Source organism: Bradyrhizobium sp. Crot121, from assembly GCF_059512385.1.
In genome coordinates, this window is sequence record NZ_JCAMOR010000070.1 from 1 (window position 1) to 43,078 (window position 43,078).

The 43,078-nt window shown below is 62.1% G+C and carries 67 protein-coding genes, 1 tRNA gene and 1 pseudogene; 41 read left to right on the top strand and 28 right to left on the bottom strand.

Translation table 11 applies throughout. From position 1 onward, the window contains the following. Positions 1–348 precede the first annotated feature (348 nt). The 4 genes from AC5ZGW_RS36450 to AC5ZGW_RS36465 form a co-directional block, all read right to left on the bottom strand. Positions 349–1,311 carry an alpha/beta hydrolase family protein gene (locus tag AC5ZGW_RS36450; RefSeq protein ID WP_130227006.1) on the bottom strand — a complete coding sequence of 321 codons (963 nt, stop codon included), beginning with the start codon at positions 1,309–1,311 and terminating at the stop codon, positions 349–351. A 579-nt stretch (positions 1,312–1,890) separates the two neighbouring features. Continuing rightward, positions 1,891–3,279, bottom strand: coding sequence for a DUF4055 domain-containing protein (locus AC5ZGW_RS36455; RefSeq protein ID WP_130227005.1), 1,389 nt, complete (start codon positions 3,277–3,279; stop codon positions 1,891–1,893). Beyond that, positions 3,279–4,712, bottom strand: a complete 1,434-nt coding sequence (locus tag AC5ZGW_RS36460; RefSeq protein WP_130227004.1) for a PBSX family phage terminase large subunit — start codon at positions 4,710–4,712, stop codon at positions 3,279–3,281. Before AC5ZGW_RS36460 ends, AC5ZGW_RS36455 begins: the two co-directional genes overlap by 1 nt. Further along, entirely contained in the window at positions 4,705–5,142 is a 438-nt protein-coding gene (locus tag AC5ZGW_RS36465; RefSeq protein WP_130227003.1) for a hypothetical protein, read from the bottom strand. The genes AC5ZGW_RS36460 and AC5ZGW_RS36465 overlap by 8 nt, the downstream gene beginning before the upstream one ends. Before the next feature lie 295 nt (positions 5,143–5,437). On the opposite strand from AC5ZGW_RS36465, the gene AC5ZGW_RS36470 reads away from it, so the two are divergent. The 3 genes from AC5ZGW_RS36470 to AC5ZGW_RS36480 all read left to right on the top strand — a co-directional run bounded on the left by AC5ZGW_RS36470 (position 5,438) and on the right by AC5ZGW_RS36480 (position 6,918). Further along, on the top strand, positions 5,438–5,677 hold the full coding sequence (locus AC5ZGW_RS36470) for a DUF6894 family protein (protein ID WP_130227002.1): 240 nt from the start codon (positions 5,438–5,440) through the stop codon (positions 5,675–5,677). Between the two features lie 327 nt (positions 5,678–6,004). Then, on the top strand, positions 6,005–6,367 hold the full coding sequence (locus AC5ZGW_RS36475) for a helix-turn-helix domain-containing protein (RefSeq protein ID WP_130227001.1): 363 nt from the start codon (positions 6,005–6,007) through the stop codon (positions 6,365–6,367). A 92-nt stretch (positions 6,368–6,459) separates the two neighbouring features. Then, positions 6,460–6,918: a hypothetical protein gene (locus tag AC5ZGW_RS36480; RefSeq protein WP_130227000.1), complete on the top strand. Its 459-nt coding sequence runs from the start codon at positions 6,460–6,462 to the stop codon at positions 6,916–6,918. Here AC5ZGW_RS36480 and AC5ZGW_RS36485 read toward each other — a convergent pair. The 6 genes from AC5ZGW_RS36485 to AC5ZGW_RS36510 form a co-directional block, all read right to left on the bottom strand. After that, a complete protein-coding gene (locus tag AC5ZGW_RS36485; protein ID WP_130226999.1) occupies positions 6,881–7,300 on the bottom strand; it encodes a hypothetical protein in 420 nt (139 codons plus the stop codon). The two genes, AC5ZGW_RS36480 and AC5ZGW_RS36485, sit on opposite strands and share 38 nt — an antisense overlap. 62 nt (positions 7,301–7,362) lie before the next feature. Further along, positions 7,363–7,725 carry a hypothetical protein gene (locus AC5ZGW_RS36490; protein ID WP_130226998.1) on the bottom strand — a complete coding sequence of 121 codons (363 nt, stop codon included), beginning with the start codon at positions 7,723–7,725 and terminating at the stop codon, positions 7,363–7,365. A 314-nt stretch (positions 7,726–8,039) separates the two neighbouring features. Then, on the bottom strand, positions 8,040–8,276 hold the full coding sequence (locus AC5ZGW_RS36495; protein ID WP_130226997.1) for a hypothetical protein: 237 nt from the start codon (positions 8,274–8,276) through the stop codon (positions 8,040–8,042). Continuing rightward, complete coding sequence (locus tag AC5ZGW_RS36500) at positions 8,261–8,968, bottom strand: ParB N-terminal domain-containing protein (RefSeq protein ID WP_130226996.1); 708 nt, start codon at positions 8,966–8,968, stop codon at positions 8,261–8,263. Before AC5ZGW_RS36500 ends, AC5ZGW_RS36495 begins: the two co-directional genes overlap by 16 nt. Continuing rightward, entirely contained in the window at positions 8,958–9,620 is a 663-nt protein-coding gene (locus tag AC5ZGW_RS36505; RefSeq protein WP_130226995.1) for a phosphoadenosine phosphosulfate reductase domain-containing protein, read from the bottom strand. Before AC5ZGW_RS36505 ends, AC5ZGW_RS36500 begins: the two co-directional genes overlap by 11 nt. A 251-nt stretch (positions 9,621–9,871) precedes the next feature. After that, positions 9,872–10,285 (bottom strand): SET domain-containing protein, encoded by a 414-nt coding sequence (locus AC5ZGW_RS36510; RefSeq protein WP_130226994.1) that lies wholly within the window; start codon positions 10,283–10,285, stop codon positions 9,872–9,874. 841 nt (positions 10,286–11,126) lie between these two features. On the opposite strand from AC5ZGW_RS36510, the gene AC5ZGW_RS36515 reads away from it, so the two are divergent. From AC5ZGW_RS36515 to AC5ZGW_RS36600, 18 genes and pseudogenes are all read left to right on the top strand, one after another. Beyond that, a complete protein-coding gene (locus AC5ZGW_RS36515) occupies positions 11,127–11,309 on the top strand; it encodes a hypothetical protein (RefSeq protein ID WP_130226993.1) in 183 nt (60 codons plus the stop codon). 45 nt (positions 11,310–11,354) lie between these two features. Continuing rightward, positions 11,355–11,654 carry a hypothetical protein gene (locus tag AC5ZGW_RS36520; RefSeq protein WP_130226992.1) on the top strand — a complete coding sequence of 100 codons (300 nt, stop codon included), beginning with the start codon at positions 11,355–11,357 and terminating at the stop codon, positions 11,652–11,654. 8 nt (positions 11,655–11,662) lie between these two features. Beyond that, on the top strand, positions 11,663–12,046 hold the full coding sequence (locus tag AC5ZGW_RS36525; protein ID WP_130226991.1) for a hypothetical protein: 384 nt from the start codon (positions 11,663–11,665) through the stop codon (positions 12,044–12,046). Between the two features lie 228 nt (positions 12,047–12,274). Further along, positions 12,275–12,490, top strand: coding sequence for a hypothetical protein (locus AC5ZGW_RS36530; RefSeq protein WP_130226990.1), 216 nt, complete (start codon positions 12,275–12,277; stop codon positions 12,488–12,490). A gap of 65 nt (positions 12,491–12,555) precedes the next feature. Beyond that, positions 12,556–12,888, top strand: a complete 333-nt coding sequence (locus tag AC5ZGW_RS36535) for a hypothetical protein (RefSeq protein WP_130226989.1) — start codon at positions 12,556–12,558, stop codon at positions 12,886–12,888. Beyond that, entirely contained in the window at positions 12,885–13,112 is a 228-nt protein-coding gene (locus AC5ZGW_RS36540; RefSeq protein ID WP_130226988.1) for a hypothetical protein, read from the top strand. Before AC5ZGW_RS36535 ends, AC5ZGW_RS36540 begins: the two co-directional genes overlap by 4 nt. A 139-nt stretch (positions 13,113–13,251) precedes the next feature. Continuing rightward, entirely contained in the window at positions 13,252–13,557 is a 306-nt protein-coding gene (locus AC5ZGW_RS36545; protein ID WP_130226987.1) for a hypothetical protein, read from the top strand. Between the two features lie 30 nt (positions 13,558–13,587). Then, positions 13,588–13,824: pseudogene (locus tag AC5ZGW_RS36550) on the top strand (DUF6876 family protein); the annotation flags it as partial. An 89-nt stretch (positions 13,825–13,913) separates the two neighbouring features. Then, positions 13,914–13,958, top strand: coding sequence for a hypothetical protein (locus AC5ZGW_RS36555; RefSeq protein ID WP_496114046.1), 45 nt, complete (start codon positions 13,914–13,916; stop codon positions 13,956–13,958). Between the two features lie 99 nt (positions 13,959–14,057). Further along, complete coding sequence (locus AC5ZGW_RS36560; protein WP_130226985.1) at positions 14,058–14,990, top strand: hypothetical protein; 933 nt, start codon at positions 14,058–14,060, stop codon at positions 14,988–14,990. A 51-nt stretch (positions 14,991–15,041) separates the two neighbouring features. Next, on the top strand, positions 15,042–16,598 hold the full coding sequence (locus tag AC5ZGW_RS36565; RefSeq protein WP_130226984.1) for a hypothetical protein: 1,557 nt from the start codon (positions 15,042–15,044) through the stop codon (positions 16,596–16,598). A gap of 12 nt (positions 16,599–16,610) precedes the next feature. Further along, entirely contained in the window at positions 16,611–17,681 is a 1,071-nt protein-coding gene (locus AC5ZGW_RS36570; protein ID WP_130226983.1) for a hypothetical protein, read from the top strand. Between the two features lie 104 nt (positions 17,682–17,785). Further along, on the top strand, positions 17,786–18,016 hold the full coding sequence (locus tag AC5ZGW_RS36575; RefSeq protein WP_130226982.1) for a DUF5983 family protein: 231 nt from the start codon (positions 17,786–17,788) through the stop codon (positions 18,014–18,016). A gap of 27 nt (positions 18,017–18,043) precedes the next feature. After that, positions 18,044–18,250: a hypothetical protein gene (locus AC5ZGW_RS36580; RefSeq protein WP_130226981.1), complete on the top strand. Its 207-nt coding sequence runs from the start codon at positions 18,044–18,046 to the stop codon at positions 18,248–18,250. Between the two features lie 307 nt (positions 18,251–18,557). Continuing rightward, a complete protein-coding gene (locus AC5ZGW_RS36585; protein ID WP_130226980.1) occupies positions 18,558–18,797 on the top strand; it encodes a hypothetical protein in 240 nt (79 codons plus the stop codon). 93 nt (positions 18,798–18,890) lie between these two features. Then, positions 18,891–19,334 (top strand): hypothetical protein, encoded by a 444-nt coding sequence (locus AC5ZGW_RS36590; protein ID WP_130226979.1) that lies wholly within the window; start codon positions 18,891–18,893, stop codon positions 19,332–19,334. A gap of 282 nt (positions 19,335–19,616) precedes the next feature. Continuing rightward, entirely contained in the window at positions 19,617–20,774 is a 1,158-nt protein-coding gene (locus tag AC5ZGW_RS36595; RefSeq protein ID WP_130226978.1) for a DUF932 domain-containing protein, read from the top strand. A 1-nt stretch (position 20,775) separates the two neighbouring features. After that, positions 20,776–21,057, top strand: a complete 282-nt coding sequence (locus AC5ZGW_RS36600) for a DUF6874 family protein (RefSeq protein WP_130226977.1) — start codon at positions 20,776–20,778, stop codon at positions 21,055–21,057. A 17-nt stretch (positions 21,058–21,074) separates the two neighbouring features. On the opposite strand, the gene AC5ZGW_RS36605 is transcribed toward AC5ZGW_RS36600, so the two are convergent. From AC5ZGW_RS36605 to AC5ZGW_RS36660, 12 genes are read right to left on the bottom strand one after another with little or no spacing between them, the layout of a single operon-like run. After that, positions 21,075–21,764, bottom strand: a complete 690-nt coding sequence (locus tag AC5ZGW_RS36605) for a hypothetical protein (RefSeq protein WP_496114047.1) — start codon at positions 21,762–21,764, stop codon at positions 21,075–21,077. Continuing rightward, on the bottom strand, positions 21,727–22,863 hold the full coding sequence (locus tag AC5ZGW_RS36610) for an AAA family ATPase (RefSeq protein ID WP_463327493.1): 1,137 nt from the start codon (positions 22,861–22,863) through the stop codon (positions 21,727–21,729). The genes AC5ZGW_RS36605 and AC5ZGW_RS36610 overlap by 38 nt, the downstream gene beginning before the upstream one ends. Next, positions 22,847–23,176 (bottom strand): TSCPD domain-containing protein, encoded by a 330-nt coding sequence (locus AC5ZGW_RS36615; RefSeq protein ID WP_130226973.1) that lies wholly within the window; start codon positions 23,174–23,176, stop codon positions 22,847–22,849. Before AC5ZGW_RS36615 ends, AC5ZGW_RS36610 begins: the two co-directional genes overlap by 17 nt. Next, positions 23,173–24,285 (bottom strand): DUF7146 domain-containing protein, encoded by a 1,113-nt coding sequence (locus AC5ZGW_RS36620; RefSeq protein WP_130226972.1) that lies wholly within the window; start codon positions 24,283–24,285, stop codon positions 23,173–23,175. The genes AC5ZGW_RS36615 and AC5ZGW_RS36620 overlap by 4 nt, the downstream gene beginning before the upstream one ends. After that, on the bottom strand, positions 24,282–24,512 hold the full coding sequence (locus tag AC5ZGW_RS36625; protein WP_130226971.1) for a hypothetical protein: 231 nt from the start codon (positions 24,510–24,512) through the stop codon (positions 24,282–24,284). Before AC5ZGW_RS36625 ends, AC5ZGW_RS36620 begins: the two co-directional genes overlap by 4 nt. Position 24,513: 1 nt before the next feature. Next, positions 24,514–24,954: a hypothetical protein gene (locus AC5ZGW_RS36630; protein ID WP_130226970.1), complete on the bottom strand. Its 441-nt coding sequence runs from the start codon at positions 24,952–24,954 to the stop codon at positions 24,514–24,516. A gap of 2 nt (positions 24,955–24,956) precedes the next feature. Beyond that, positions 24,957–25,631, bottom strand: coding sequence for a DNA methyltransferase family protein (locus AC5ZGW_RS36635; protein WP_130226969.1), 675 nt, complete (start codon positions 25,629–25,631; stop codon positions 24,957–24,959). Beyond that, positions 25,631–25,960: a hypothetical protein gene (locus tag AC5ZGW_RS36640; protein WP_130226968.1), complete on the bottom strand. Its 330-nt coding sequence runs from the start codon at positions 25,958–25,960 to the stop codon at positions 25,631–25,633. Before AC5ZGW_RS36640 ends, AC5ZGW_RS36635 begins: the two co-directional genes overlap by 1 nt. Further along, positions 25,957–26,499, bottom strand: coding sequence for a hypothetical protein (locus tag AC5ZGW_RS36645; protein ID WP_130226967.1), 543 nt, complete (start codon positions 26,497–26,499; stop codon positions 25,957–25,959). The genes AC5ZGW_RS36640 and AC5ZGW_RS36645 overlap by 4 nt, the downstream gene beginning before the upstream one ends. After that, entirely contained in the window at positions 26,499–27,026 is a 528-nt protein-coding gene (locus AC5ZGW_RS36650) for a hypothetical protein (protein ID WP_207231052.1), read from the bottom strand. The genes AC5ZGW_RS36645 and AC5ZGW_RS36650 overlap by 1 nt, the downstream gene beginning before the upstream one ends. After that, positions 26,932–27,396, bottom strand: a complete 465-nt coding sequence (locus AC5ZGW_RS36655; RefSeq protein WP_130226965.1) for a hypothetical protein — start codon at positions 27,394–27,396, stop codon at positions 26,932–26,934. Before AC5ZGW_RS36655 ends, AC5ZGW_RS36650 begins: the two co-directional genes overlap by 95 nt. 59 nt (positions 27,397–27,455) lie before the next feature. Then, positions 27,456–27,779 carry a hypothetical protein gene (locus tag AC5ZGW_RS36660; RefSeq protein WP_130226964.1) on the bottom strand — a complete coding sequence of 108 codons (324 nt, stop codon included), beginning with the start codon at positions 27,777–27,779 and terminating at the stop codon, positions 27,456–27,458. 129 nt (positions 27,780–27,908) lie between these two features. Between AC5ZGW_RS36660 and AC5ZGW_RS36665 the strand changes: the two genes are divergently transcribed. Next, positions 27,909–28,565: a LexA family transcriptional regulator gene (locus AC5ZGW_RS36665; RefSeq protein ID WP_130226963.1), complete on the top strand. Its 657-nt coding sequence runs from the start codon at positions 27,909–27,911 to the stop codon at positions 28,563–28,565. 28 nt (positions 28,566–28,593) lie between these two features. On the opposite strand, the gene AC5ZGW_RS36670 is transcribed toward AC5ZGW_RS36665, so the two are convergent. Beyond that, complete coding sequence (locus AC5ZGW_RS36670; RefSeq protein WP_165435293.1) at positions 28,594–29,256, bottom strand: hypothetical protein; 663 nt, start codon at positions 29,254–29,256, stop codon at positions 28,594–28,596. A gap of 224 nt (positions 29,257–29,480) precedes the next feature. On the opposite strand from AC5ZGW_RS36670, the gene AC5ZGW_RS36675 reads away from it, so the two are divergent. The 18 genes from AC5ZGW_RS36675 (at position 29,481) to AC5ZGW_RS36760 (ending at position 39,533) form a co-directional block, all read left to right on the top strand. Then, positions 29,481–30,584 carry a PD-(D/E)XK nuclease-like domain-containing protein gene (locus AC5ZGW_RS36675; protein WP_165435292.1) on the top strand — a complete coding sequence of 368 codons (1,104 nt, stop codon included), beginning with the start codon at positions 29,481–29,483 and terminating at the stop codon, positions 30,582–30,584. Then, positions 30,581–30,925 carry a hypothetical protein gene (locus AC5ZGW_RS36680; RefSeq protein WP_130226960.1) on the top strand — a complete coding sequence of 115 codons (345 nt, stop codon included), beginning with the start codon at positions 30,581–30,583 and terminating at the stop codon, positions 30,923–30,925. The genes AC5ZGW_RS36675 and AC5ZGW_RS36680 overlap by 4 nt, the downstream gene beginning before the upstream one ends. Beyond that, a complete protein-coding gene (locus AC5ZGW_RS36685; protein WP_245474790.1) occupies positions 30,922–31,134 on the top strand; it encodes a hypothetical protein in 213 nt (70 codons plus the stop codon). The genes AC5ZGW_RS36680 and AC5ZGW_RS36685 overlap by 4 nt, the downstream gene beginning before the upstream one ends. Then, a complete protein-coding gene (locus AC5ZGW_RS36690; protein ID WP_130226959.1) occupies positions 31,134–31,883 on the top strand; it encodes an exonuclease domain-containing protein in 750 nt (249 codons plus the stop codon). The genes AC5ZGW_RS36685 and AC5ZGW_RS36690 overlap by 1 nt, the downstream gene beginning before the upstream one ends. Then, positions 31,883–32,803 carry a recombinase RecT gene (locus AC5ZGW_RS36695; RefSeq protein WP_130226958.1) on the top strand — a complete coding sequence of 307 codons (921 nt, stop codon included), beginning with the start codon at positions 31,883–31,885 and terminating at the stop codon, positions 32,801–32,803. The genes AC5ZGW_RS36690 and AC5ZGW_RS36695 overlap by 1 nt, the downstream gene beginning before the upstream one ends. A 54-nt stretch (positions 32,804–32,857) precedes the next feature. Next, positions 32,858–33,958, top strand: a complete 1,101-nt coding sequence (locus AC5ZGW_RS36700) for an ATP-dependent DNA helicase (protein WP_130226957.1) — start codon at positions 32,858–32,860, stop codon at positions 33,956–33,958. Next, complete coding sequence (locus AC5ZGW_RS36705; RefSeq protein ID WP_130226956.1) at positions 33,958–34,140, top strand: hypothetical protein; 183 nt, start codon at positions 33,958–33,960, stop codon at positions 34,138–34,140. Before AC5ZGW_RS36700 ends, AC5ZGW_RS36705 begins: the two co-directional genes overlap by 1 nt. Before the next feature lie 115 nt (positions 34,141–34,255). Continuing rightward, positions 34,256–34,600 (top strand): DUF968 domain-containing protein, encoded by a 345-nt coding sequence (locus AC5ZGW_RS36710; protein WP_496114044.1) that lies wholly within the window; start codon positions 34,256–34,258, stop codon positions 34,598–34,600. Continuing rightward, entirely contained in the window at positions 34,600–34,791 is a 192-nt protein-coding gene (locus AC5ZGW_RS36715; RefSeq protein WP_130226954.1) for a hypothetical protein, read from the top strand. Before AC5ZGW_RS36710 ends, AC5ZGW_RS36715 begins: the two co-directional genes overlap by 1 nt. Further along, positions 34,788–35,207 carry a helix-turn-helix domain-containing protein gene (locus AC5ZGW_RS36720; protein WP_130226953.1) on the top strand — a complete coding sequence of 140 codons (420 nt, stop codon included), beginning with the start codon at positions 34,788–34,790 and terminating at the stop codon, positions 35,205–35,207. The genes AC5ZGW_RS36715 and AC5ZGW_RS36720 overlap by 4 nt, the downstream gene beginning before the upstream one ends. Beyond that, a complete protein-coding gene (locus AC5ZGW_RS36725) occupies positions 35,200–35,787 on the top strand; it encodes a J domain-containing protein (RefSeq protein ID WP_130226952.1) in 588 nt (195 codons plus the stop codon). Before AC5ZGW_RS36720 ends, AC5ZGW_RS36725 begins: the two co-directional genes overlap by 8 nt. Further along, complete coding sequence (locus tag AC5ZGW_RS36730) at positions 35,784–36,287, top strand: metallophosphoesterase family protein (RefSeq protein ID WP_130226951.1); 504 nt, start codon at positions 35,784–35,786, stop codon at positions 36,285–36,287. The genes AC5ZGW_RS36725 and AC5ZGW_RS36730 overlap by 4 nt, the downstream gene beginning before the upstream one ends. Further along, positions 36,284–36,541: a hypothetical protein gene (locus AC5ZGW_RS36735; protein WP_130226950.1), complete on the top strand. Its 258-nt coding sequence runs from the start codon at positions 36,284–36,286 to the stop codon at positions 36,539–36,541. Before AC5ZGW_RS36730 ends, AC5ZGW_RS36735 begins: the two co-directional genes overlap by 4 nt. Beyond that, positions 36,538–36,732 carry a hypothetical protein gene (locus AC5ZGW_RS36740; RefSeq protein WP_130226949.1) on the top strand — a complete coding sequence of 65 codons (195 nt, stop codon included), beginning with the start codon at positions 36,538–36,540 and terminating at the stop codon, positions 36,730–36,732. The genes AC5ZGW_RS36735 and AC5ZGW_RS36740 overlap by 4 nt, the downstream gene beginning before the upstream one ends. 4 nt (positions 36,733–36,736) lie before the next feature. Continuing rightward, positions 36,737–37,222: a hypothetical protein gene (locus tag AC5ZGW_RS36745; protein ID WP_130226948.1), complete on the top strand. Its 486-nt coding sequence runs from the start codon at positions 36,737–36,739 to the stop codon at positions 37,220–37,222. Beyond that, positions 37,219–37,710: a single-stranded DNA-binding protein gene (gene ssb, locus AC5ZGW_RS36750; RefSeq protein ID WP_165435295.1), complete on the top strand. Its 492-nt coding sequence runs from the start codon at positions 37,219–37,221 to the stop codon at positions 37,708–37,710. The genes AC5ZGW_RS36745 and ssb overlap by 4 nt, the downstream gene beginning before the upstream one ends. Further along, positions 37,707–37,970 (top strand): hypothetical protein, encoded by a 264-nt coding sequence (locus tag AC5ZGW_RS36755; protein ID WP_130226946.1) that lies wholly within the window; start codon positions 37,707–37,709, stop codon positions 37,968–37,970. The genes ssb and AC5ZGW_RS36755 overlap by 4 nt, the downstream gene beginning before the upstream one ends. Before the next feature lie 51 nt (positions 37,971–38,021). Further along, positions 38,022–39,533, top strand: coding sequence for a site-specific integrase (locus AC5ZGW_RS36760; RefSeq protein ID WP_130226945.1), 1,512 nt, complete (start codon positions 38,022–38,024; stop codon positions 39,531–39,533). A gap of 21 nt (positions 39,534–39,554) precedes the next feature. Here the strand turns inward: AC5ZGW_RS36760 and AC5ZGW_RS36765 are convergent. Then, positions 39,555–39,639: transfer RNA gene (locus tag AC5ZGW_RS36765), tRNA-Leu, on the bottom strand. 100 nt (positions 39,640–39,739) lie between these two features. Then, on the bottom strand, positions 39,740–39,982 hold the full coding sequence (locus AC5ZGW_RS36770; protein WP_028164002.1) for a FliM/FliN family flagellar motor switch protein: 243 nt from the start codon (positions 39,980–39,982) through the stop codon (positions 39,740–39,742). A gap of 60 nt (positions 39,983–40,042) precedes the next feature. Here AC5ZGW_RS36770 and lipB point away from each other — a divergent pair, with 60 nt between their 5' ends. Beyond that, positions 40,043–40,795, top strand: a complete 753-nt coding sequence (gene lipB / locus AC5ZGW_RS36775; protein WP_130226944.1) for a lipoyl(octanoyl) transferase LipB — start codon at positions 40,043–40,045, stop codon at positions 40,793–40,795. A gap of 6 nt (positions 40,796–40,801) precedes the next feature. On the opposite strand, the gene AC5ZGW_RS36780 is transcribed toward lipB, so the two are convergent. The 3 genes from AC5ZGW_RS36780 to AC5ZGW_RS36790 form a co-directional block, all read right to left on the bottom strand. After that, on the bottom strand, positions 40,802–41,101 hold the full coding sequence (locus AC5ZGW_RS36780) for an acylphosphatase (RefSeq protein ID WP_130226943.1): 300 nt from the start codon (positions 41,099–41,101) through the stop codon (positions 40,802–40,804). Further along, on the bottom strand, positions 41,098–41,964 hold the full coding sequence (locus AC5ZGW_RS36785; protein ID WP_130226942.1) for an isocitrate lyase/PEP mutase family protein: 867 nt from the start codon (positions 41,962–41,964) through the stop codon (positions 41,098–41,100). The genes AC5ZGW_RS36780 and AC5ZGW_RS36785 overlap by 4 nt, the downstream gene beginning before the upstream one ends. Before the next feature lie 70 nt (positions 41,965–42,034). Further along, positions 42,035–43,078: biotin/lipoyl-containing protein (locus tag AC5ZGW_RS36790; protein WP_496114045.1), on the bottom strand; the 1,044-nt coding region annotated here is incomplete at its 5' end.

Sequence of the window (43,078 nt, forward strand, 5' to 3'; positions counted from 1 at the left end):
CAAATCGAGATCGACCGGTTGCGGCTCGCGGCCGCGGCGTGCGAATGCCACGGCAATATGCGACTCGAATTCGAGAAAATCTTCGCGATGAACACGGCCCGACCTATCTCATTGGCCGTGCCAGATGAAGGGCGTATCTCCTGAAGGGAAGCGTGGTTTTGCATCACAGTAAATCCAGTTGTCCATGTCGCAGAAGGGTCAAACTGAGAAGAACTCGGCGTGAGCCCATGTTTTCCGCTTTGCCCGCGAATGCGGACATTCGACACAGCGGTCGGCAGGTCTCAGAAGGGCCAGAAGCCGTCCTTTCGAGAATGCCGACTAGGCGGCCTTAGTGGATTTTAACATCGCTCACAGATGCTCCCGAAAGAATCGTAAAACGCTTGCGTCGAAGTCGCGGTGAAAGGCGGCCCTATCGAAGTTCGCCGGATCGGTGCAGAAGCGCGGCAGGTTGGCGGCAAGCTCCGGTGAGCACGGCGGGTGGAACGCGAAGTGGCCAGCTGGCACGATATGAACCTCGGGTTGGTCCGGCAAAGCGTCTAGGACCCGCGCGACGCCTTGCGGATCAACACCCCGATCTGTGGCTCCCGATTCAGATCGCCAAACCTGCAATGGGATATCGATGTGTGACAACGTACTCTTTGTGAATGCCACAGTCGGTGCAGGATCGGCAACTACGGCAGCCTTGATCCGAGTGTCTCGCGCCAGGTTTTTTGGGACATCGCCGCTCCGTACCTGTTCGCAAAAGCGGGAGTTGTCTTTGCAGTAAGACGCAGTCCTCTGGAAATCGAGAGTGGCACCTGCGAGCACCAGCCCTGTGTACCCGCCCTTCGAAAAGCCGAAGAACCCAATTTTGGACGAGTCGATTACGTCCCGGTCCTTCCAATCTTTCAGCATAAAATCGATTAGGTGAACCATATCGGCCGGCCGGGAGGCCCAATTCGACAGGGTTTCGCTCTGCGAGCTGTCGTTGCCGTTGTCACCCGGGTGACTAATGGCAGCGACGACAAAGCCGGCGTCGGCCAACGCCTCTGCTGTGTCATGATGGAGACCGAACCAGCCGCCTTGACCGTGGGAGAAGACCACCAGAGGCAGCTTCGCGCCAGCGACAGGACAATCCTTCACGCCTTCAAGGGAATTGGCAAGGGGCACCGCGAGGCCGCCGAGCGGCACACGCTGCGGCTTAGCTGCACATGGATACCAAATAGCGCCCGCGAGCGTTGGAGTTTCGAGCAACTGGATGCCAGCGCCCCGCGCGGGATATGCCAAACAACCAAGTATCAGGGAATAAGCAAACCACGTCTTGAGCCCCAAAGACGCCTCCTAACTGCCGGATGTAGCTAACCAACAGCTCACCACAGGATTGTGTCGGAATCTTCGCGCATTTTCCGCCGTGGCGATGTCAGAGATGGGTCAAAAGCGCCGATTTGAGCCTCAGCCAGCGACTTCCGGTCTAATGCCATCTTCGGACATGTCCCTACGCCCGCGCAAACGGCCGCCAAGGGCCAGAGAGAGCAATCGGTCTCCTGACGAATGGCGATGTGCGCAACAGGTCATTTTCGACGGTTTCCGCGGGGAATTGGCGGCTGCTGATTTCTGCTTCTGCCCATGAGCGACGAACCGGGGGGCCCGCAGTCGATGTCGTCGAGCGAGAAGAACCAGCCCTGCCGATAGGTCGTCGCCTCGACCAACCGCACTATCCGGATACGGCGCGGTCTGTCTCATGTCGCTCATCGCTCACCCAACGGATACGGGAAGAAGATCACCGGTCTGCCGTTGTCATAGCGCGCGGGACCAGCCGAAATGCAGAACAGCCACCACCGCCGCACGCTCAGGAACTTCTGCCGGCACGGCCGCTGCATCACGCAATCAGGAATCCTGCCGCGCCGGCGCTCAGGCGGCAGGCTGCGGCTGCTTATTGTGATCATCGAGCGGATCGACCGTCACCGGCTCTGGTTCCTCGTCATCGATCACCGCGCGCTCCTCGGCGGCGGTGCGCTCGGCCGAGGCAATGCCGCCGCGCTGCAAGTTGTCGTACATGGTCTCGTAAGAGATCGCCCGGCCTTGCCACATCCGCACCAAGGCTTCTGCGTCGGTCGGACTGAGCGCGTTGTCGATGAATTCGAGGTTCGGCGTCACGACAACCTGATTAGGGTCCTGGCCGAGGAACGTCGCAATGTACCGCAGCGCCTTCTCGAGCCCCTGCGCCACCGCGATGGCGACGCTGGTGAGGGTCGCGGTCTGCGCCGCATAGCGCAGGCGCAAGGCTTCGCCGCTCTCCGCGGCCTTGGCGCTAGAATCGAAGATGCGTGCGCCCGCCTGTACCGCATTGTCGCGCTCGGCTGCAATCGCGCGCTCGTGGGCCTCGATGCCGGTGCCGGCCGGGCCGACATATTTGGCATCGCCGTTCTCGGGCAGCGCCACGGTGACGCCGGCGCCCAATACCTTGGGCAGCGAGGCGACGTCGAGGCCGACCGTGAACAGCGTCTCCTGTCCGCTCATGAACAACTGATGGCGATAGTCGGCATCGAGACGATAGATCGCCAGTGACGAGCGCGCCACGCCGATGCAGGGCGGATCGTCGATATTGACCGACAGGTTGCGCGCGCCGATCACCACCAATGGAATTTCCGCGAACGGCTGGCCGCCCTGCGCCTGCGGGATCACCACGCTCTGCAGTTCCTGGCCGCCCTCGACCACCGATTCCTGGCTGGTGTAGTGGCCGTCTTCGAGCCGCAGCACGCGATAGAAGTTCTTCTTCTCCCAGTTGTAGTCGGTACGCACATAGCGCGCTTCTTCGAGCACGTAGAAATCGCGGTCCTTCGACCAGTTGATCAGACTCTCGGCGGTATAGCCGGCCAGATACGGCTCACCGCCGCCCTCCTCCTGCTTCGGCGCATCCGCAAGCAGGGTGTAGCGGCCCATCAGCAGCACTTCGCGGGTGATCGACTTGTGCAGCGCCTCCAGGGACAGCCCATCGCGGGTGGCTTTCTCGGTCAGATACGTCATCACCTGCGGCAGCTCGATCTTGCTCTCGATGCGATGGATGATGCCGACCATGCCCTCGATCGTGGGGGCGAGGATTTCCGGATACTGGGCACGCATCATATACGCGCCGTACATCTCCCGGCCCTGGTCCTCCTGCAGCTTGAAGCCAGAGGGCATCGGCAGATAGCGGGTGCCTTCGGCCTTGACCGTGCGCTCGCCGCCCTGGCAGTCGCGCATCGTCACCCAGTCCGGGTAGTGCTCGACATACTCTGGATGTTTGGCGTCCACAGCCATCAAGACATTCCTTTGGAGGTGGTCCAGCCGCCTTGCGCCCTGCGCGTCTCCTCAAGGCCGTACCTGGCCGAGTCGATGGCGTGATTGTCCTCGTCAAGCAGGACCGGGAGGACTTCATTGGTTTTCTTGTCGATCTTGTAGGAGTAGCTGACGAACTCGTTGAAGGTGTGCGGACAGTCCTCCGAGATGACGATGTCGTAGCTCTTTAGAAACTCGATGCCGTCCTCGACGCTGCCTGCGCCCTTCTTGGCGCCGACGGCCTTGGGAAAGCCGTGGCGCTGCAGATAGCTGATGGTGTCCGGCCGGGCCGAGTCCAGCGTGATCCGGTATTCCCGGCACCGCGGCACGCCCTGATAGCCGATCGCCAAGGCTTTATCGGCGACCTCACGGTTGAGCCGCATCAGGTCGCTGTCGTGGACACCACCGAAGAACAGCGGCAGGTGGTCGATGTCGACCCCGGTCTTGTAGACCTCGCGGTCGACGTAGAGCGTCCGGCCATGGATGAACATGCGGATCAGGCAGGCCGGATCCTGGGCGAAGCCGAAGTCACCGCCAAAGTAGTAGCGCTCGATCCTGATCTTGCCGTCGATGAACTGGTTCGGCTCGCAGAACTGCGCGAACTCCTCCCGCGTGCCCAGGCGCACATTCTTGAACACCCGCGCCTCGGTGACCTTGCGGTACTGGCCAAGCCAGACATGGAGATATTTGTCGACGTCGCGCCGGCGGTCGTTCTCCATCTCCACCCGAAGCACATCGGGGAAGAAGTCGTTGTCGTACCAGTTGACGCGCTTGACGATCTGCCACTCGTCATAGCCCTGCATCAACTCCGGATCGGGCTCCGGCGCCTCGGTGCTGCGCAGCAGCTGGTCGATCGGATCGTTCTCGCTCTCCGGGTTCCATGCGAACCAGAGTTCGGAGCCGGGCTGACGAATGGTCGGGATCAGCTTGTCGAGCGAGTCCTGCGACAGATCCTGCGCCTCGTCGCAATAGAAGACGTCGATGGCTTCCTTCGACTTGATCTTGGAGACGTTGCGAAACAGGCCCGAGAAGGTGAAGCGCGTGCCGTTGAGGCCGACGATGGCGGTCTTGGTGACCCGATAGAACCAGCCCAGCCCATGATGGGCGATGCGGTCCTCGATCACCTGCTTGACGGATTCGTCGATCGAGTTCTGGATTTCGCGGCCGCACAGGATACGAAGGCCCCGCCCGCCCTCGACCATCTGTCCGGTCCTGGGGTCCTTGACCAGGACCTTCTTGCCGGCAGTGCCGCGCAGGATCAGTGCGTCGGCAAAGCCCCACGACTTGCCGCTACCGCGGCCACCATACAGCCCCTTGTAGCGGGACTTCTTGAAGAAGATGTCCTCGAAGCACTCCGAGGTCTCCAGTTCGATCGCAATGGGCGATGCAGGAACTGGCGGCGCAACGTTAAGCATCCTCTTTCTTGAAGCGCGACTTGACGAAGCTGACGTTGAAGGTCACGGCCGGCGCCGACTGCACGATCGGCGCGCCGTCGGAAGTGATGTCCAGGCTCTCGCCGACATCGATGTACTTGCCGTACAGCCGCAGCGCCTGGCTGACCGCCCATTCCTTGCCGCTGCGTACCGCCACCAGCAGATGACCTTCTGCGATGTCGGCGATGTCGGCGCGGCACTGACCGCGGATGGGGCGCAGGCGATCGGGATACCGCTCCATGTACTCGTAGATCGTCTGCCGCTCGCATTTGAGCACGGTCGCGGCGATCGAGACGTTGCCAAGCGAATTCCGCAAGGCGCGCTCGACCTCATCGACGGTATAGCGCTGCTCCTTTCCGCCTTTGCCGGACGGATTTCCCTTTGGGTTCCGCACCGTAGTTTTTGTCGCCATTGTCAAACTTCCTCTCGGCATTGCCGCAAGGTTCGCGCGTCCATTGGAGCGCTATTTCAGAAGACCGCCTCTCCGCTGCAGTCGCCCATCATCTTGACGCGCCTGTCGGAGAGCGCGCTTGGGGTATTGGAGTGCCGAAACCGCCATTGGCGTTCGACGCGTCAACAAGCCGGACCAGTTGCCCAAGCCCGCAAGTGCTCTAAACTGCTGCACAGATTCCTGAGACCCAAACTGGGCGACACGGGTGCGATGGTGGCGAGCAGGCTTGGACTGGATAACGGAATAAGGCTGCCTCATGCCCCGCTATTACTTCGACACCCGAGACGATGCGACCTTCATTCGCGACGAAGTCGGGCTGGAGATCGGAACGTTCGATCAAGTGAAGCACGCGGCGTCCGAGGCAATGGCGGACCTTGCCAAAGACGTACTACCGGGTGCTGAGGTCCGGAACCTAGCAATCGAGGTGCGTGACGACATCGGTCCAGTCCTAGTTGTCAAACTCCGCTTCGAGATCGAACACCTCACGGTGCGGTAACATGATGGTCAGGTGCTGACGCGCCATCGGCCACGGCCGCTCAATGGGCGCGGCGAACTTGCATAGCAGCCATCATCGCGCCAGCGCGCAGTTACGACGAAAGTATCACCGTCATCGTCGTTTTCTGCGCACGGGACGTTTGAAGCCCCCGGTTGCATAATAAACGCGCACCAGCGCGGCAGAAAAAAGCAGCCCGACGGCGAGCGACACTTACCCCTGCCCTTGCCGCGCTTGATGCGCTTGAACGGCATGGCGCCCTCCCCTTGGAACCGGGAACTATCAGTAGCGCTGGGACGTAATCACCTTCGAAGGGAGAGCCACCTATAGGTGCCTGGCCAAAAAACCGGACTCAACATCACCTATCTGCTCATCACGCTCGTAAAACTCATGCATGAGCACATCTTTCCTCAATCGCAGGGGCGGCTCGACGACGTCGAGGCTGTACTGGTCGCGTGCGCCGTGACCATCGGTCACGTCGAGAACAAGCTGATGACACCGCACAAGATCGCGCTGTTCCTCGGGCTGCCACGCACCACCGTGCTGCGCAAACTCGCCATCCTGGAGCAATGCGAGTTCGTCCAGCGGCGCGACAAAAACTATGACCTGAGCGATCGGATCGTCGACAAGGACCGGCGCAAATGGATTGACGGCTCCATCAAGGCAATGAAGCGGTTTTCCGCCGACCTCTGAACCCTCCCTCTCGGGAGGAAGGAAATTCCACCAGCAAAGTGTCCATTTTGGACAGGTGGATTCTTGCTCCCACCAACCTTGATTCGCGTAACATGCGATCCCAACAAAACCGCAACCTGACCGCAAGTTTGCCTTGGTTAGGGCTGCGATATGGACGTTACGCGATGACCGAGAACATATGGCCGGCAAAACCTGGCCAAGGACGCCTTGATGGCACGAAGGACGGCGCAGAGTACCGTCAAGTAATCCCAACCAACAACAGCAAGACCGCCGAATTCGCAGCGATCCAGCACTTTTTGTGGTTCAATTCACTGCCGGTCGAGGAGCGCTATCAGCGCCTGCGCGCCGGCGTCTTGGGAAGCCTGCGGCAGCTGCGGCGCCTGCAGGCCGAGATCAGCTACAGCGCGCTTGCGCCATTTATCCGGGAGCAGCAGCGAAAGTTGTACGACCTTCGCGCATGGAAGCGAAGGATGACCTCTGTGCCATCGGTGACGATTTTCGCCGCGTGGCACGTCATTGCGGACCTGACGATTGCGACTTTGGTCCAATAGCGATGATAGAAGATGCGCCGCACCGCCGGGAGGTCAAACGGTGCAGCGCTTTTCGCCAGCACTGATGTCGAGAGCCGAATAGCCGGGCGGCGCCGCACAAAAGGTCCGTCAACGAGCGCCGCTGCGCGGCCCGCCGGCGCAATTCGGCCTCGAGCATCTGCGGGGTCACCCGCGGCTTTGTACCCTGCTGCGACTCGATCCTGATCTGCCGCTCGCGAGGGCGCTCGGCGCGGGTGTCGAGGCGTGCGAGATATTCGAGGCGCGATTTCGCCGCCGCAAGGGTGCGGCCAAGCTTGGCCTGAAATTCATCCTCGGAGGCATCGGCCAGCAGCTGCGGGGCCAGTGCCGTGTCGCCATCCGTCCATCGGGACTGCGATTTCATGGGTCGGCTCGTCTTCGGAACGGCGGCCCCAAAGGGCGGCTGGTTGCGATCCACCTAAAACGTCAAGCCGCGGCGCACTGATCGGCCGGACGGTGCTCGAAGCAGTTCCAGGTGCCGATCTTGCCCTTGCGCAGGCGAACGCCGTAACCGAACGATGCGCGCTTGCCGCAGTGGCAGATATGCTCTTCGAGTGCAGCTGACGGCGGCGAGGCCAGATCAAGCGCCTCGATCGCTTCCTGCTTGCCCTCGGAGGTGATGATCTGGCTGGCCTTCCAGCCACTGCGCTTGATGACGCTGCGCGCCTTGGCGTCCTCCCAGCCGACCATGAAGCCCAAGACCTTGGAGGCGCGCGTGATGACGCCATCGGTCTGGAAATAGGCGGTGAACTTGTCGGACGTGACGCGGATGAAGCGGACGCGGTTCATGCAACCTCCAACATCGCATCCACGTCCTCGCAGGGAGGAGTCTTGGTCTCGGTCGATTTGCTGCCGTCAGCCTTACGCCACTCGATCCAGACCTCGACGCCTTCCTTGTGCGTCACCCGCACCAAAGCGCAGCGCTGGCACATGCGATGACTGGAATACAGAAGGCGAACAGGGTCAGACCAACGATGTCGCATCAATCGCCTCGGCAAAGGCTAAAGAGTGCGACGGCAACCCCACTCACAAAGGGGGGGGCGTTTGGGGGTGCAAGCAGAGCCGCCGTCGAGGGACAGCATGCCTTGAAGATTTCCCTTTCGTCAAGTAAAAAAGTGGATATTTCCTCCTCGCGCCCGCGCCGTGCGGTGCTTGTGTTCGGAAAGGTTCCCGAACAGCTTCTCGCCGATGGCTTTGAGGATTTCCCGCTGGTCCCAGGTCAGGCGCGGATCGTGGATCGAGACCACAACGATGCCCTGATCGTGAAACCCGTAACGCTTGATCGCCTCGCGATCGAAGCTCTTCGGCGAATGAAAATTGGTCCTCAACGGCACGTCCATTCGTCATCCACCATGTTGCACAGCCGCATGATCTCCTCTCCGGACTGGTAGCGGTTGTCCGGCAACTTGGCCCGCTGGAGAAAGCCGGTCAGCTGCGCCTCGTCGCGAAACACCACGACGATGAAGAAATTGTCGTTGTCGCGACCAGCCGAGCGCTCGGAGATCGAGCCGTAAAGCTCCCTCGCCTCGCGCACCTTGGCAGCCAGTTCGTCCAGCGGATCGTCGCGCGCCTCGACCACGCTGTCGCCGAACATCCGAAACACGTCGGCGTGGTCGAAGCCTGCGCCGGCAAAGTCCAGGCCCGGTACTTTCAGGAGCGTGTTCAGCTGCTCCAGATCCCAGTCACCCTGTGCATTCGGGTTGTTCAGGGCGATGTTGATTTCCTTCTCGCGGGTGTCGTCGACGTCGATCTGGGCGACATCGAGTTCATAGTCGGAGGTGCCCATCAAGCTGTCGAGTTGCGACAGGCGCTGATGGCCGCCGACCATGTTGCCGGTACGCACATTCCACGTCAGCGGCGCCACCAGACCGTGTTTCTTCAGGACCGATTTCAGCTTGCGCTTCTCGGCCTCGCCGAGGGTGCGCGGGTTGTACGGCGCATTCTTGATCCGCGAGCGATGGACCTTGACCATCGTGAAGGATTGAAACCCGCGGGATTTCAGATCGGCGACCGCCTGCTTGTCAGATGCCATAAAATTTGCGCCGCCAAACCACGGCCTCGGCGAACGGGAAATATTCGCACAGCCGCTTGAAGTCATCGGGATAGGTGTCGTGCAGCCACAACAGCGAGGGCGTCGACAGATCGATGCCGGTCGCGCTCTTGCCGCTCGATGGCGGCTCGGGGATGTGGCGCGCCCGCAAGTAGGCAAGCACGTCGTATTTGTGCCAGCCGGCGATCGGGTTGCGGACGGCCTCCTTGTAGTTCGTCGTCATGAAGCGGCGGCGCCATCCGCTGTCGGCCCGCTTGGCGCCGGTCAGGATGAAGGGGATCTTGGCCTCCTGCATCGCCAGCGCATAGATGTCGTTGAGTTTCCATTCCGGCAGGTCGTTGTTGCCGTGCCAGTCATTGCAGTAGACACCCTCGCGGACGTACTTCGCCGCGATCCAGTGCGGGTACAGACGGATCTTGATCCCGAACCACTTGCGCCCCTCCTCCAGCTGACGCTCGACGCATTCGAGCCCCGGCACGAGGTACATGAAAAAGCCCTCGACGCTCTCGAAGGAGCGGACCGCCAGGTCTGTGACCACCAGGCTGTCCTTGCCGCCGGAATAAGCGACGAGGGCTTTAGCTGAGATTGAACGGGCCTTGCTCAGATCGTTCAATGCCTCATCGATGATGGACAATCAGTCCACCCTAGCCGCCGCCGCCTGTCCTGCGGGCCGCCTTGCGGGCACCTCGGGATTTCCGCGTCGTCTTTCGCGTCGCGGCCTTCCGCGTCTTTCGCGTGACCTTTCGGGCCATTGTCAGTCCTCCATATGGGGAAGGTTGCCCCGGACCGATCTCGGCGGAGCCGCGCCGTCGGCCCGAGTTATCTGGGGTCGTCGCTGCCGAAGGCCCCGGCAAGAGCACTTAATGGGTGCGCTTGCCGCGGCCTTCATCGACCGGACCGTTTACGGCCTCTTGATCTTGCGCAGGCGGCACAGCGGCACTTGCGGCCACCGGCGAAATAGTCCTCGAGATACTCGCGCCCGTAATCGAAGGTTATTTCCTCCCCGGCGGGGATGGACCTCAGGGCGAAGAAGTAGACGCGTCCCCTGGTGTTCATCACCGGCCGGCAGTTCGGTCGGCACGAATGGTTGACGTAGCGGCCGACGTTGCTTCGGACCGAGCCGTCAATCGAGGTCCGGGATGAGACTTCCATCAGATAGCGGTTCTGGATTTTGGACGGGTACGGGATGCGTGAGCCGCTATATTCCACGATCTTTTCGCCCTTTTCGATTCTACGCGTCGCGAACAGGCCAAGCCCCGTTTCCGACCGCGCCACGCGGTACGGTACCGCCTTTCCCATCGAATCAGCTCCCTTTCGGATTTTCCGAAACACAACCGCCGTTCCGGCCCACAACCGGAAGGGACAGAAAAACCCTTTATTCACAGGGGGATAAATCCACTTTCCATAGGGGGATTTTTACCCTATAATCCTCCTTCTCCAGTCGATTTCCTCCCCATAGGGCCGGAGGCGTCGGGCGCAGGAGTCACTGGGTAAAAACAAGGCCGAATGGCCGGGCTGTTTGACAACCGAATCCTAGTACGATCGCGGCGAGTGCATTCAACTCAGACCGACAGGGCCTTCTATTTTCCGGTCTCGCACCCCGCAAAAGATGACACCCCCACATAGTCTCCCGCACGCCTGACGGCATTTCGGCGGTTTCCATAATAGCGCATCCGGTCACATTAGAGCCGGAGTGATGGGAAGGACATCAAGTCGCGAACCGCAATCCAACCGATTCTGCAACGCTAAGCACCAAATCTCTCATTCCCATTTTCGCAACGTCGCGACCCCGACCCCTCATTACGGGCCGGGGCGCAGCCTACACGTGCGTACCGATCAACGGGCCACCTTGCTCCTCGACGCGGCGATGCGCTGAGCACGGACCGATGGGATGAAGGAGATTTGCGGAGGGACTTAGCCTTCTGCGCCCGCCTCGGTAGCGAGGCGCAAAGGGATACGTCCCATGTCAACCCAACCCAACAGGAACAGCAAATGACCAACGGCCCCGGTTTTGCCCGGCTGCGCCGCGCCGCACGGTTCGAGGCGCTGCGCATCGAGACCGTTCGTATTCAACAGGCCGCCCGCGAGGCAGCTGCATTGCGGATCAGGCAGAAGCCCATCAAAAAGAAAGGAGCAAACGATGGCACCACCGATGACAGAAGCAGACCTGAAGCAATTCCTGGCGCAACTGCGCAAGGCGTTGGCCGAGGCAAAAGCCCGCGGTGCCCCGGATCAGGAACGCGCCGCACTCTTCGATGAGATGACGGCCGAATTCCTGGCCAAGCACGACCGGCTGCCAGATCATCTCAAGCCCAAGAACTAGCTCACGGCCGCTTGCCGGCGGTCATTCCCAGCAAAGAGGACACCCATGATCCACAACGAGCGCGTTTCGCTCGGCACGATCACCGTGCAACTTCGCCCCTACCACGCCAAGGTCAACTTCAAAACCGCGACCGGCGCCACGCTGCGCAGCGTGTCCGGCGGCAAGACCGCGACTGGATGGCACGTCCGCGCCATCTACAAGAACGGCACCCTGCTCTGCTCGCTGTCCGACAAGGCCGGCGTAGCCGAGATCGTGCTTGCCCACAAAGGCGACCTGCGCGGCGGCCGCCGCGAGACGTTCAAGAACCTCGCCGAAGCGATCAGCTACCTGTGGGAGAACTTCTGATGAATCACATGCAGCTGATGAAGGCGTTCTACGACATGCGTCAGCGTCACTTCCGCGACCTCAAGGTCCAGTGGGACATTGAGTGGCAAGGATCCTACTGGTTGTTCCAGAACTTTCGCAACTGGAGCCGGACCAAGGGCAGCGGAGCCGTTGCCCTGTCGGAAGTATGCCACCTCGCCGATCGCGCCGGCGCAACCATCGTGCTTTGGAGCTCGGTGGAGCGTCTGCATGTCTATTACGAGAGCTTCGGATTCAAACGGGAGAGCGACCGGCCGGACAGGCACGGCGTCATGCGCTTCCGCCGCGAGCCTGACCTAGCTTCGCCGCCGCATCGGTTGAATGCGGCGGTTCGTTGGCCGCGACACCACCTTCGTTCTCACCGCCTTGAGTGAGCCACGGCGCGGCGCGCCCACATGATGGACTTCGCGTCCATCGCCCTTCCTCACCTTTCCCAATCGTTCCAGCCGGCGGCGTGCCGCCTTGCGCTGCCGGTTGCGCATTCGCTGCTCGGGGCTGTGATACCGCGCCCTGCGCTTGCGATACTCCGCGGCCCAATCGACCGCCTTTTTGCGGCGACGCCGCCTCTTTGTAGCCATCACCCAACCAACAGGAGTTGAAGCATGCCCGATAAAGCGTGCCGCTATCCGAACTGCGACTGCCCGATCGTCAACCCGACGAGGCTGTGCAACTTCGTCTACTGCGACGGCATCGGCGATTTCTGCACCGACAAGCCGCTGCGCCCCGACGAACTCGCCAAGCACAGCGCGCCACGACCAAGCGATGCGGCAAAGCCGCCTCTGCTTCGGCGGCTGCTCGCTTGGCGCAAGGCCAGTTGAACGCCCCCCGCCACGAAAACCAAACCGCCCTTTGCCGAGGGCATCTAGCAAAGAGGAGACCTTCTATGGGTCAACGTCACTCCGACGCCATCGCGATCGCGCTTGGCGCAGTCAATCCCACCGCCATCGTCCACGCTCTGCTGCGCGCGTCCGACGAAATCCGCAACTCACCAGAATTTGCCGGCACCGCCTCGATCACGTGTGACGATGCGTTTCGCCTCATGGTCCACCAACCGGCGCACATCTGCCGCATAGGCGAGTTGGACCGCAGCCCGTCGCAATACATCAATGCCAAGATGGCCGTTGCTCGCGCCCACGACGCCGACCAGCAGAGGCTGGCCGAGGCGAACTCGCGCAAGATCGCCGAGATCGTTGCAGCCGCGCGGAGCCAGGCATGAGGACATACCGCAACGCCCGCCACGCGATCCGTGACGGCAATGCCGAAGCGCCGCGCGTCGTGGCCTTCGACAAGGTGATTTCCGCCTGGGTGCTCTACCACCCGTCGTTTCCGCTGCCCGATGTTGAGCCCGACCTGCTCTGCTTCGCACCCGGCCATCTGCCGATCCCGCTTAGCAAGAGCGGTGGCGATATCCTCGATCAGATCTGGAGCACAGCGCTATGACCGCGGCGGAGCTTCGCAGGAAGCACAGCAAAACCCTGCGCAAACTAGTGAGCCGCGCCAAGCGCAGCCGCCATCTCTCACTCCCGCACCAACTCATCGCCTCGCTTGCCGAGGCTATCATCCAGAAAAGGAAACAAGGATGACAACGAACTTCGACCTTTATCTTCACCACGGCCGCAAATCGGTCGACGAGGACATGAACGACTGGGGATCGCGCGGGCCAGTGTTGAAAGAGGTGATCGGAATCCATCAGACGTATGGAAGCCCGATCAACGTCTACTTCGCCAACAGGGCCGCGATGCTGGCCGCCCAACAGCTCACCGGATGGGACATCTGGGACGACCGTTCGCTCACCATGCGGTGGAAGGATGATCTCGTCGAAGTCATCAGCAATGGCGAGGCCGTGTTCTTCGGCGACTGGGGCCTGATTGCCGCCCACCGCTGAAACAAACCCCACTTCAGCAGGAACACCGAAATGACCATCACCCACGCTGACCTTGCCCAGTTCACCGGGACCTCGCAATGGTTTCGCCACGCGCTGGTGCGCACCGTCCTCTACACCGACGGCATCCAGTTTCTTGCCGAGAGAGCCAATGCCTACTGGCTGCTCGACAAGATCGCGACGTTGCAGCTTGATCCGAAGATCGGGGCCGAACCATTCCAGGTTTGGAAGCTCGAAGTCGCGGACAACATCGGCGCACTGACCTGTAATGACGGCGGCAAGCCGGAGCATGGTGGCGCTGCTCGGCTGCTGCACTTCGAGGAGATCACTACACCGACTTCCCGCTCGACCAGATCGAGATCTGGGTGGAAGACGGCGTGATCCTGCTTCCTAGCGAACATTGACGCAGCGCAGAGCCGTCGTTTGCCGACGACGGCTCGACGGTGCGCCCATGCACCACGCCCTTTGCCGAGGGCGTCCAATCTAAGCAAAGAGGACTATAGATGTACCAGATCGTGGAAATGACCGCGCACGGTCAGTTCGTGCCGTTCGTTGACTCTGCCACCAAGGCGGCATTGACCATCGCCGAAGGCGCAATGGCCAAGAAACTCGCCGCCGAGCTTTCCAAGACACTCAATCGCAAGCTGATCCCGCGCAAAGTGCCCGACCTGAACTGGCGTTCCCGCGAGCAGGATCGCTTCGATCGCGGTGAATACCAGAAGCCGTTCTTCACCAGCGCTTGGTGGGGCATGTACATCCCGCGCGATCACTACCTGCATATCTCGAAGAAGGACGAAAGCAAGATTGCCTTCACCGAAAGTGCCGAAAAGGGTGAGCAGGACATCCAAACCCAGATGAAGGTCGGCACCTATCTGCAGAGATACCTGTCCGACTACGTCAGCGCGGTCGAGATCAGCCGGATAGCCAACCTGTTCGTTGCCGATCAACTGGGTCTCGAGCTCAAGCTGGCCAGGACACCGGACGAGATCGAGCATGTCTACGTCCATGGCCCGCATTCGTGCATGGCAGGCCCGGTCGAGGACCTGGGCGAATATGGCGGCGACGGCGATGCCGAAGAACATCCGGTGCGCGCCTATGGCGCCGGCGATCTGGCCTGTGCCTATGTCGAACGCGAGGGCGAGATCATCGCCCGCTCGATCTGCTGGCCGGAGCGCAAGGTGTTCACCTCCGTCTATGGCGAGGAGCACATGTTGCTGCGCTCGATGCTGACTCGCGCCGGCTACCGCGCCGCTGACAGCGGCAAGGAGTTCGACGGCGCGCGTTTCCTCGAACTGGAGGTCATGCCGTACATCGACTTCGCCATCTCGATGGAGCCGCTGTACGAGGACGGCTCTTACGGCTGGGCATCGGCCAAGAGCACCAAGAGGCGGGCGAGAATGGGCAGCTACAAGGTCTACGTCGGCCGCTACTACTGAACACCCACCGCCCCTTGCCGGGGGCAATCCCAAAAGCAAAGAGGACAAGCGATGACATTTCACTTGGTTGAAATGGTCTCACCGGGCGTGTTCGCCCCGGTGCTGGACGAAACCACTCTGCTGCCGATCGAATTCCCGAACGGCCGCGCAGCTGCCAACCGGGCGCAGATCCTGTCGTCCACCACTGGCAAGAAATACCAGCCGCGTCGGATCAAGACCGACACCAACTGGCGGGCGCGCGAGCAGGCTCGGTTCGACGACGGCAGCTATGAGCCGCTGCCGTGGATCAATGAACGCTGGTGGCGCGACAACGTCGACTTCCACCGGGACCACTTCGCTCATGTGTCGACCGACCAACCGGGCAAGATCGCGTTCACGGAGTCGGAGCAGCGTGGTGCAACCGACACGCAGACGCGGATGAAGGCCGGCAAATATCTGACCCGATTCTTTGCCGGCATTCTCACCAAAGAACAGATCGCCAAAATCGCCAGCGAGTTTGCGGCGCGCTACGAGGAGAATGTCCTGCTGTTCGCCGAGACCGCTGACGAGATCGAGGAGGTGTACCGCAACGGTCCCCATTCCTGCATGTCGAACGAGGACTATCGGCGCACCCAGGGCTGGGGACGTGGTGGCAGTTTCAGCAGCCCGTTCCATCCAGTGCGGGTATATGCGGCCGGCGATCTCAAGGTCGCCTACATCCAGCATGACGGCCACGTCACCGGGCGGACACTGGTCTTTCCGAAGAACAAGACCCACAGCCGCGTGTACGGGGACTATTACCGGATGCGCGAACTGCTGGCCGCCCAAGGCTACGAGTTCGGCGACCCGATCGGCGCCAGACTCGTTCGGCATTTCGACGAGTCCATGAACACCATGGTGTTGCCGTACCTCGACAAGGGGACGGAGTCCGGCATGGGTTCGCTCGCGGCCGTCGATCGCGGAAGCCATCTTGAGATCATTTACGATGATGGCTCGCAGCCGAAGATGTTCAGAGGCTGCAACCTCAATGGCTACGGCTCGCCGGTCGAGTATAGCGTCGCCTTCGACGAGGAGGAGGACGATGATGGCTACCAGTGCGACCGCTGTGGCGACTGGTTCGACGACGACGACGATCTTCGCTCCGTCATAAACGAAGGCCGATGGTGCGAGCATTGCCGCGATAACTACGGCTTCTATTGCGAGGGTTATGGCCGCTGGCACAGCAATGACCGCGAAATCAGCTACACCCTGAGCAATGGCCAGGTCGTGTCGGAGCGGTACTTCGACAGCCACTGCTTCACCTGCGACTTCGACAGCGAGCACTACTACAACGAGGACGCTGTCGAGATGGCCAATGGCGAGAGATGGTACATCGCCAACTTCCGCGAGAATGGCTTCACCTGCGACATGACCGGCCGACGCTACCCGAACGAGGAACGGGTGGATATGGCCAATGGCCAGGTGTGGTCGCAGAAATATTTCGACCGCTACGGCTTTGCCTGCACCGAATGCGGGGAGAATTTCCCGCTCAATCACCAACACCCCAACCAAGACGAAACGTGCCGCAGCTGCGGCGCGTCCGCTGAACTCTTGCCTGCAACCGCGGAAGCTTCCGCTGAACACACTTAAGGAAACATCACCATGACATTCGAAGGCACCAAGACCGAAGCCGACCTTAAGACGCTGTGCGAAATGCTCACTTACGCAAGGCCTGCGGGCTCGCGCAGCGAGAAAAAGTTCATCAACCGCTTCATCCGCCCTTTGGGGGCGAAGGCGGATGCTTACGGCAACTACATCCTCAAGATCGGCGACGGCCCGGTCTGCTTTTCCAGCCACACCGACACCGTGCATAAGAGTGGCGGCAAGCAGCGCGTCACCATCACCACCGACTACATGATGAAGCTGCCGATGCTGTCGCAGTCGAACTGCTTGGGCGCCGATGACACCTCCGGTGTCTGGCTGATGTGCGAGCTGATCCGGGCCAAGGTGCCCGGACTCTACATCTTCCACCGCGAGGAGGAGGTTGGCGGCACCGGTTCGAGCTACATCGCCAAGCGCACCCCGGAACTGTTCGAGCAGATCAAGTGCGTGATCGCGCTCGACCGCAAGGGCCGGCACGATGTCATCACCCATCAGGGCGGCGCCAGATGCTGCTCGGGCGCGTTCGCGGACTCGCTGATTTCGGGCCTCGGGATCGAGCACCTGGCCAAGAGTGACGGCGGCACCTTCACCGACAGCGCCAACTACACCGGCATCGTCGGCGAATGCACCAATCTGTGCGTCGGCTATTACGACCAACACTCGTCAAAGGAAACGCTGGACGCCGAGTTCATGGCCGAGATGCGCGATGCCTTGATCAGGCTCGACCAGAGCAAGCTGGTGTTCGAGCGCAAGGCGGGCGATGTCGATCCGGACGACTGGTCGTGGATGGACGATGGCCTGTATGGCTCGTCCTACTACCGCGGCGGCTATAAGAGCTATTCCTATAATAAAGGCACCGCGGTCACCAAGTTGGACAAGGGTGGATGGTCCGCACTCCATGACGACGACGATGTGGACGATATCTGGGACGCGGGTCACCGCATCCCGGACATGGAGACCATCGTCGAGCGCAACGCCGATGCCGTCACCGACATCCTGCGCGATTGTGGCTATGACGAGAACAGCCTGATGCGGGAAATCTACGACCGCCTCGGCACCCTGAACATCTAAGACGAAACCAATCGGCCACGGGGTTGCCGCCCCGTGGCCATGACTGGGTAACCAGCCATTGTCACCGCGACCTTGGTCGCAAAGAGGAAGGACGAAGACTCACGGTGACCAGCAACATTTACCAGCGGAACCCGGTTCCTACCAGACCCACTGACCGCGAGATCGAGTTGTTGCTCGGCGGCCTGGAGATGGTCCGGCTCGCCGACCAGGCACCGGGCTTGTGGCCTGACGATCTCGTCGTCCGCATGCGCCTCGCCCACCAGCATGATTGCGACTGGCTCATTCTCGATCGTGATGTCCCGCCGATCGAGGCGCTGCCGCAGTACGACTGGTGAAGCTATCAACCGAGAAAGGAAAGAACCATGCCAACCCTTGCCATCGTCCTCATAATCCTCGCCGAGGCGCTGCCGGTGCCTCGGTCCACCACCAGTTCGAGCTGCCCGACCGGCTATCACGCCTCCGGCGGCTGCTGCACGCCGACGAGTTCAAAGTCGCGGCCGGCGGTGCCGCGATCCGGGTCCTGCCCATCTGGCTGGACCGCATCGGGCAACTTCTGCGTCAAGAATTGACGATCTGAAACGCAGCGCAGCGTCGCCTCCGGGCGGCGTCACGGTGCGCTTCTGCACTCGAGTCCCAGATCGTACAGTGCTCCGCCGATGAAGCGCGCGCATTGTGCGATGAAGTCTCGGACGAGACCTTGATGGAGGCCATCGACACCGCTCAGGGCTCGGTGTTCAGCGGCGAGGCAAAGGCGGCCTACGTCGTCCTCAAGATCGTCGGAGCGTAACGCAGATGGGCGGTCTTGCCGGGCCGCCCATTCACGGTGCGCTTCGCACCCCACCCATGCCAGGTGGCAACTCAAAGAGGAACCAACACATGCAAACATTCAACATCGCCGGCGTGACGCTCAACCACGTCAGGGAGAGCAACATCTATTGCCGTACTTCCATCGAGTGGCGCAGGACAGGCCGGGAAATCGGCCTGCGCAACGGTCAGGCCGCAGCGAGGCGGTTCGCCAAGGAAAACGGCCACGCCATCATCCGCTGGAACGACGGCCACGCCACGCTCTACATCCACGATGACGACCGATTGAGAAAGATCAGGTTCACGGCCTGAACCAAGCCCCTGACGATCGTGCGGGGGCGGCTTGCCCCCGCCCCTCGACGGGATCATTTCGAAGGCGGGGTCTCCCGTCGATAGGAAAAGCGAATGATCTACACGATTGGCTATCACGCGCTCACCCCGGCCCGGCTGCAACTGATCGCATCCAGACTGGGAGCGCGCGTAATCGATGTGCGTGGCGGGACGATGCGCGCGAAAAGCGGGTTCGGCCGTCGTCAACTCGAAGCCCTCCTTGGCGAGGCTTACGAGTGGCGCGGCGACCGGCTCGGCAATCGCGGCACCAATCGCGTCACGCGCGAGGGGATTGCGGAGCTTAAGCAGGAGGATCAAACCAAGACCCTGCTGCTGCTGTGCGTCTGCGAATCGCCAGAAGGCTGTCACCGCCACATGCAGATCACCGGCCCACATTTCCCGGCCGCCCTGCACATCTGGCGCGACGAGGTCTTCACCTCGGCCGCCCTCCAAGCCGCCATCGATGAAGGCGAGGAGGCCGAGTATGAGACGGTGGGTTGCCTGCACGACTTCCTGTAAGCCCACCCTGGGCGCCCGCTACGGCGGGCGCCTGTGTGGTTATTTCCTCCCAGACCCTGAGTAGCCAAGAGTCAGCGGAAGGCCACTCCCTGAACCCGCAAGGCCGGGCAATTGGCCATTAAATCAGGCTATTTCGGAACCTGTTCCAGCCCTTGCTACCCTGCAGGGTATCTTAAAATTCTAAAAAAGTTATCTTGCCGGGCGGAAATATCCCGCCTAGCATCCACACGGGGTTGCCGCCCCAAAACCCGCGCCAATGGCGCAAAGAGGAAGGACGAAGCAATGAATGCACCTTGGAAGCCGAACGTGTTCGCCGGCGAAAGCCGCATGGACCTGTCCCGCCAGTGGATGGCGAGACCCGCCGACGAGCGATACCTGAACCTCTCGGACCTGCTCAAATCGGTCAAAGGCCGCTTTGAATCGTCGAGCGAGGAACGCCTGGCCCCGAAAGCCATCGGCATCATCGCCAACGAGGACCCGGCCGACCGCCACTCGCTCGGCGTCGTGCTGCACGACGACCTCGAACTCGCCCTGTCGAACTGGACGTTCGCCCAGATCGCCAACCTCGCCGCCGCGCCCGGCGCCTATCTCAAGACGCTGCCGGCGCAGCTGGTCGCCGACAACCTGAACTGGGGCCTGCGCTACAACCGCAAGGTCGATGGCATCAAGACCTACGCCACACCGCACGAATTGCGCGCAGTGACCGGCCCGGATTACGGCCGCATCCCAGATTTGGAGGTGGTGCAAGCGGTGATGCAGGTGGCCGGTGACGGCACCGGCGAACAGCGCTGGAAGATTCCCGGCACGCTGGACTGGCGCACCGGCATCTACGATCCGCGGGCACGTGTGACGATCGATTCCACCACGCTCTATGCCTCGGACCGCGACGTGTTCATCTTTCTGGTCGACGACCTCAACCCGATCGTGATCGGCAAGACCAAAAACGGCCACGACGACATCGTGTTTCGCGGCTTCTACGTCCAGAACTCGGAGGTCGGCGCGCGGGCGTGCAAGATTTGCACGTTCTATCTTCGCGCCGTCTGCTGCAACCGCATCATGTGGGGCGTCGAGGGTTTCGAGGAGTTCGTCATCCGCCACACCAAGATGGCGCCCGACCGCTTCCTTCAGACCGCCCTGCCCGCGCTTCGCTCGTTTGCCGACGGCTCGGTGCAGAAGCTCAAGGATGGCGTCGAGAAGGCCAAGGCGGCGAAGCTCGCCTCGGACGATGACGATATGAAAGCCTTCCTCAAAGAGCGCAGGTTCTCGATCAAGAAGGCCGAAGCAGTGATGGAGGCTGTCGAGCGCGAGGAAGGCCGCAAGGCCCGCACCGCCTGGGATCTCGCTCAGGGCATCACAGCCGTTGCCCGCAACGAGGCCAACACCGACGACCGACTAGAGCTTGAGCTTGAGGCCAAGCGCATCCTCGACAAGGTGGCTTGACATGGTGGCGTCCTTCAAAGTCTCCCTCGCCGATCATGACCTGATCGTCGAGATCGCCAAACGCGCGAGGCGTGAACTCGAACCCGAGCTGACGATGATGCCGCTCGTGATGGACATCACCGCGGCGCACGCCAACGGCTGTCCGCTCCTCCTACGCGATCTGCTGGATGCCGATTTGTCGAACTTCGCTCATGACATCTACGGCATTCGACGGCACATCGACCGCGACACCGGCAAGCTGACGGGGTGCTTCATGCCGCGTTTCGCTGACACCAGCACATGACAACGAAATCCCCGGCCTTAGTGCCGGGGATTTTTCTTGCGCCGCTTGATGCGCTTCGAGCGCCGTGTCGGATACGGGATCGCGGCGAGCCGGATGCCGCCAGCGGTCACCACCTCGTCGGGGATCGTATCGCCATAGACAGCGTCAGGAGCCCGCCAGCTCGGCGAGGACGCAATGGGCGACGCTGCATCGGGATGGCGTGGAGTAAGCCCAATCTGTGCCAAACGGTCAAGGTCCGCCGGCACTAACAAAACGTCGTTGTTAGTGAGATAGCCGACCAGCGCCCGAATTCCCTGCTCCAAACGCCGGTATCCCGTTCGATTCGAGATGCCGCCACGCTTCCAGTATTTTTGCGCCGCGCGCCCATCCACACGGGCGAAACAGAACAACCAAAGCGCCGATGACAGCTTCGGGTCAAGGATCAAAGACCAGTTCAGGCATTCGTCGTGTCGCGAGATCGCCCATCCCGTCGGCGGGGTGCGCAGCTTGAAGCCGGCCCATGCCGCCTTGTCGCGGGTGCCCTCCTGCGAGTTCGCATCGAAATCGCTGTCGTGCAAAATCTCGAGCTTCGCCGAGCGCGGTGGCTTCGGGCCATGCACCCGCGGCAAGCGGCGGTCAGTATCGGCCGCCTCCAGAAACCGCATCAGGACATGCTCGGCGGTCCACACCTCAGCGAGCCTGCCACACCCAGGGGTCGGAGACGCCAATCCATTGCTTCTCTTTGAGGTGTCGGGCTGCATTAATGAAGGCCTTGTTTTTTGCATGTTCGTCCTCCGTCATCGTCAGGCCCAACCGGAAGCAGGCCTCGCGCCATTGCCGCCAACCCACCGCCTTGCAGCCGCGCGGCACGCTGGTGGTTGGAGCGTCCTTGCCGTAGTCGAGGACGCACTGCGTCAGAATATCGTAGGCGATCTTCGCCGGGCCGCGGATCGTCGGCTTGTCCCGGTGCGTGTAGCTGTCGCTCTCGCCCTCGATCGCAACACACGAGGTCGCGTCCTCGCCCCACTGATTTTTTCCGATCACCAGCCGCTTGAGACGGAAATGGATCTTGGCCGAGTCCTCCTCGTCCTTCTGCTTGGAGACCTTGGCGGTGATCAGCCGGCTGCCATCCTTTGACAGTTCGATCATGGTGTCGGCCGCCGCAGGCACGCCGGTATGGCCGCGCGGCCCCCGCGTCTGATCCTTGCCGGAATGGTGACAGAACATCGCCGTCACCGAGCCGACCGAGCGCCTGATCCGATCGACGTTGTCGACCAGCGCCCCCATGTGCTCGTGGCTGTTCTCGTTGCCGCGCGGCATGCAGCGCGCCAGCGTGTCGAAGGTGATCTTGCGCAACGGGGTGCCCATCATCTCCATCCGCGCATTGACGCGCTTGATGGTCTCAATGAAGTGCTTGACCTCGTCCTCGTCCAGGAGATTGACGCGCTCGGTCATCAGCACAAACGGGATGTTGCCGGGATCACCATAGTGATCGCTCCAGGCCTTCAGCCGCTTGCGCAGTCCCGCCCGGCCCTCGGCCGCGACGTAAACCACCCCGCCCTTCGAGACCCGATGGCCGCGCCAGTCCTCGCCAATCGCGATCCTGATGTCCATGTCGAGCGAAACAAAGGTCTTGGCCACCCCATGCGGCCCATGCAGGATCACCAGCGCATCCTCCGGCATGATCCGGTCGATCAGCCACTTCTGCGGCGGCAGGTCCTTGACTGCTTGCGAAAACCACATCGCCCCAAACGGCGGCGGGCTCACCATCGCCGAGGTTTCCTTGGCGAAGGCCGCGAACGAGGTGACGTTAGGCAGTGCGTTCATCGTCCTGCTGCTTTTCGGAAATCAGGCCGTCGATGATCGCGCCGACGATGGTCTGTGGCTCGCCGCGGCCGTCACGTGTGACGGCATGTGAAATCGTCTCAAGCGGAACGCCGTGCTGGATCGCAAGGCTCGCCAGGATCGCGCCGTCGCGCGCAATCGCCTCGACCTGCGCCCCGGATTTGGCGCCGTTGATGAACAGCTCGCCGATAGTGACGAGGTCATCGTAAAAACCCATGGTGACGGTGTAGTCCAGGTTCTGGAAGCGGAATGAAAAGGTCTCCGAGGCGCGGCGGTTCGGCAACGGTTTTCTCATGGCCTCACCAGCATGTCGTTGAAGTCGACGCCGGCATCGGCCATCGAAACGAACACATCGACTCCCTGATGCTTGAAGCGGTTGCCGCCGGCGACCAGGCACTGGCGCGTCGCCCATTCGTCGCTGTCGCCATCGCCCAGCAAGGCAACGCTGTGAACCGTCTTGGGCAGCACGATTCCAGGCTGGTTCAGGTCTGGGATTCCGTTCGGGATGGTCTTGGCCGGATTGCGCGGATGACGGATGCGCCCGGTGCAGCGGCCCGAAATGTTCGACACCGACACTCCGGCCGCCAGCGAGGTCGCCTCCGCGTCCCAGCCGATCGCCTCGCCGCCGCCGAGCAGATACCACGAGAACGTGGTCTCGATACCCTCCCCCATTCCCAGATGGACCGAAGCGCGCGTCAGCCAGATCAGGCCACCGCGCATGTCCCCGGTGATTTTCTTGGCCTTGTTGCGCTTGGCGTCGCCGGGAGGGGCGAGCTTGACGCCGGCAGGATCGAGATAGGTACGATGGACCCCGATGACGGCGCCGCGCTCGTCGCGGATCTTGCCGAGCATCGCCGGATACTCGCCGAGCAGCTTGATCTCCTCGGCCTGCGCATCGGCAAACCCGTAATAGCCGAGCCTGGGCGCAAATTTCAGGTCAAGGCCGAAGCCGCCACCAAGCACGATACCGCGGTTCGCCAGATACTGCTCGACCAGGGTCTCGCGCCAGTCCTGCGCGTCCGCCACCAGTTGCTGGACCCTGGACGCCTTGCGCTTGGCTTCCTCCGCATCCTCCTTCTCGATCTCGACCTGACGCTCCTCAATCTTCCTGCGCTCCTCTGGCGTAGCTGGACGGACGCCGCCAAGTTCCTCGACCGCCTCGACGAACGAGAGCCCGCGCATGTGCTGCAGGATATCGAAATGGTCGCCCCACTCGCCGCAGGCGAAGCACTCATAACGGCCCTTGCGATCATCGACCTTGCAGCTGGGCGTCTTTTCGATGTGAAACGGGCACAGACACATCTTGCCCTTCACCTTGATCCCAAGCTTCTCGAACACATCGCTCAATCGCTCGCGCGCCTTGGCGTTCTCGATGTCGATCCGGTCGAATTGGTCGCGTGTCATGAGATTCCCGCCGCACGTTCGATGGCCTGCCGCTTGATCCACCGCCACAGCCGGCACGCGGCTTCGCCGTCACTGTGCCGGTGGTAGCGACGCCAGACCCTGGCCCGGCGCCCGTAGACGCGACGCGCCTTCTTGTCGACCAGCGGCCAGTGCTTGCCGCACAACCATTCATCGAACGGTCGATCGGTGGTGCGCTTGCAGTACGGCACGCAGCAGGTAAGGCGCACATCAAACCCCCTTGCCCAACATCAAGGTCAGCCGCTCGACCAGCAACATGGTGATCGCGAACCATCGCTTGCAGTTGTGGAAGCGGGCGCGCTCGCGAATCTCGTCAAAATCGATCTTGGACAGCGCCGACACGAATCCACTCCGATCGTCCTCCGTCACCCATCGGGGGAAGGCGCGAACGATCTCGCAGGTCGCTTTGATGTTGTCGCCGCGAAGCTCGCCCGCCTTGCCGGTCGCGACAAGGCTCTGCAGCCCGACGGTCACCAGCCTCGTGCCGTACAGCGCATGAACCCGCTTGATCGTGGTTATTGAAAACGTCTCGTTGGGCGCGAGCCGTTCCTTCGGGTACGGCAACAGACGGATGCCGATCTCGGCCAGCATCCGGCGGACTTCGGTATCATTGTCGCCTGCGGCGGCCTTGATCTTGCGGTAATGCCGCATCTTCAGGCTCCGGCGTACTTGATGACGGGACGCATGCCCGGCGACTTCCAATCCCAGACGAACCACGCATGGTTCTCGGCCGGCGACATATCCTTCTCACCCAGACCGTCGCAGCGCGGGCACTCCTGCACGCCATCGATGCCCTCGATGCCGGTCGCACCGATGATCTTGCCGGTGCCGTTGCACTTCTTGCAGATCGCCGGCCCATCGAACCACTTGATGCGATAGAGCAACGTAACCTTGAGCGCATAGGCAGGATGATCGCCAAACAGATGCGAGCGCGTCACTGCGCTGTCGAAGTCGACCGGCAGCAGCATCGCCACCTTGCCACGCCATGGCTTCGTCAGTTGAAGCGCCCGCTCGATGAACTTCACGGCGAGCGCACCGCGCTGCCCGTAGGGCGGATTGGTGATGATGTCGCAGGTGATGCCCCATGGGAACGGATCGGCGAGAAAATCGCAGGTCTTGGCCTGCGGCACGCCGACGGGATGAATGTCCGCGCCGAACGCCTCGTGGCCGCGCTCGCAGAACACCCTGAGCATCGCGCCATCGCCGCAGCAGGGATCGCACAGCCTTGGACCGAACTGAACCATGTTCATCACGGTGTAGGTTGGCTTGGGCGGGGTCCGGTAGAATTCACGATCTTGACGGAGGTGATTGGCGCCGCGCTGGACCATCAGGCGATCTCCGCCAGTGCCGCGCGCAAGAGCGGGGTGTTCTCGTAGATCATGCGGGTATTGAACTTGCCACTTGAAAGCCCGATCGCCCGCTCATCGATCGCCTTTTGCAGCAGTTCGGCCACGGAAGCGGCCTTGGCGACATGCCTGCGATGGAAGGCGTAGTGCTCACGCTGCAATTCGTCATCGATGAACTCGGCATTGCGCTTGCGATCGCGCAGCGCAAGGTCGTTCTTCGCCGCGCCAATGATGCTGGAGGGTTTCAGGACCGAAAGCTTGGTGCCCATCTCGTGCAACATCTGCCGCTCGGCCGCGGTGCCGATGCTCATGCTGCAAATCCTGGAAGCTTGTGGTCGCTCGAAACGTAGGCCGGATCGAGCCGCATGCGCAGGTAATCAAGAATGCAGAGCGCATCCGCCTGATCGTCGGTGGTCTTGCCCCACCCCCGCGCTGCAACCTCGTCGATCGCGCGCCGCTTGAGCCACGCCCGGCGAACTGCGGTCTTTTTGGATTTCGATAGGCCCTGCCCGATATGCTTGGGCGCCTGCGTCAACCCCAATATCTTGGAACGCCAGCGCGCCGGCTCGATCTCGATCACCCGCGCCTGCCGCTTGAAGATGGTCACAAAGATTATTGCCCTGACCCCGAGCAGGATCTGACGCGACTGGATCGACATGCCCGCCGGCAGCAGCGGCGCCTCGACGCCGACGATGTCGCCCGGCTGGACGAAATCGCCGATCAGCGTCTCGGCCCGCGAGTAGATCGCGGGCTCGCTGTCAGCGTTGAGGTTGAATACGCCCGACCGCGGTCCGGTGGCTTCCCACACGGCCCATCCAGTGAAGCGAGAGGGGTCGAGCGCCTTGAACATCAATGCGCGGTCCCGCGGTTCTCTGGTAGCGGCTTGATGCCCTCCTGCAGCATCTGTGCCTGAGTCTCGGCATGCGCGCGTGCCCATTCCTGGCCGAGCGGGTTGTCGAGCGTCCACGGATTCTGCTCGGCGGAATCGCCGCGCCGGGCGGCGACCTGACCGCGCGCCGCGGCCTGTTCCAGCTTGTCATCCTCGGAGGGTTCTTTGACCGGAAACAGCTGCAGGTTCTGGAACACCGGCACCCGCAGGTACTTCGCGTACAGGATGATCGAATTGCCGAAACCGATAAGCTCGGCTTCGGTGTAGCCCGACAGATGCTTGCGCACGAAATCGAAAGCTTTCAGGTCAATCCCGCCCTCTTCCTTGGTACGCTTGCGCGCGGTGCGCACCAAGGCGACGGCCTGATCCTTCTGCCGCTCGGCGCTTTCGACCTCACGGAGAAGTTCGAAGAACCTGCCTTCGCTCAGGTCCGGTGTAGCGGCTGGCTGCTGATCGGACGATGGTTGACTGTTTTTCTTTCGCGCCATGATTTACCTCGTCGATGTTGAGCGTCGTCCTCGCCTCCTGAACCAGAGCGCGAGCCGATGCAGTGTGATCCTCAGCCAGAGCAAGCAATTCCTCCGTGTATTTGATCTCCGCCTCGAGCTTCTTCAGCTGGCTGATGCACGCCGCCCGATAGAACTCGACCATCACGAGCCACGGCTTACGGAGAATTTCCTTCCTGGGCCGGTAGCGCAGATTCCAAAGGAAGCTGTAGGACGGCCCGCCGCGCTCCTCGATGCGACGCATCGTTTTCTGCGTCTGGTTGGGACCAGTGCTTTCCATCCTCAACAGCTTGTCGGCGATCGCCTGAGCCTCTTCGACATCGATATGCAACAGGGGTTTGCGGACACTCATGTACTTTCCCGTCTATAGGTTATTTGCCGCCAAACGCGACAAAGGCCGCACGTCCGGGATTAGACTGCGGCCTCGGTACGACCGAGTTGGTCGTTGAGCTTCTGAAGGTGTTGGGTTTCAATGTTACGCAACGCAGCAAACAGCCGGTCAACGCTCTCCATTGACATCGATCGCTCGCGGTTCACGAGCGTCTTGTGGATGGATTTGTCGTTCATCGCCTTGGCGCAAATGGTGCCCGGCGACTGGCCAACGAGATTGGCCACGCGCTCGATCTCGGCAATTACCTGCAGCCGTAACTGGTCGCCCGGCTTCTCGACGCGAGGAGACGTAGCTGGGTCCAGCTTCGGCTGGCCGATTGTTTGGGGATTTCGCTTGTTCGCCATGAGGCGGATCGATGCACATTTCCATCCCCCTAGTCAAGCGGAAAGGCGGATATTTCCGCCTCGTTTGACGGGGAACCATGGGGTAAAATACCCCCAACCAACCCGCAACCGGCTGAGGCTCAATCTGAAATGATCACTAATGATTTGCTGAAGGAGCGTCTTAAGGAGGCGATCGAGAAAAAGCAGACCAACCCCACCGAATTGGCGGTCCAGATCGGCCGCGATCGTACCTACTTCCGCGATTTTCTCAAAGGCAAGAAGCGCAGCGTCGGCAACGACGCGCTGGCACAGGCCGCTGAAATTCTCGAGGTTAGCCTGGAATGGCTGAATGGTCGCTCGGGCACCTCCTTCGCCGTGCCGCGGGCAATGCCGCACGCCTCCGATCTGCAGGTCCGGAATTTTACCAAGATGATTCCGCTCTACGGACAGGCGGTACCTGACATCGACGGCAGCTTTTCGTTCACCGAGATCGCCAATGTCCCTTGTCCGCCAAAGCTTACCACGGTGGTTGACCCCTATGCCGTGATGGTCTCGGGAGACGTCATGGAGCCGAGGCTTCACCCTTCCAACGTTGTCTACGTCGATCCGTCCCGGTCGCCCCGTCGTGGGGACGACGTTGTGCTCAAGATCCAAAATAGGCAGGACATCGTCACCGGCTACATCCGAGAATACGTTTCCCTCACCGAATCAGGCGCTGTAGTTCAGCAACTGAACCCGCCGAAGAAAACCACCTTCAAGCGATCCGAGATCATCAGCATTCATCCGGTCTATTTGATCGAAAAATGATCCTTGGAGCGCGCCCATGGCGCGCGTCTCAGTCCCCAAACGGCCACTGGTCGAAGTCCATATAGTCGCAGGCGTGATGCCTCGTTTTCGGGATTGAAGGTTCCTTTATCCACTCTGGCGTTTCGTCTCCTTCCTCTTCTCCTTCAATAGGGCCGGGCGGCGAAGCCGCCGGCCCCTTAGAATCCCTTATGACCGGCTGTGGTGACCGGGTATACCCGGCTGCCATAGCCGGATTAGACCGGTCACCGTGACCGGGTATTACCCGGCTGTGGCGACCGGGTACTGACCGGCTGTCGCAGCCGGGTAACTCGTCATCTTCGAGGAAGGATACCCGGCTATCGCGGCCGGTGTCCGGTGGCAGCGATGGATAGATGTTCCGCTGCCGCCTCTGGCGCTTTCGAACGATGAACCCGGCTCGCTCCATGTCCGCGAGCCCGCGTTCCACCGCCCTCGCGTCGAGGTGGCAATAGTCAGCCAGGTATTCGTTTCCGGCATTGGCGTAGCCGTAGCGGGCGATCAGGTCTTTCAGGGCGATGACCAGCTTGAGCACACGCGCGTGGGTCCCGAAGGCGCCCATCACCAGATGCGCCCATTCCCGGCTGACGTTGTGGCTGTCAGGGCCGGTACAGTCCAGGATCACCGCAGGACCATCACCACATGTTGCGCTCTTCCCGTTGGGCCTATACAACATCGATCACTCCTTACGGCGTGGGCGCAGCTGGCTGGCAAACCCGAACCGCTTACCCGGATCATAATCCCCTCGAAGCCTGGAACCGCTTCGGGGGGTTTTCTTTTTCGACGTCTCGTCCTGTGGGTGGATTTCGTCAAGAGGATTTTCCATCCCCTTTTCCACTTTTCTGCTTGACACTGGCGGAAATTTCCTCCTACCTTCCGCGCGTCGGGAGGAAATTAGCCATGTCCGAGGACGCCGTCTCCACCATCGAAACCGCCCCACTCGCCCCTGAGCAGGAAGCCCCGGAGATCATCCGCGAGCACCCGGACGGGGTGTATTTCGGCATGGACGCCGACGAGTACCACGACGATACCGCGCTCGGCTCGACCGACATCCGCAACCTGCTGATCCATCCGGCGCAGTATTGGTGGAATTCGTGGATGAACCCGGTCAGCGAGCGCCGCGAGACCGACTGGAGCACCTGGGGCTCCGCCTTCCACGCGCTGATCTGCGAGGGCCGCAAGGCCTTCGAGGAGCGCTACTACCGCGGCCCGGCGAAAAGCGACTTTCCCAACCTGATGGTGACGATGGAGCACATGAAACGCTGGCTCCAGCTGCGCGGCTTTGCGACCACCGGCAACAAGGACGCTCTGATCAAGCGCGTGCTCGCGGCAGATCCCGACGCGCCGGTGTGGGACGAGATCGTCGCCAAGGCCGAGATTTTGGCCGAGGGCCGCATCGTCTTGAAGCCCGAGGTCTACGACAGCGTCTCGCTGTCCTCGATGATGATCACCAAGAACCCGTCCTGCGCCAACGCCTTCACCAACGGCTATCCCGAGGTCTCGGTGTTCTGGACGCGCAACGGCATTCGCCTCAAGGCGCGCTTCGACTATCTGCGCTTCAAGGCGGTGGTCGATCTCAAGTCATTCCGCAATTGGCGTGACAAGCCGATGGACATCGCCATCTTCCAGACGATCGCGGCGCACCGCTACGACATTCAGGGTGCGCACTACATCGAGGCACGCCGGCAAATCCCGACGCTGGTCGAGGCCGGCGCTGTGTTCGGCAAGGTGTCCTCGGCATGGCTCAAGCGGCTCGTTGCGACCAAGGACTTCCGCTACGTGTGGATTTTCTATCACGCCGAGAACGCGCCGATTGCCAAGCGCGTCGATTACTTCCCCGAGGCCGACTACCACGAGGCCGCCGAGCGCGAAATCCGCCTCGCGCTGGAGCGCTATCGCCGGCACCTCGATGTGTTCGGCACCGACATCTGGGTCGACGTCTCCGAGGCCCACAATCTCACCTCAGAAGATTTGCCCTCATGGATGGGGATGGGCACCGCATGAACACCCAGGACTCACGTTACTACGAGAACACCGACCTCGCCGCACGTGTCGCCAATCGCGCCATGGAGGTTCTTCTGAACCGCCTTGCGGCTGCGCAGGGGCTCGACCACGACGACGTTCAGTCCATCGTCTGCGGCGCGGCCATCCGCCTTGCTGCGGTATCGGTCGCGGGCGGCTCGCGCTGCTGCAAGCCGCACGCGCTGTACAACATCGCGCAGGCCGTCGCCGGTCTCACCGAAGCGCTCTCGGTGGTGATGACCGAAGATCACAAGATGACGGTGTTCGAGCTGCGTGAAGCGATGACCGCCGGCATCGATCAGGCGCGCGAGTACCGGCCATGACGAAGCTGACTGACATCGATGTGATGGTTCACCACGCCACCAGGAACGGCGACGGCTCGCTGAAAGCGATCTTGGTCTCAACGGACGGCGACCGCGACAACGCGGTGTGGTTGCCGGCCGCCGTGGTCGAGCTCAACAGCGGCGACGAGTTCGGCAAGGCCAACATCACGCTGCCCGAGCGCATGGCGATCGACAAGGAATTGATCTGATGCTCGCCCGCGTGATCGATTTTGAGACTGCGACCGGCGACGAGAAGAACGATGCCGTGCTGGAATTTGCCTACACGGATATCGACTTCCGCCGTGACGGCCATATCGAGCATCCGGTGGCGGGCTTCGTCGATCCTGGCATGCCGATCTCGCCGATCGCCCGTGGCGTGCATCACATTACCGATGATGAAATCCGCTTGCGCGGTTATGTCGAGTTCGACTGGCAGCGCCGCCTTCTCAACGACAACATCAATTCGCCCGACGTGTTCGTGGCGCATTTCTGCGAGTTCGAGCGCCGGTTCTTCGATCCGGACGGCTTGCGCTGGATTTGCACGCGCAAGGTCGCCCGCCGGCTGTGGCCCGACGCGCCCAACCACAAGAACCAGACCCTGCGCTACATGCTCGGCCTGGATGACATCTTGGGCGCCGAGTTTACCGAGCGGGCAATGCCGCCGCATCGCGCCGGTCCCGACACATGGGTTACCGCGCACATCTTCTTAAAGCAGGTGCAGATCGCGCTCGATCGGGGCCACCCGATTGAGCGCGTGATCGACTTCTTCGTCAAATGGACTGGCGAGCCGGTGCTGCTGCACGGCCCGATCCGGTTCGGCAAGCACAAGGGCAAAGAGTGGACGGCTGTCCCGCTCGATTATCTCGAATGGATCATCTTCAAGGCCGACGAGATGGACGAGGACACCAAGTTCACCGCCCAACACCACTATCACGAGCGCACGAAAGGAACTGTCTGATGTCTCGAAAGCAAACCACCGCGCTCGCCGAGCGTACCATCGGGAGCGAGCACCGGGAGTTGGCCGTCCCCAACCCGATGAACGTCGCGCTGATGCCGCGCACCTTCGAGGAAGCCATTCAGCTGGCCAAGGTGATGGCGGAAGCCGGTAACGCGGTCTCGCCCGCCTTCCGGCGCAACGTTGGCGGCTGTTTCTCGGTGATTCAGAAGGCCGCGCATTGGGGTTTTCTGCCGTTCGATCTGATCGCCGACGCCTACATCGTCAACAACGGCATCGTCGCCTATGGCGGCAAGACCATCAACGCGGTGATCAACATGACGCCGCATGTGCTGTCGGACATTGAGGTCACCTACGACGGTGAAGGCCCCGATCTGGTCTGCACCGTGGCGGCGTTCGTCAAGAGCAAGAACCCCGAGAACAAGCAGGGTGTGCGGCGCATCTACACCTCGCCGAAGTTCAAGGACATCAAGGTCAAGAACTCGCCACTGTGGACGTCCGATCCGCGCACTCAGTTTCACTATTTCTCGGTGCGCGCTTGGGGGCGGCTGTGGATTCCGGAAGTCCTGATCGGCGCCTACACGCCGGAGGAGATCATCTACGGCGGCGTCACCGACGCTGACCGGATCGCAGCGATCGAGCACAGCCAGGGCGACGTGCTCGACGATGACCCGATCTCCGACGACGACGAACCGTCGCCGGCCTCGCCGCTTGGCGCCCGCCTCTCCTACAAGTTGGAGAGCTGCAACAATGAGGATGAGTGCAAGGCGATCCAACTGACCTTCCAGCCGGAAATCGATCTGCTCAAGGACGAGGACCGTCAGGACATCCGCGACCTCTATGCCGTCCACCTCAAGCGGGTGCGCGGTCAGATCCCGGTCGAGGAGGCGATGACGTTCTCCCGCTCGTTCCGCGAGGTCTGACATGGAGGTCAGAGCCATGCGCCGCTGGCCCACTCGGAAGAACCCGGACTGACAATGACAAGCTGGTCGCCGCAACAGGAGGCGGCGCTGAAAGCCGTCTCCCGCTGGATCAAGGACAAGAAGGCCAATCAGGTGTTCCGACTGTTCGGTTATGCCGGGACGGGCAAGACCACGCTGGCGCGCGAGTTTCGCGAGCAGGTCAAGGGTCGCGTCAAGTTCGGCGCCTTCACCGGCAAGGCGGCGCTGGTGCTGCGCTCCAAGGGCTGCGTTGGCGCCTCCACCATTCACAGCATGATCTACAAGCTGCAGGATGAAATCGGCGGCCAGCCCCGTTTCGTGCTGGATAAGGACGCCCCGGTCAAGGATGCCAAACTCGTCATCATCGACGAATGCTCGATGGTCGACGAGGAGCTTGGACGCGATCTCCTGAGCTTTGGCGTCAAGGTCCTGGTGCTCGGCGATCCGGCGCAGCTGCCACCGGTCAAGGGCGCCGGCTTCTTCACCAACGCCAGCCCCGACATCATGCTGACCGAGGTTCACCGGCAGGCGCGGGAGAACCCGATCATCCACCTGTCCATGAAGGTGCGCAGCGGCGATCGCCTCGACTATGGCGGCTTCGGCGACAGCCGCATCGTCTCGCGCGAGGACATCAGCGCCGATGACGTGATTGCGCACGATCAGGTTCTGGTCGGCCTGAACAAGACGAGGCGGATGTACAACGACCGCATCCGCCAGATCAAAGGCAAGGACAGCGGCCTGCCGCTTCCGGGCGACCGGCTGGTCTGCCTGCGCAACAATCGCGAGAAGGGCCTACTCAACGGCGGCATCTGGAGCGTTGGCGATGTCCTGAAGATGCGCCGCAACGCCATCGAAATGCGGCTGCTGCCCGAGGATGCCGGCGTCACCAAGGCCGACGTCTTGGCGCAGGTTCACCCCTATTTCTTCGAGGGTCGCGAGGGCGAGCTTGCGCGCGAGGTGCGCCGGGAATCAGACGAGTTCGATTACGGCTATGCCCTGACCGTCCACAAGTCCCAAGGCTCGCAATGGGGCAGCGTGATGCTGTTCGACCAGAGCCAGGTGTTTCGCGAAGATGCCCGTCGGCATTTGTACACCGGTCTGACTCGCGCGGCCGAGCGCATCACCGTGGTGATGTGATGTGGATCGTGGTCGCCTCCCCGATTGCCGGCGTCGCGCTATTCATGTTCGCGATCGGCTGCGGCGCATTGGTGCGCTGCTTCCGCGTGCCGAAGGAAACCGCGCAGTTTTTCCCGGTGTTCGCCCTGACGTGGATTTTTGCATCCGTCCTCGGCGCCATCGCCCTCAAATTCGCAGGCTAAAATTAACATGGCTCGTGTCGCTCCACCGGTGCCTCCGGGATCACTGCTGAAATCCTCCCGACAACCCAGGAGACGCCCTCGCCTCCTGGGCGAGGACAACCAGCGTCGCCCGCGCATGCGGTCGGAGCGGCACTTGGCGTTCGTCCGTCGGTTGCCCTGCACATCCTGCTTAAGGGAGCCGGCGGGCGAGGCCGCCCATATCCGCTCCGGCAGCATCGAATACGGCAAGCCGCCAACCGGCATGGGCGAAAAGCCGAGCGACCAGTGGACCGTACCGCTCTGCCACGACTGCCATCAGAACCCAAAGGCCGGACAGCATTCCATGAACGAGATGGAGTTCTGGCGACGGCTCAGCGTCAACGTGTTCGGTCTTGCGCTCACGCTGTGGTCGCTCACCGGCAAGCACAAGGCCGCGCGCCGCGCCGTGATCGACTTTCGCAATTGGAAAAGGGCTTCCTGATGCCCGAGTATCACGTCTACGGACAGGTCACCGGCACCAAGTATCTCGGCAAGTTCACGGCCGACACGCCGGAAAAAGCGGTCGAAGCCGCCATGGAAAAGATGGGCGGCCCGGTCACGCTCTGTCACCACTGCACCGCGCAGGTCGAGGACGCGCAGGTCGTCGACGCCACGGCGGAGCCGGCGCGATGAATTCGACGGTTCGCGCGATCATCGAGTCCGTTGCGACCGAGTTTACGGTGCCGGTGGAGCGCATCACGGAAAAATGCCGCAGCCCGCGCGTGGTGCGGGCGCGCATCGAAGCCGTGCGCCGCATCAAAGCCAGCGGCAAATATTCGACACACCAGATCGCCGCCATGCTCAACCACGACCACACGACCATCCTGTTCTATCTCGGCAGGCTGTCCTGCAAGAGCCCGAACGCCCGGCTGACATGGCGCCGGCCCAAGATCAGGCACCTGGGCCATCGCGGCTGCAAGCATTGCTATGTCCCGGTCAAGCCACGGCAAAAACCCGTGAAGAAGGTCAAGCGCCGTCTCTATCTCATCCCCTATGCCGGCGCCGATTTTTCCCAGTACAGGTTCAAGGAACGCCCGTGCCATGGATAAAGGCCAGGTCCAAGCCTATCCCCTGCAATGGCCGGAAGGCTTTCCACGCACCAAGGTCCGCGAGAAGAGCCGGTTTTCGACCACACTGGCCAAGGCGCTGGGCAACGTCGAAACCTCGTTACGCCTGTTCGGCAAAGAGAGCGGCAAGAAGATCGAGAACATCGTTCTGTCCTCGAACGTGACGCTCGGCGCGCAGCGGCCTGCCGATCCCGGCATCTGCTGCTGGTTCGTATGGGACAACACCTCGATCGCGATCCCTGTCGATCGCTACCAGACGGTCGAGGCCAATCTGCAAGCCGCGCATCACATCCTCGAAGCCCGTCGCACCGAACTGCGGCACGGCACACTTGCCCTGGTGCGCGCAACCTTTGCCGGCTTCAAAGCCCTGCCCTCGCCCAAGGGCAAGCACTGGCGTGAAGTGCTCGGCATCGAGCCCGCCTCCGATGTCAATCGCGAGATGATCGAACAGATTTTCAAGCAACTGGCAAAGCGGCATCACCCCGACGCCGGCGGCTCAACTGAGGCATGGCACGAACTCAACAAGGCGCGATTGAATGCGCTTCAGGAGATTACCGAATGACGACCTGGATTACGGCTGACAGCCATTTCGACCACAACAACATCATCACGCTCTGCAACCGGCCGTTTGCGTCGGTGACCGAAATGAACATTCAGATGATCCAGCGCTGGACCCAGTTGATCAAGCCTGATGACGACGTCATCCACCTCGGCGACTTCGCCTTTGGCGATGGCGCGGCCATCTTCCATCAGTTGCCCGGAAACAAGCACCTCGTCATCGGCAACCACGACAATAAAGGCGCCAAAAGCCTGACGTGGCAGAGCACAACCAAATACAAGGAATTCAAGACCGGCGAGAACAACCAGCGCGTGGTGCTGTTCCATTATCCGATTGAGGACTGGAACGGCATGACCCGCGGTGCCGTGATGCTGCACGGCCACAGCCACGGCCGCTCGCGCAAGGTCACCGGCCGGCTCGATGTTGGCATGGATTGCCACAACTTCGAGCCGATCAAACTCTCCAACGCCATCTCGATGGCCCAGCGCGTGGTGGGCCAATGATCCCAATACGCATCAAGGGTTCGACCCATTATCTCGGCGCTCCGAAAGGTTGGGACCCTGACAAGGATGGTCCCTGCCTGCACCTGGCGGTGCGCGCCAGCGCCGACGGTACTCGCTGGGAAAGTGCATGGGAGCCTACCCCTGACGAACTGAAGGCCCTCAACGAGGGCAGCCCCGTCATCCTGCGCGTCGTCGGCGGCCAACCGCCGGTGATGCTCTACGTCGAGCCGTACAAAGAGGAGTCGTCCCGATGAAACTGAAAGCCCAAGCCGGACAGTTCTCCAGCATCGTCGGCAGCGCGGTGCTGCTGCTCGAGCCCGACGGCAAGGCCTTTGGCCAGCTGGCTATGATCGGCCTGTCCACCGACCTGACCACCAGCCAGCGGAAGAGCGTCGTCGAGCAAGCCGCCAAGCTCCTGGATGGCAAGATTGAGATCAAGGATTAAAGCCATGAAGTTCGAGATCGTCGATCCGAACGCGCGCGCCACCAAACTCGTCGATGTCATCGATCTTTGCGTGGCTCAGCGCGTGGCCGGTCTCAATCCGGGCAGAACCGATCACGGTACGCTCTGGCTTGGTCTCAGCATTGTCGTCGACGAGGACAGCCTGTTCGCGCCGGCCGACACGCTGGGCTACTTCGCGCTCAATTTCCGGCTCTATGCCGGGCCGGCCGTGCTCCATTCCCATGACGAAACGGGCAAGACCTGCGATCTCCCGTCCGAAGTTTCTCCGATATGGATCAAGGACGCCGCCGAGGCCGAGAGCCTGATTCAAGCCGGCCTGCTTGAGCGTCCGCAGCTGGCGATCGATGGCGAGGTGTTCTGGCAATGGCCGCAACCGAAACCTGATCTGACCGAATGGGTCAACCGCGTCACACAGGCAAGCCGGCAACGCCCCATCGTCATCGATCGCGACACCATCATTCGAAAGGTCTGACCGTCATGGTGAACAAAGTCATTCTCGTCGGCAATGTCGGCAAAGACCCGGTTATGCACACCACCGGTGATGGCCGCAAGATCGCACGCTTCTCCATCGCCACCAGCGAGCGCTGGAGGGACAAGGACACCGGCGAGCGCAAAGAGAAAACCGAATGGCACAACATCGTCGTGTTCAACGAGAACCTCGCCAAGGTTGTGGAACAGTACGTCAAGAGGGGCAGCAAGCTCTACGTTGAAGGGTCTATGGCGACCAGAAAATACGAAAAAGACGGGGTGACGCACTACAACACCGAGGTCGTGCCATCGGCTTACCGCGGCGAGATCACGCTGCTCGACAAGAGCGAGGGCGGCGGCAGGCCGACGCCCGACGAGAGCGACTACGGCACCACGCGCTCGCGCGATGATTATGGCAACGGAAGCCGCGGCAAGCCGTCGGCCCGCAACGACATGGACGATGAAATCCCGTTTGCTCCGGAGTTCCGGTGACCGTATCGAGCGAGTCGAAGATGCCGCGCCGGCAGTCTGCCATCAACTCCACCGACATCGAGCGCGTGCTGCGCGCCGCCAAGCACGCCGGCGCGGCTTACGCCGAGGTGCGCGCCGATGGCAGCGTCCACGTGTTTTTCGAGCGCGCGGAAGCCCTTCCCCCCGGTGAGGAAACGGAGGGAAATAAACCCGCTTCGCACGGCGTTGAATGGACTTTTTCCGCCCCGAGCAAGGCTTTGCGCCGCGCCGGCGACCATTGATAGCGGGGGAAATTTCAGCCACCACTTGCGCATTGGCAGGGAAAATCCCCGATGCGCGATCCCAACCCCGACTGCCCCCGCCGCGCCGATGATGCGCGGATGCACCTGTACTTCGACCGCTCCGGGCCGCAGCGAAAGCTGCGCTGGTACGTCAGGCTCAGCCGCAAGGGCCGCAGGATCGGCATTGCCGAACAGTACGGTACACCCGAGTTCGATGCGGCTTTCGAGGCGGCAGTCAAAGCCCTCGGAGGAACTGTACAAATGCGACGTCTGGAATTCGAGCGTCACGATGGCCAGCCGGAACGGCGCTATCTTCATGCCGATGTCTCTCACCGCGGACAGCTGCGCTACTACGTGCAGCTGCGCGACAAGCTGCCGAAGATCCGTATCAGGGGCGAGTATGGCAGCGAGGCCTTCAACCGCGAGGTCGAGAAGGCGATCGTCGAGCAGATTTCGCTCTATGGCAACGAGACCGACTATGTGCGGGCGCAGAAGCAGCGCTCTGCTCCGCGCAAGATCATCACAACGCCGCCCGTCGAGGGCACGCTGCGCTGGTACTGGGTACTCTACAAGGCGTCCGATCACTGGCTCGGCTGCGAGCAGCTGGGCCTGCGCGGCTTCTCGGAGTCGACGCGCACGCAGCGCACCGGCCTGATCGAAAGCCTGCTGGAGGAGAACGGCGAAAAGCCGTTTTCGCTGCTGACCAGGGATGTGGTCCGCACCGAGATGAAGTTGCGCACGCCGACCCAGGCCGGCAACCTGCTCTCAGCCCTGCGCGCGATGATCCGCTGGATGATCGACGCTGGTCACCTCAAGGAAGAGGACGACCCGACCGTCGGGCTCAAATCCGGCAAGTCGCGCGCCTCCCGCGAGAGCGGCGGCTGGGTGCCGTGGACCGACGAGGACATGGCCAAATTCCGCCAGAGGTGGCCGCTCGGCACCATGGCGCGGCTGATGTTCGACATCCTGCACTACACCTTCCTGCGCGTCGGCGACGCGGCGCAGTTCGGGCCGAAGCACCTGCAGCCCATGGTGAGGCAGACGGTGGTGCAGATCGCGACCGAGAAGAGCCAGGGCCGCACCACCGTCACGGTGCCGGTGCATCCGGATTTCGCCGCCAGCCTGCGCGCCGCACGCGCCGCCGGCATCCTCGGCGAGGAGACCTTCACCGGCAAGATCGTGAAGGGCAAGACGCTGCCGATCGGCAAGAAGTCGTGGGCCAAGAAGTTCAAGACCTACGCGATCCTGGCCGGCGTCAACCAGCCCAAGAAGAACTGCCATGGGGTGCGGAAAGCGCGGGCCGAGGTCGCGGCCTATGCCGAATGCACCGAGGCCCAGATGATGGCGATGTTCGGCTGGACCGACCCGAAGATGCCGGCGCACTACATCGCCAAGGCCCGGCGGGAGAAGCTCGGAATCACGGGGATGCAGCGGATCGTGGCTTATGACCAATCCACAGGGTCGGACCTGCTGTCACTCACGAACGGACTGGGAACGGGAATGGAGAACAAAGTAGTAACCATTCCCCCAAATCGGAGTAACTTTCTGAAAAAAGCTGAATGATTTCAATGCGAATCGTGGGGGTGGTGCGCTCGGAGGGACTCGAACCCCCACGATTTTACTCACTGCCACCTCAAGGCAGCGCGTCTACCAATTCCGCCACGAGCGCTTGGGATGCCGGAGGGAACCTAAAGGGCGCGCCGCCGGATCGACGGCGCGGGATGTAACAAATCGGAAGGTGGGGGACAAGCCGATAAGTGGCCTATCAACTACCTAACATCCGGGGATTTCGGCAGCATTTGCTTGACCTCGACCGCGATCCGGTTGCGGTCGACCAGCACCACGCCGCTGGCGATCGGCAGGTTGTTGGCGAGGATCTTCACCTCGTCGGCCTCGGTGGCATCCAGTTCTATGATGGCACCGCGGGAAAGCCGCATGACCTGGTGGATGGGCATGGTAGTGGTGCCGAGCACCACCATGAGATCGACACTGACTTTATCGAGGGTAGGCACTTTTGAACCGCCAAACCGGGATTAGATTGTGGTTCCACCTGACCACGTGATGGTTAGCCAATGGTTAATGTCCGCCAAGACCTTGATTTGACGATTTTCGCGCACCCAGACGGCGGCGAAGCCGTGGAATGGCGGATTTCGGATGCCCCGGTGCCCTACCCTGACGCTGTCGCCGCGATGGAATCACGCGTCGCCGATATCGCCGCCGGGAAAGCGCCCGAACTGGTCTGGTTCCTGGAGCATCCCCCGCTCTACACCTCCGGCACCAGCGGCAAGGCCGGCGACCTCCTGGAGGCGCGCTTCCCGATATTCCAGACCGGGCGCGGCGGTCAGATCACTTATCACGGCCCGGGCCAGCGAGTGGCCTATGTGATGCTGGACCTGAAGCGGCGCCGGCCGGATGTGCGCGCCTATGTCGCCTCGCTGGAGCAATGGATCATCCGCACCCTTGCCGCCTTCAATGTCCGCGGCGAGCGCCGCGAGGACCGCGTCGGCGTTTGGGTCAAGCGGCCGGACAAGGGATCAGGATTCGAGGACAAGATCGCAGCGATCGGGGTCCGGCTGAAGCGCTGGGTCTCGTTTCACGGCATCGCGATCAACGTCGAGCCGAATCTGGCGCACTTCTCCGCGATCGTGCCCTGCGGCGTGGTCGACCCACGCTACGGCGTCACGTCACTGGTCGATCTCGGCCTGCCGGTGACGCTCACCGATGTCGACGTCGCGCTCCGGCAGGCCTTTGCCGAGGTGTTCGGCGAAACTCAAGCGCGACTGCTGGAGACGATTCAGCACGGGGCCGCGCACGACCTCACATGATCGCACCTACACCGTCGCCAGCACCGAGAAAGCCTCCCCTGCCTCGCGCAGGTTGAGCAGATCGGGGCGGCCGGCCTCGTCTTGCACGGCATCGACGCGTGCTGCGGTCGGCCCGCGCCGGCACTCGGCGATCATTCCCGACACGACCGCCTCGGGCCCGGCGAACACCGCTTCGACGCTGCCGTCCCGGCGGTTGCGCACCCAGCCATCGAGCCGCCGCAGGTGCGCCTGGTGTTCGACCCAGGCGCGGTAGCCGACGCCCTGGACGCGACCGCGGATCATGACATGACGGATCGTGTCGCTCACTTCTTCAGTCCGAGAAATTCGCTGCCGCGCGCTTTCGTCTCAGCCTCGCGCATCGCACGGCCGGTCAGTTCCGGGGATGGCAGCCCTTTCAGGCTTTTCGGCGACGCGCCCTCGCGCAGCGCCTTCAGCGTCTCATAGACCGCCTGCGTCGCCGCTGCGAACGGCGCATGGCCTTGCAGCGCAATCCGCACGCGCAGGCCCGCGAGATAATCCGGCGCAGCCATCTCCTCCGGCGCACCGCCGAGCACGATCGGCAGTGTCGTTGCCGCGGAGATCTCTTCCAGCTCCGCCTTGACCTTGATGCCGGTGAAGAACAACGCATCGACACCGGTGGCCTCATAGGCCTTAGCTCGCGCGATTGCATCGTCAAGGCCGGTGATCGACACCGCGCCGGTGCGGCCAATGATGACGAGCGATGGATCGCCGCGGCCGTCGAGCGCCGCCTTCATCTTGCCGATGCCTTCATCGAGCGGAATCAGTTGCGTCTTGGCCTCGCCAAACGCCTGCGGCAGCAAGGTGTCCTCGATGGTGAGGCCGGCGGCGCCGGCGGCCTCAAGCTCCTGCACCGTGCGGCGGACGTTCAGTGCATTGCCATAGCCGTGGTCGGCATCGACAAGCACAGGGAGAGCAGAGGCCCGTGACATCCGCCGCATCTGCTCGGCAAGCTCGGTCAACGTGATCAGTGCGATGTCGGGATCGCCGAGCACCGCGAGTGAGGCGACGGAGCCGCCGAACATGCCGACCTCGAAGCCGAGATCCTCGGCAATCCGGATCGACGTCGCATCGTAGACCGAACCTGGCCGAACGCAGCCGGTGCCCGCAAGGATCGAACGCAGTGCTTCGCGTCGCGCACGGAAGGTCATGGGAGCTCTCTCTATGTCAGCTTGGGCACGACCCTTTCGCGGAACCGGTATCCACGTTCCGGATCATGCTCTAGGCGAATTCGAGGATCAGCGCGTCGACCGCCAGCGTTGCGCCGGGAGCGGCGTGGACCTTCTTCACCGTACCGTCGCGTTCGGCGCGCAGCACGTTCTGCATCTTCATGGCCTCGACGACCGCAAGCGTCTCGCCGGCCTTGACCTCCTGCCCCTCGCTGACTGCGATCGACACCACGAGTCCCGGCATAGGGCACAACAGCTTCTTGCCGGTATCGGCGGCCGACACCACCGGCATCAGACGCGCCGACGTTGCTTCGGCTTCGGTGAAGACATAGATCGGAACCTCAAAGCCCTGATGCGCGAGGCGGAAGCCGTTGTTGATCGGGCGCACCTGCATCGCCACGAACTGGCCATCGATCGTGCCCTGCCACACCGGCTCGCCCGGCACCCAGCTCGAGACCAGATTGTGCGGATTGCCCGGCAGCCCATCGCTGCCGATGAAGCGGACCGCGATGCCGTCGGCCTCGCGCGCGACGTCGAGCGCGATCTCATCACGCTCGAGCCACACCGCGCGGCGCCGCTCCCGCTGCACCAGTCGGCCATTCATCTGGCCCGAGATCTGCCTCTTGCGCTCGCCGAGCACGTGGTCGATCGCCGCGGCCACCGCCGCCAGCCGTCGCGCGATCTCGCCCTCCGGCGGCCGCGCCGCAAATCCCTTCGGATATTCCTCCGCAATGAAGCCGGTGGAGAGCTTTCCCTCGCGCCAGCGCGGATGGTTCATCAGCGCCGACAGGAACGGAATGTTGTGGCGGATGCCATCGACATAGAACGCGTCCAGCGCGGTCGACTGCGCCTCGATCGCCGCCGCCCGCGACGGCGCGTGCGTGATCAGCTTGGCGATCATCGGATCGTAATGGATCGAGATCTCGCCGCCTTCCTGCACGCCGGTGTCATTGCGGACGGTGACGCCATCCTGGCTCTTCTCGGCCGGCGGACGATATTTCACCAGGCGCCCAATCGACGGCAGGAAGTTGCGGAACGGGTCTTCGGCATAGACGCGCGATTCCACCGCCCATCCCGTCAGCGTCACGTCCTTCTG

Excerpts from the sequence above, each read along its gene's own strand:
- AC5ZGW_RS36455 (WP_130227005.1), bottom strand. The coding sequence starts at position 3,279 with ATGGCTGTGGACGCCAAACATCCAGAGTATGTCGAGCACTACCCGGAC.
- AC5ZGW_RS36460 (WP_130227004.1), bottom strand. The coding sequence starts at position 4,712 with ATGCTTAACGTTGCGCCGCCAGTTCCTGCATCGCCCATTGCGATCGAA.
- AC5ZGW_RS36465 (WP_130227003.1), bottom strand. The coding sequence starts at position 5,142 with ATGGCGACAAAAACTACGGTGCGGAACCCAAAGGGAAATCCGTCCGGC.
- AC5ZGW_RS36470 (WP_130227002.1), top strand. The coding sequence starts at position 5,438 with ATGCCCCGCTATTACTTCGACACCCGAGACGATGCGACCTTCATTCGC.
- AC5ZGW_RS36480 (WP_130227000.1), top strand. The coding sequence starts at position 6,460 with ATGCGATCCCAACAAAACCGCAACCTGACCGCAAGTTTGCCTTGGTTA.
- AC5ZGW_RS36485 (WP_130226999.1), bottom strand. The coding sequence starts at position 7,300 with ATGAAATCGCAGTCCCGATGGACGGATGGCGACACGGCACTGGCCCCG.
- AC5ZGW_RS36490 (WP_130226998.1), bottom strand. The coding sequence starts at position 7,725 with ATGAACCGCGTCCGCTTCATCCGCGTCACGTCCGACAAGTTCACCGCC.
- AC5ZGW_RS36495 (WP_130226997.1), bottom strand. The coding sequence starts at position 8,276 with ATGGACGTGCCGTTGAGGACCAATTTTCATTCGCCGAAGAGCTTCGAT.
- AC5ZGW_RS36500 (WP_130226996.1), bottom strand. The coding sequence starts at position 8,968 with ATGGCATCTGACAAGCAGGCGGTCGCCGATCTGAAATCCCGCGGGTTT.
- AC5ZGW_RS36510 (WP_130226994.1), bottom strand. The coding sequence starts at position 10,285 with ATGGGAAAGGCGGTACCGTACCGCGTGGCGCGGTCGGAAACGGGGCTT.
- AC5ZGW_RS36515 (WP_130226993.1), top strand. The coding sequence starts at position 11,127 with ATGGCACCACCGATGACAGAAGCAGACCTGAAGCAATTCCTGGCGCAA.
- AC5ZGW_RS36520 (WP_130226992.1), top strand. The coding sequence starts at position 11,355 with ATGATCCACAACGAGCGCGTTTCGCTCGGCACGATCACCGTGCAACTT.
- AC5ZGW_RS36525 (WP_130226991.1), top strand. The coding sequence starts at position 11,663 with ATGCAGCTGATGAAGGCGTTCTACGACATGCGTCAGCGTCACTTCCGC.
- AC5ZGW_RS36530 (WP_130226990.1), top strand. The coding sequence starts at position 12,275 with ATGCCCGATAAAGCGTGCCGCTATCCGAACTGCGACTGCCCGATCGTC.
- AC5ZGW_RS36535 (WP_130226989.1), top strand. The coding sequence starts at position 12,556 with ATGGGTCAACGTCACTCCGACGCCATCGCGATCGCGCTTGGCGCAGTC.
- AC5ZGW_RS36540 (WP_130226988.1), top strand. The coding sequence starts at position 12,885 with ATGAGGACATACCGCAACGCCCGCCACGCGATCCGTGACGGCAATGCC.
- AC5ZGW_RS36545 (WP_130226987.1), top strand. The coding sequence starts at position 13,252 with ATGACAACGAACTTCGACCTTTATCTTCACCACGGCCGCAAATCGGTC.
- AC5ZGW_RS36560 (WP_130226985.1), top strand. The coding sequence starts at position 14,058 with ATGTACCAGATCGTGGAAATGACCGCGCACGGTCAGTTCGTGCCGTTC.
- AC5ZGW_RS36565 (WP_130226984.1), top strand. The coding sequence starts at position 15,042 with ATGACATTTCACTTGGTTGAAATGGTCTCACCGGGCGTGTTCGCCCCG.
- AC5ZGW_RS36570 (WP_130226983.1), top strand. The coding sequence starts at position 16,611 with ATGACATTCGAAGGCACCAAGACCGAAGCCGACCTTAAGACGCTGTGC.
- AC5ZGW_RS36580 (WP_130226981.1), top strand. The coding sequence starts at position 18,044 with ATGCCAACCCTTGCCATCGTCCTCATAATCCTCGCCGAGGCGCTGCCG.
- AC5ZGW_RS36585 (WP_130226980.1), top strand. The coding sequence starts at position 18,558 with ATGCAAACATTCAACATCGCCGGCGTGACGCTCAACCACGTCAGGGAG.
- AC5ZGW_RS36590 (WP_130226979.1), top strand. The coding sequence starts at position 18,891 with ATGATCTACACGATTGGCTATCACGCGCTCACCCCGGCCCGGCTGCAA.
- AC5ZGW_RS36595 (WP_130226978.1), top strand. The coding sequence starts at position 19,617 with ATGAATGCACCTTGGAAGCCGAACGTGTTCGCCGGCGAAAGCCGCATG.
- AC5ZGW_RS36600 (WP_130226977.1), top strand. The coding sequence starts at position 20,776 with ATGGTGGCGTCCTTCAAAGTCTCCCTCGCCGATCATGACCTGATCGTC.
- AC5ZGW_RS36610 (WP_463327493.1), bottom strand. The coding sequence starts at position 22,863 with ATGAACGCACTGCCTAACGTCACCTCGTTCGCGGCCTTCGCCAAGGAA.
- AC5ZGW_RS36615 (WP_130226973.1), bottom strand. The coding sequence starts at position 23,176 with ATGAGAAAACCGTTGCCGAACCGCCGCGCCTCGGAGACCTTTTCATTC.
- AC5ZGW_RS36620 (WP_130226972.1), bottom strand. The coding sequence starts at position 24,285 with ATGACACGCGACCAATTCGACCGGATCGACATCGAGAACGCCAAGGCG.
- AC5ZGW_RS36630 (WP_130226970.1), bottom strand. The coding sequence starts at position 24,954 with ATGCGGCATTACCGCAAGATCAAGGCCGCCGCAGGCGACAATGATACC.
- AC5ZGW_RS36635 (WP_130226969.1), bottom strand. The coding sequence starts at position 25,631 with ATGGTCCAGCGCGGCGCCAATCACCTCCGTCAAGATCGTGAATTCTAC.
- AC5ZGW_RS36640 (WP_130226968.1), bottom strand. The coding sequence starts at position 25,960 with ATGAGCATCGGCACCGCGGCCGAGCGGCAGATGTTGCACGAGATGGGC.
- AC5ZGW_RS36645 (WP_130226967.1), bottom strand. The coding sequence starts at position 26,499 with ATGTTCAAGGCGCTCGACCCCTCTCGCTTCACTGGATGGGCCGTGTGG.
- AC5ZGW_RS36650 (WP_207231052.1), bottom strand. The coding sequence starts at position 27,026 with ATGGCGCGAAAGAAAAACAGTCAACCATCGTCCGATCAGCAGCCAGCC.
- AC5ZGW_RS36655 (WP_130226965.1), bottom strand. The coding sequence starts at position 27,396 with ATGAGTGTCCGCAAACCCCTGTTGCATATCGATGTCGAAGAGGCTCAG.
- AC5ZGW_RS36660 (WP_130226964.1), bottom strand. The coding sequence starts at position 27,779 with ATGGCGAACAAGCGAAATCCCCAAACAATCGGCCAGCCGAAGCTGGAC.
- AC5ZGW_RS36665 (WP_130226963.1), top strand. The coding sequence starts at position 27,909 with ATGATCACTAATGATTTGCTGAAGGAGCGTCTTAAGGAGGCGATCGAG.
- AC5ZGW_RS36670 (WP_165435293.1), bottom strand. The coding sequence starts at position 29,256 with ATGTTGTATAGGCCCAACGGGAAGAGCGCAACATGTGGTGATGGTCCT.
- AC5ZGW_RS36675 (WP_165435292.1), top strand. The coding sequence starts at position 29,481 with ATGTCCGAGGACGCCGTCTCCACCATCGAAACCGCCCCACTCGCCCCT.
- AC5ZGW_RS36680 (WP_130226960.1), top strand. The coding sequence starts at position 30,581 with ATGAACACCCAGGACTCACGTTACTACGAGAACACCGACCTCGCCGCA.
- AC5ZGW_RS36685 (WP_245474790.1), top strand. The coding sequence starts at position 30,922 with ATGACGAAGCTGACTGACATCGATGTGATGGTTCACCACGCCACCAGG.
- AC5ZGW_RS36690 (WP_130226959.1), top strand. The coding sequence starts at position 31,134 with ATGCTCGCCCGCGTGATCGATTTTGAGACTGCGACCGGCGACGAGAAG.
- AC5ZGW_RS36695 (WP_130226958.1), top strand. The coding sequence starts at position 31,883 with ATGTCTCGAAAGCAAACCACCGCGCTCGCCGAGCGTACCATCGGGAGC.
- AC5ZGW_RS36700 (WP_130226957.1), top strand. The coding sequence starts at position 32,858 with ATGACAAGCTGGTCGCCGCAACAGGAGGCGGCGCTGAAAGCCGTCTCC.
- AC5ZGW_RS36705 (WP_130226956.1), top strand. The coding sequence starts at position 33,958 with ATGTGGATCGTGGTCGCCTCCCCGATTGCCGGCGTCGCGCTATTCATG.
- AC5ZGW_RS36710 (WP_496114044.1), top strand. The coding sequence starts at position 34,256 with ATGCGGTCGGAGCGGCACTTGGCGTTCGTCCGTCGGTTGCCCTGCACA.
- AC5ZGW_RS36715 (WP_130226954.1), top strand. The coding sequence starts at position 34,600 with ATGCCCGAGTATCACGTCTACGGACAGGTCACCGGCACCAAGTATCTC.
- AC5ZGW_RS36720 (WP_130226953.1), top strand. The coding sequence starts at position 34,788 with ATGAATTCGACGGTTCGCGCGATCATCGAGTCCGTTGCGACCGAGTTT.
- AC5ZGW_RS36725 (WP_130226952.1), top strand. The coding sequence starts at position 35,200 with ATGGATAAAGGCCAGGTCCAAGCCTATCCCCTGCAATGGCCGGAAGGC.
- AC5ZGW_RS36730 (WP_130226951.1), top strand. The coding sequence starts at position 35,784 with ATGACGACCTGGATTACGGCTGACAGCCATTTCGACCACAACAACATC.
- AC5ZGW_RS36735 (WP_130226950.1), top strand. The coding sequence starts at position 36,284 with ATGATCCCAATACGCATCAAGGGTTCGACCCATTATCTCGGCGCTCCG.
- AC5ZGW_RS36740 (WP_130226949.1), top strand. The coding sequence starts at position 36,538 with ATGAAACTGAAAGCCCAAGCCGGACAGTTCTCCAGCATCGTCGGCAGC.
- AC5ZGW_RS36745 (WP_130226948.1), top strand. The coding sequence starts at position 36,737 with ATGAAGTTCGAGATCGTCGATCCGAACGCGCGCGCCACCAAACTCGTC.
- AC5ZGW_RS36760 (WP_130226945.1), top strand. The coding sequence starts at position 38,022 with ATGCGCGATCCCAACCCCGACTGCCCCCGCCGCGCCGATGATGCGCGG.
- lipB (WP_130226944.1), top strand. The coding sequence starts at position 40,043 with ATGGTTAATGTCCGCCAAGACCTTGATTTGACGATTTTCGCGCACCCA.
- AC5ZGW_RS36785 (WP_130226942.1), bottom strand. The coding sequence starts at position 41,964 with ATGACCTTCCGTGCGCGACGCGAAGCACTGCGTTCGATCCTTGCGGGC.